We start from the raw sequence: 57,671 nt of genomic DNA, 5'->3' as shown, positions 1-57,671 counted from the left end.
CATCGCCCTGAACATAGACTCAATACGACCCGGAAACTGCTTATCCCACTGATTCAACATCTCTTTAATGGATGCACGCTGCAGATTCTCTTGCGAGCCACACAAGTTGCAAGGAATGATCGGGAAGCCCTTTATCTCAGCGTACTCGGCAATATCCTTTTCACGCGAGTAGCTCAGCGGGCGTATCACCATATTTTTTCCATCATCTGAGACCAGCTTGGGCGGCATCCCCTTCAGCTTACCGCCATGGAACATGTTTAAGAACAGCGTCTCAATAATGTCATCACGGTGATGTCCTAGCGCTATCTTGTTGGCACCGATCTCATCTGCAAAGCCATACAGCGTGCCGCGGCGCAGACGCGAGCAGAGACCACAGGTGGTCTTGCCCTCAGGAATAACCGACTTAACCACCGAGTAGGTATCTTTCTCGATGATGTGGTACTCAATATCTAAAGAGTCGAGGTAGGCTGGAAGAATGTGTTCAGGGTATCCCGGCTGTTTCTGATCCATGTTGACGGCAACCAGATCAAAGTGGATCGGCGCACTTTTCTGTAGGTTGATCAGAATATCGAGAAGCGTGTAGGAGTCTTTACCACCGGACAGACAGACCATCACCTTATCGCCCTGCTCGATCATGTTGAAGGCCTCTATCGCCTGTCCCATTTCACGTCTGAGTCGCTTATGCAGCTTATTGAAGCGAAGCTTCTGCTTGCGATTGAGCTCATCTTGCTGGGTGTCGTCTTTCATGGTCTATCCGATCTAAATAATGTTTTGCCTAGTTAAATGGCGGCGCAAGTATAACGAAAAGGCAACAAAGCGACAGCCCTTACTGATCGCCTAACGCATCGAGCCAACCTATTTCACTGGCAGTCGCGGGCCCTATGTGAGCAAAACTCAAATCGGAGGGTAATACAGCCACTCCGGGCACAAGCGGAATCCTACCCCCCATCACCTCAGCTCGAGATTGAGGATAGAGCGGCACTTGAACAGGGTCGGCAAATCCATCCGGCCAAACCGGCTCAGCGGTTTCGGGATCATAACGATCCAAAGCCCCCAAAGTATGCAGCGCCTCATGGACCGCTACAAAGTGATTCAAGCCCTGAAAACGATCTGACGCGAAACCATTTACCAGCCCGATCCTACCCTTTTGCAAACCCAAGGAGTGTTTCATGGTGCTATTAAGCGTTGGTGAATAGTAGTTCATGAAGACACGAATAGTATTGTCATCCGCATCAAACTGATCATTCCCAGCCACCCACAAGCGCATTCGCAAACCCCACCATAGAGAGTCCAAAATACTCGCAGATTCTGGCGCTTCAGGCGGAAGTGACGTGACCACAGGATAGAGCTCGACCGACAGAGGCTTTTCAAGGGGAAGACCGTAGCGCCTAGACTCATCAGAGAAGAACTGCTCGATGTCGTTAAAATCGTCATCAGATAGCGTTGCAAGGTACTCTGCTGTTGCGATCGTTTGATCCGCATTCACAGGATAGATTCGCAGTGAGACCGGCTCTTGCCAATCGGGCGTTATCGACTCACTCTGCAAGCGATTGAGCCACAACACGAGCGCCAGCAACATCAGCGCAATATAGGAGATTGTCCGCCAACTCCACATCAGACAGCGACCTCAAGCGCCAGCCATGCGATGACAAAGTAGCGTATCGACTTTCCGATCAGTATAAACAGAAAACTGCTTAGCGGATTTAGGCGCAACCAACCAGCCATTAGACAGAGCGGATCTCCCACTACAGGTAACCAAGCCAGCAGCAGTATCACAGCACCGTATTTCCCTATCCAGCGTTTCGCTCTTTGATGCTGTGGCTTGTCCAACAGTGTCAGAGGGTATTTCAGAGCGATTAACCACCCCATAAAGAAGGAGAGCATCGATCCGGCCAAATTACCGACAATCGCAGTCAAGAGAAGTGGGTAGAAGTTCGCAGGGTTTTCAGCAACGTACCATGCCAGCAATAGCTCGGAACCACCGGGCAAAAGCGTTGAAGAGATAAATGCAGCGAGCAGTAACTCCCAAGCCATTCAACCCTACTCCATTGCTGCCTGAACGCAGCGTAATACGCCCAAACTGTAGACGTTAGAGAAGTGCTCAAAAACGGGTTTGAGTGACGCGCCATGTATACTTGAGCTTTCCAAAATCTGCTGCTCAATTTGACTGATCTCTGATAGAGGCAGTTCAACCACGTCCGTTAACGCGAGATCACCCAAAGCGATCCAGTGCGCCAGAATATTGAACACCTGCTGTTCGGATAGATGAACCTGCCTAGCCACTTGATCGGTGGTCATGCCAGCACGATAGAGCTGTAGCACCTCCTCCTTCTGGTAATCCACCTCTTTCTCGCGTTCATTGGAGAGCGACTCGTTAATAACCTCTAGGAAGGCATCGCCGTAGAGTTCCAGTTTACGATCACCAATCCCAGATATACGACGCATCTGAATCAGCGAGGTTGGTTTGCGCTCCACCATCTCCATCAAGGTAGCATCATGGAAGATGACATAAGGTGGCACATTTTGTTCGTCAGAGAGCTGTTTACGACAGGCTCGGAGACCTTCCCAGAGTTTAAAGTCCTGATCATCCAGCTGCATCTCTGGTTTACGAGAGCGCCCACTGGCCATCGATGTGCGCAACTTGCGTTTATCTTTGCGTAACTGGATCTCCGTCTCGCCTTTCAGCAACGGACGGCATTTCTCAGCTAAGGAGAGCGAACCATGCTCTGCAGATACTTGTACCAACCCTTGAGCCACCAGCTGTCGAAACACTGATCGCCAGGTGTTTTTATCGATCTCTTTACCAATACCCCAAACCGAGAGCTTATCGAGACCGCGATCACGCGAACGATCCGAATGTTCCGCATGTAAAATTTCGATAATCGCATTAACGCCAAACTGCTGACCGGAACGATAAATAGCCGACAGCGCTTTCCGAGCCGCCTCTGTACCATCCCATACCTCGGGGGGTTCTAGGCAGTTGTCACAGTTACCACAGGGCTGGTGCTCTGTCTCACCAAAATAGGAGAGCAACACCTGACGTCGACAACTGGTGATCTCACACAGCCCCAACATCGCCTCAAGCTTTTGTCGCTCTATACGCTTCTGCTCATCAGGCGCCTGCCCTGATTCCAACATCTGCCTTTGAAAGATCACATCCTGAAGGCCATAAACCATCCAAGCGTTGGCCGGCTCACCGTCTCGACCGGCACGACCGGTCTCTTGATAGTAGGCCTCTACCGATTTCGGTAGATCCAGATGAGCCACGAAACGAACATTGGGCTTATCGATCCCCATACCAAAAGCGATCGTCGCGACCATAATCACCCCCTCCTCCGTCAGGAATCGGTGCTGATGATGCTCACGCAGTTGTGCATTCAATCCGGCATGGTAAGGCAGTGCATTAAAACCCTTTTCAGATAGCCAAGCGGCAGTATCTTCCACACGCTTGCGGGACATGCAGTAGACCACACCGGCATCCTGGGCATGCTCGGTGCGAATAAAGTTGAGAAGCTGCTCCCTTGCACGATCCTTCTGCATGATGCGATAGCGAATATTGGGACGATCGAACCCCTTAATAAAGACACGACCGGTCTGAAGTTGCAGTTTATCAATGATCTCCTGCTGAGTTCGAGCATCCGCCGTGGCGGTCAGCGCCACCCGAGGCACATTAGGGAAACGTTCCGCTAGAGAACCTAATTGAAGATACTCAGGTCTAAAGTCATGCCCCCATTGCGAGACACAGTGCGCTTCATCAATCGCAAACAGAGCAAGTTGTGATTGCTGCAACAGTGACAGGGTTCTTGGTTGAAGAAGGCGCTCGGGTGCGACATAAAGCAGATCCAGCTCACCATTTAACAGCGCCTGCTCTGTGGCCTGTAACTGGTTAAAATCGATGGCCGAATTGAGACAACCTGCGCGTATACCTAACTGTGACAGCGCACTGACTTGATCTTGCATCAAAGCGATCAGCGGCGACACCACCACCCCAACACCCGATCTGACAAGAGCGGGTAGCTGATAACAGAGGGATTTACCTCCGCCAGTCGGCATAATCACGAGTGCATCCTGCCCCTCTAACAGGGTCTCTACGACGGACTGCTGCGGATCACGAAACTCATTAAAACCGAAGGTGTGTAACAGTTGATGGCGGGCTTGTTCAATCATGCGCTCATTATCGGATATGCCGTGGATTAAGTCACTCAAACATAGGCACTTAATCGAGATCGGGGTACAATTAAAAGATTCAATCTATGGAAAACAGTAATGAATCAAAGTGTAGCTCTAATTAGCGAAGACGAACTGGATCAACTAGAGAACTTTTTAGACTCTGAAGCGGTGGCAGAGACCGCTCTTGATCTAGTCGGTGCACACGGGCTTTTATGCGCTCTTAATATCGCACCTGAAAAAGTCGACGAGTCGACGTGGATGACGCTTATCTTCGACGAGAAGCCTAACTGGAGTAGCGCAGAGCAACAGGCAGAAATAGAGAACCTGTTGAGAAAATTGAACTCTACCATCGCCAACGATCTCTACAGCGATCAGGAAATCTACCTGCCTTGTGATCTCAGCCTTGAAACTGACGAAGAGGATGAGATTCCTGAGATCACACTCTGGGCTGAAGCCTTTATGGAAGGCGTTTTCAGCAATGAAGAGGCCTGGTTCAGTGATGACGAAGAGTCGGTGGCCGGCCTTCTACTACCGATTATGGTCGCATCCGATCTATTCGATGAAGGTGAAGTAAAAGATATTCGTAAAGATCGCGCGTTAAGCGAAGAGATGTGTGAACAGATCCCAGAAATCCTGATCGATCTCTACCTACAGTTTAACGCACCAGAGAAGTAGACCTCTCTTCAAAGGATTCAGTTAGGCCTGCTCGTACAACTCTAACGGCAGGTCATCCGGATCAGCAAAAAAGAGAAAACGCTTGCCGGTATAAGGGTCAACCCTTACCGGCTCATGCCCTACCCCATTGTCAGCCAACCATTCGACCCACACCTCAATATCGCTTACGGCGAAGGCCAAATGGCGCAACCCCTGAGCTTCAGGGTAACTCAAACGTTGCGGAGCTCCGGGCATTGAGAAGAGTTCAACCTGGCCACCATCCGGTAGCGCTAGATCAAGCTTGTAAGAGTCACGCTCAGCTCGATAATTCTCATCCAATACCGTCAATCCAAGAAGTTCTGTGTAGAACTGCTTGGATCGTTGGTAGTCACTGCAGATAATCGCCGCGTGATGAATCGAGTTGAGCTTAGGCTGCTTCATTAATAGCTGACACGAACGGTATTGCCAGAGCGCAACACACGAACCTTATCGCCCGGTCTGAAGAAGAGATTGTTCTGCACACCCTGGACGATGGAGATGCGACCACCCTTATCCATTAACAACTGAATCTCTTGCCCTTGAGTTTGTGAGCTGTTCTCTTGGATTTTAGAACCAGCAATACCGCCGGCTACTGCACCCAAGACCGTCGCAATAGATGATCCTTTACCGCCACCAATGGTTGAGCCTGCAATACCACCGACAATAGCACCAGCACCCACACCAACAGGATTGTTAGGATCACCATTAATGATCACCGGTGTCACCTGCTCGACAGTCGCGTACTCAACCGTCTGAACCTGGCGTGCATCGGCAGCGGTGTAGGCTGTTCCTTGCAGGTTCTGCTGCATACAACCAGTTAATGCAACTGCGGCCACTGCACCAATCAACACTCTATTCATTCGCATAACAGACTCCCAATCGTTATTGATAGATTAAGCTTAGACAGAAAGCACGAATTCTGCATTAAAAAATGGCGAGTCGATCAACAAACCAGATCATTCCCATGATACCGATCACCAGTGAAGCCGGAACCACAACAATACGGTGGTAGAGTTTCTCTGAGCTAAACCAGTAAGCGACACCAAAATAGGCAATCAACACCACGGCGAGCTGGCCCAACTCAACGCCAACATTAAAGGCTAATAACGCAGCTACAAAATCATCCGTCGGCATCCCAAACTCCGACAGCATGGTGGCAAAGCCGAGACCATGAAGCAGACCGAAACCGAACACGACGGGAAGACGGAAACGATTAATTTTGGATGAGAAGAGATTCTCTATAGCAACGTAGGCGATCGATAACGCAACCAGAGGCTCTACGATACGAGGCGAGATCGAAATAATCTCCAAAGTACCCATTGCCAAGGTAATCGAGTGGGCAATGGTAAACATCGTAATCTGTAGGGCAATCGGCTTTAAACGACGACTCAGTAGGAAGATACCCAGCACGAACAGGATGTGATCCAACCCTTTGGGAAGAATGTGCTGAAAACCACCTAGGGTGTAAGTTTTCACCACCTGCGCAAAACTCGGTTTGGCAAACACCTCATTCAGCATGAACGGTTCAGTTGGCTTATCCTCTTTTACCCACTGGTGTGACGACCAGTGCCACTCGTTATTGGCCTCATCTACCTGTCTGACTCGAGTCGCATGATCGCCAAACGCCATGGGGTAGTACCAGGTTAGACTTTGAGTCTCCCGGGGGATTCGCCCTTTCAAGATAATCACACTATTGCGAGGCACCTTGGTATAGCCTGGGGGTGGCACGACTAGCTCTTTTAGCTGCAACTCAGCGGGCGTTCCATCAAGCTTCAACTCAACACCCTCTAGGAGCGTCGGCATGAACTTTTTAAACTCCGCCTCAAGCTCTGCCGACTCCATTGCACGGTAATGGTCGTATTGATCTGAGTTAGGCGCCTCTTGAGTGTTTCGATACTGTCCATTGATACCGGTCAGAAGTGCTTCGAGGCTGGCACGGATCTCAATCTCTACCACTTCAGTCGTATTTGCAGAGATCTCTATCAATGCAGGCTTCACAACATCAGCCCTAACTGGGTAGAATAAGGATGTAACTAATGTGCATATAACGAAAATGCCTGGAATTAGTCTCACTGGTATGTCTCTAGTAATAAGCATGCGTGCTTTTGGTGGATTTCAGCCTGTGGGCCCTTTAAGAAGAGTGGGAAACTAAGATAACTATGAATCGTCGTCAACTATTGAAGGCTATGGCCGCCGCTGCTGCAGCAGGAAGCCTACCAGCAATTTACACTTCTCGCGCGCTAGCAAGCAACACTGCTCCAAGCGGATTTTATGATGTTCCAATGGAAGGTGATGTTCGTATCCTTCACATTACAGACGTTCACGGCCAGCTAAAGCCTGTCTACTTCCGTGAGCCAAACGTCAACCTTGGTGTCGGTGATGCATTTGGTCGTCCACCACACGTTGTCGGCAAAAATTTCCTTAAGGAGATGGGTCTTTCAGAGAACTCTCCTGAAGCTTACGCATACACCTACCTTAACTTCCTAGAAGAAGCTAAGAAGTACGGTCGTACGGGCGGTTTCGCACACGTTAAAACACTTCTAGATCGTCTACGCGATCAAGCGGGCGGACGCCAAAACACACTAACCCTTGATGGTGGTGACCTATGGCAGGGATCGGGTACTTCACTGTGGACACGTGGTGTCGACATGGTTGAGGCATCTAACATTCTTGGCATCGACGTTATGGTTGGTCACTGGGAGTTCACCTACCGTGAAGAGGAAGTTCTTTCGAACGTTGCTCTGTTCAAAGGTGACTTCATCGGTCAGAACGTTAAAGTACTAGAAGACTCACTGTTTGGTGATGAGTACTACGAAATGGTTGAGCGTTTCGATGGCCGTGGTCTGTACGACGAAGATACGGGTCATGCGTTCCAGCCATACGTGATTAAAGAGATCAACGGCAAGCGTATCGCTGTAGTAGGCCAAGCCTTCCCACGTACCTCAAACGCCAACCCTAAAGAGTTCTTCCCAGACTGGTCTTTCGGTCTTCGTGAACCAGAGATGATCGAGCTTGTTCAGCAGATCCGTGAAGAGGAGCAGCCAGACGCGGTTGTTCTTGTATCGCACAACGGTATGGACGTCGACATCAAGATGGCTGAACGTGTTCCTGGCCTGAATGCTGTATTCGGCGGTCACACTCACGATGGTGTTCCACAACCGATCAAAGTTAAGAACGTTGACGGTGGCGAATGTTGGGTAACCAACGCAGGTTCAAACGGTAAGTTTGTCGGCTGTATGGACTTCTCGATCGAAGATGGCCAGATCACCAACATGACTTACAAACAGCTACCTGTTATCTCTGATTGGCTTGAAGCTGACGGTGAGATGGAAGCGTACATCAACCAGATGCGCCAAGGTCGTTACGATGAGAACATCATCGAAGCGCGTAACAAGAAGTGGCAGAACAACCCAATCCGTGTCGGCAAAACCTTCGAAGAGATTCTTCAAGAGAAACTGGCTAAAGCGGATCGTACTCTTTACCGTCGCGGTAACTTCATGGGCACTTGGGACCAAGTTATCTGTAACGCACTTCGTTGGGAGTACAAGGCAGACATCGCACTATCAGCCGGCGTTCGTTGGGGTACCACTACTCTAGAGGGTGAGTGGATCACAATGGAAGATGTCATGAGCCAGTGTGCAACAACCTACTCTGAAACTTACGTTCAAGAGATGACTGGTAAAGCGATCAAAGAGATGCTTGAAGGCGTTGCCGACAACCTATTCGATCCAGATCCATACCTACAATCAGGTGGCGACATGGTTCGCGTGGGTGGTCTTGACTACACCATCGATCCAACCAAACCACTTGGCCAGCGTATCTCTGAAGTACGCTTAGACAACGGTGAAGTGATTGCTGATGACAAGAACTACAGCGTCTCTGGTTGGGCAACTGTTAACCGCACACCAGAGGGTCGACTACTCTGGGATATCATTGCTGACTACCTAAAAGCAGAACGCGATGAGAACATGGTGATCAAACTACCTAAGGTGAACAACCCTAAAGTGGTGGGTGTCTCTGACAACCCAGGTTTCGCTGACTACCCAGGTGATTGGGCATAACAGCCTACCCCATTAAAAAACCCGCCTAGTGCGGGTTTTTTATTGCTATGAGAAACCTGGACAAATAGCAGTTCAGAATATCGCGACCTTTTTAAGATCGCTCCAACAAAAAATTGAAGCAAAAAAAACCCGCCTAAAAAGACGGGTAACGTTCAAGCAACGAAAGGACAATGAAAAGGGTTAACCCTGAAGCATTTTGAAAAGCTCATCTTTCAGTTCAAGACGACGCTTTTTAAGTTCCTCTTCACGACTGGTCGTGGTCGGTTCAACTTCAGCTGCAGCAAGCTCAGCCTGCTTAGTAATTTCGTGGTACTCATCAAACAGACGAGAGAAGTGGTTGTTTGATGTTTTAAGCTCATGAATACGTTCGCGGTACTCTGGAAGTTCATGAACTAGATCGTGGTGTTCTCCGATCATTTTTTACTCCTAATTCCATACAGTGTTGATGGTTCTAATATGCCCTACTCTTCTCCATCGTCCATTGATTGAAATCAATTAAAACGAATCTCTCTGAACAATGGACTTAACAGACGTTTACCTGTACCTTTTTCGATCCTTTTTTGGCGATCAACTACACTTTTAAGATTATGGAAACTCTTTCACTCCAACCTCGCGATTTTGCAAACGGTGACGTTCAACTGCCAGGCTCAAAAAGCCTATCAAACCGAATTCTTCTTCTAGCTGCACTGGCGGAAGGTGAAACCAAGGTAACCAACCTGCTAGACAGCGCAGACGTTACCCACATGCTGAATGCACTAAAAACGTTGGGTGTCTCTTATGAGCTAGCTGATGATCGTCGCTCGTGCGTTGTCACCGGTGTGGCAGGTCCTTTCAAGCAGCAAAGTGCTGAGATGTTCCTGGGCAACGCCGGTACTGCAATGCGCCCACTAACCGCCGCACTGTGCCTTGGTTTAGGTGAGTTCACACTGACCGGTGAACCTCGCATGTACGAGCGTCCTATCGAGGACTTGGTTGATGCTCTGCGTCAAATTGGCGCTGATATTGAGTACCTAAAAGATGAAGGCTACCCGCCACTAAAGATTAACGCTCAACAGCTAAAAGGCGGACGAGTATCGATTCGAGGCAACATCTCGAGCCAATTCTTGACTGCGCTACTGATGGCCGCTCCAATGGCACAGCAGGATCTAGAGATCGTTGTCGATGGCGAGCTGGTCTCTAAGCCTTACATCGATATCACCCTGCACTCGATGAAGCTGTTTGGTGTTGAGGTCGAGAACAACAACTACCAGAGCTTTGTCGTTAGAGCCGGACAGACTTACCAGTCGCCCGGTGAAGTGATGGTTGAAGGTGATGCCTCATCAGCCTCCTACTTCCTAGCTGCAGCGGCTATTGCTGGCGGAACGATTCGCGTCTACGGCGTCGGTTCTGAATCGGTACAAGGCGACAAAGCCTTCGCTGAAGTGCTCGGTAAGATGGGTGCTAAGGTCACTTATGGCCCAACTTGGGTAGAGGTCTCTAAAGGCGAACTGAACGGTGTAGACCTGGATCTGAACGCCATTCCCGATGCTGCAATGACGATTGCCACAACCGCCCTGTTCGCAAAAGGCCCTACAGCCATTCGTAATGTCTACAACTGGCGCGTCAAAGAGACCGATCGCCTAGCCGCAATGGCAACCGAACTGCGTAAAGTGGGTGCGGAAGTGGTGGAAGGCGAAGATTTCATCGAGATTACACCACCAGCCGAAATCCAGAGCGCCGCGATCGATACCTACGACGACCACCGCATGGCCATGTGCTTCTCACTCGCCTCGTTCGGCAACAGCGAGATCATCATCAATGACCCGGGCTGTACCAGCAAAACCTTCCCAGAGTATTTTGATCTGTTTGCTGAGGTTACGAAGTAACCTGCCCTTTAGGTGGTGACTGGCTTTCAGCCTGTCACCTCTACTTTAAAACATTCTACTCGCCTAAAGGCGGCCAGCCTTACTTTTTGGTCAGCAAAAAGTAAGCAAAAACTGACCACGCTCACTCGGCCTGCGGCACGCTCCGTTCAATGATTTTTCACTGAAGTTCAATAGGACACTGCAAACCGTTAATTGCTCCTGCATTAACGGAATACATGCCTTCCATGGCAATAAGTCGGCTCCTGCCTCCGTTGCAGACTTCGGCCATCCGGGCCTCAGCCCATTGAACTCTTAACCGTGAAAAACCATCGTACTCACTCTCGATCGGACGTGGACGACTGGCACGGGATTTGAGTCAGGCACATTGTTGGAGCGGTCTAGAAAAGGCCGCGATAGGTCTTAATGTGAATTTAGCTATTAGCACCGGTGTCTGGCTTTAGCCTGACATCCACTTTCCCAGCGATTTCCAGAAAGGTAGTAAAGCTAACCTGCGGATGACAGGCTGAAGGCCTGTCACCGAAACACTACTTATCGTGCATTGAACCACCCATACACTTGGGGCTGTCTGGAACTAAACCAGACTTTTCGGCCCACTCTGCTTGGGTGTATAGATGCATTGAGAGTGCATGAATGGGGTTTTGCATAAGGTCTGACAGCAGACCAAAAATGGTTTGATGGCGCTGAATTAGGCGCTTACCTTCAAAATCATCGCTAACGGCGACGAGCTTGAAGTGAGTATCCAAACGGTTACCACCGTGCATGTGGCTTTCGTTCTCTAACTCCATGTGAACTAGATTAAGGCCTTCATTGAGAAGGGTTTGGATCTGATCTTCTACTGACACCTTACTGATCCCCTTTCGCTGTTGATTCGGTTTTCACTTCAGCGAGTTTCTTAAATCGGTTTTGAATTTTACGAGTAATGAACCATACCGCACCAATCACCAGTGGGACAGAGACACCAGTTGCAAGACTCTTATCGAAATCGACACCGGCACCATGCACCGCATCAATGAGGTACTTGACTAGGCCAACTGCGTAGTAGCTGATCGCAGCAACCGACAGACCCTCTACCGTATGCTGCATCATTAGCTGTATCTTGGATCGACGATCCATGGAGCTCAGTAGCTCTTGGTTCTGGTTCTCAATCGCCATCTCAACTCGGGTACGCATCATATCGGCTGCGCGGTTTACACGACGCGATAGGTCGTCGAGTCGATTGTGCATGGTCTCACAGCCACGCACAGCAGGCGTCAATCTACGGATCAAAAACTCTTTCAAGGTCAGGTGACCAGAGACCTCATCCTCACGCAATTCATCCAATCGTGCCGCCATAACATCATGGTATGAGCGGCTAGCATTGAAACGGAAGGTGGTTCTCGCACGTTCAGCTTCAATATCGGCCGATAGGTTGATGAGCTCTGTCAAAAGCTGACTGTCATCTGAGTTATCACCCGTTGACAGGCGACGCGTCAGATCGGCCATTCGATTATCCATATCAGCAACAACCGGTGACAGCTTACGCGCTTCGCGAAGACCGAGCAGCGCTAACAAACGGTAGGTCTCAACTTCAATTACACGCTGCACCATTCGGCCCATCTGCCCTTTCGACATGCTGTTATTGAAGATTAGGAAACGGCCAAAGTTGTCGCTGTGCGTTCTAAATGTCGTCCAGATTTGTGCTGCACCATTCTGTGGCAGACTGCCGATCATCTGCATATCATCGAGCTGAGAGCGAACATCTTTGGGCTCTGGTAGTTCATCACCCTGAATGTTCTGAATGCGCATATGAAAAGCTGCTACCGCTTTACCTGGGTAGTTACTTAACCAGCCGTCTGGCAGTCGATCCAACGCCGTTGTGAAAAAGGGTTGTGTCGACGCTACCCCTTCACGTGAATCGGTGATGGTCAGTGACGTAAACTCGAGATGCTGCTCCCAACGGATGCGCAGATCGCCCGCTGTGTAGATATTACACGCCTGATCCACTCCGTCGTGTTCGATGTTGAGGGTATCTAGCAAGCGCTGGATGTGCTGACTCTGAATGGCACGCTCCTGTTGGTTTGCCAGCACCGCAATGTGGGTAATACTGGCATCCCCTGAAATGCGCTGGAACGGGCGCGAGTGCAGCTCGTCATAGAGCCAATCACGGTCTTCATGCCATTCCAATCCGTGTTGCTGCTGTGCGACAACCATCAGAGACTCCTTACTCTATATCCAGATTAGCCCGCATCAGGGGCTGATCGCTCAAATCAAAACTCATCAGTTGTAAATCGATGTCAAACCAACTCTTAAAGAGATCAAGCGAGAGCGGTTTGGGCCAAAAATCCTGAAACTCATCCCAGGCAGAGAGTTCGTTCTCAAAGATCGTCAACCAGTGCTGTTCAATCTCTGAGGTGAAATCCTCATCAGAATCGACCTCATCAAAGAGGTAGAGGTTGGCTTCACTGCGCAGCTCCTCTAGTGAAGGAACCGGCTCTTCTGAGCCCGCCAAAAGCCACTCATGAAAAGGAGCCTTGGGTTTAATGCTAATACCCGAGCGGTTGATCAAACGCATAGACTCTCCAATACATAGATTTACTTATAACCATATAACCTGACTATACCGCAGTTGCACAAAGGGAGCACTAGTAGATTTCGCTGAGTGGAAAAGGAACAAAAAAAAGGGGTCTGACCTGGGCCAGTCCCCTTTTCGGGCAATCGATCGCCTCATCTTCGATAAGGTTCCGACACTTAAGTTGTTGGAGCGATCTTAAGAGGCCTCGATTAATACCTGTTGGAGCGGTCTCATTGAGGCCGCGACGCTATTTGTTAAAGCTCCGCCGCTTCCTCTTCTGCCATTACCTTGTAAGGGTGATCAGACGCCAATAGCGCTTTACCAAGATCCGTTGGGAACTCGACATCAATGTCGACCACACGACCGTCACGACAGACGTTAATGATAGTATCCATGCAAGTACTGAGCAGAGAGTACTTCTCATCCGGCGCAGCAATAATGGTTTGGAGACCCAAATCACTCATGAAGCCAAGCGAGGTAACGGTGTTCTCTGAATCCAGCTTGTTGAACGCCTCATCGAATACCGACAGGCTGAAGCCACCAACAGGCTTACCATCACTACCCTCTTTTAGGCGGTAGGTCGCACCCAAGGCGGCCGCCATCGCGACGTAGAACGGTACCTGGTGCTCACCACCGGAACCGGTCTTGATACGCTGCGACAGGGTTGTCTTACGATTGCCGTCAAGATCTTTAACCACCAACTCGAAGTTGTAGAAGTTACGGTAGTCCTGAAGCAGACTGCTCTCGCCTTCATCTTTAAGTACTTCGTGAATTCGTTCTAGAGCATCCTTGTGCTGCGCATTGTCATCAAACTTCATATCAAACAACGAGCCCACATTGGCAGAATCGAGCTGCGTATAGGCCTCAACCAACTCAAGAATGTCTTTCAACTCAGGGTTAGGTGACATCTCAAAGCTGTACATCTCTTTATGGAAAGGACGGTTCTTCAAGTGCGAGTTTAGCTCACGGATCAGATCACGAATCTTATTGATCTGGTCATTCAGATGGGCCACGAAGTCAGAACGGAAAGCAGACTCAGCCTCTAGACGAGCTCGCTCGGCCTTCTCTGTGTACTCTGCCAATTCAGATTCACGGAGTGCCTCAACGGTCTCGTTAACGTAACCCTCGAGATCTTCATGACTGGAGTCTGGTCCAACCTTATCCAACTCATGGTGAGTCAAACCGCCACCGTGGTGACGCGCTTTATACTGTGCAACGGCATCACGGACACCGTTCTTTTTCTTCTCATGCAGAGCCAGTTCAGACTGAGCTTTCTTGGCCGCTTCGAAGATGATGCGTTCCAACTCACCATCACAGCTCTCATCGAGGTAGTCGCGTTTCTCCTGCGCAGACTGAGCGTCGAACTCATTCTTCGCTTCACAGGCTGCACGCGCTTCAGCATGCTCTGTTAGATCGGTCTCTAGCACCTCTAGCTGAGCAGTATCACGGATCAGGCCTGTACGGGCTTTTTGCAGTTTATCCATCAACGCAGCTTGAGTGGACTCGGTCTCTTTCTGCTTAGCCGCCAGATCGGCAATGCGCTGCTGAATACCGGTATCGTCATGGTTACGGAGATCGACAATAGTCTGCTGGTACCCTTCAATCTGATGCGTCAGTTTCTTACGCTGTTCTGTCAAATCAAACAGAGGCTCGTTCACTTGAGACAGACCGCCATCAAGGCTTATTAACGCATCACGTAGCTTCTCTAGAGATTCGTGCTGACGACCTAGCAGTGTGAACTCATTGACCAGCTGATCGACCTGCTTGCCCTGCAGTTCAAGTTGATCACCACGACGACGAATACCCATAATTGGTGTCAGTTCATTAATTGATGTGGTTGAACCTTCGGTCTGCAACATGCAGTCATAGGTCAACGCACGCTCCTGTTTCAAAAGCTCCGCTTCCGTCTCAACCGCCATGACACCGCCCAGTGCGCGATTCATAAATGCGCGGGCATCGTCAGAGTCAGACTCGATAAACTGAGCCAGAGAACCTGGCTTAGTGCGGTGTAACCAGTCACCCGATTTAGTGGTGTTGATGATACGACACCCTTTCAGGTGACGCCCTTTACGGCGGTAGAGTGTAATCGCCTCTTTGACACGATCAGGATCGACGACCAATGCTTCGCGGCGAGCACCTAAGAAGGACTCAATTGCAATGCGCCACTTGTCATCGGTAATATCAACCAACTCACAAATGGGTGTTGAGTCGATACCGTACTCACTCAACAGCTCCATCAATTCAGCCGTGTTACGACGAACGGGGGCGCGCCCCTGCTGAAGCTGTTCTACGGCACTCTTCTGGTTCTGTATCTGAGCGCGCAGTTCAGAAATACGGATAACTGACTCTTCATAACGACGCGACACTTTACGACGAACGTTCTCAATCGACTTACGCATTGCGTTTAGCGTGTTATCGACGCTGACAGGATCTGAAGGCCAAGCGTCTGCCATTAGGTTTTCACCCGAGCGCCAGATCTCTGATGCTTGATCCACCAGTGCTGCAAACTCTTCAGGCAAGAACTCACGATTCTGATTAAAGCTCACCGCTGTGCGCATCAGCGAGTAGGCCTTCTGAATGCGCTCTTCGATGACATTGAGTTCGTGTTGACCAACGCGTATAGAAGATTCCATCGCGTTAATCTGATGCGCAGCATCGGTGTTGTTTAGCGCTGCACGTGCGTTGGCAAGATCCTGCATAACCTGATTGAGATCAGCACCAATATTGGTTAGCTCTCGCTCAACTTCCGCCTCTTGCTCTTGCCACTTCTCTAGACGCTCTTCAGCCTCCTCTTTACGAAGGTCGGCACTTTCAAAACGTGACTCGTGAACAACCCACTCGTACTCGACGGCGTTTTTGATGTTACGACTGATACCCTGGCAGAGCTCTTGTACTTTAACCAGTTCATCAATACGGTTAGCCACATCACGCGTCTTCTCCTCCATCGCTCGATACTCATCCAGCGATTTACGGAAGGCTCCGACATGCACTACGTTCTCATCCAAGACAAACTCGCGAACGAATCGAGTCGGACTATCAATGGGTACAAATTTAAGAGCGTTTTTGAAGTTCTTGATGAATTTGTCATCGTCATTCGGCATCGCTGGATCGTGACTCAAGTGGGTCACAACCTCACGAATGTAGCGGCTTGCACGCTTCTCTAGCGTCATATCCGGACACTGTTTAAGCAGGCTTTCACGAACTTCATTCCAAGGACGCGGCATACGACCACCGCCCTCTTTTCGACTAAAGTCATCCAGCGAAACAGAGAAGTTAGGCAGAATAAAGCGACCCAAAACCTCTTCATCTGGGCTGGCGGTTGATGCACTGATCGCAACACCAATACAGCTCTCTTGTGCCGTCTCAGTATCAAAGAAGCTCATCGCCAGATAGCTGATAGAATCTTCACGGGCACTGTTGCTTTTACCACCATCATCCATAAAACCGAGACAGTAGGTGCGCAGTGAACGCTCAGACTTTTCACCCGCCGAGGCGTTAAAACTTAAGTGGCGCTTATGGCCACCCATCAAAATGGTCTGCATGGCGTCCAGTAGTGACGATTTACCTGAGCCGTTAGGACCTACAATCGCGACATTACCTTTGATCGGGATCTCTTGAGCACCCAATACATACCAGTTAACTAGAACGATGCGATTAAGCTGTTTCATCGTCAGACTCCTCTACTGCACCCTTCTCTTCTGACTCCACTGACTCATCAGCTGGCTCACTCACCTCTTCGATCGACTCCTCTGGAGTGTCAGCAATATCATCCATCAAGGCCGCATCAGCGCTTTCGATGTCACAGAGCGCCTCAAGCTGTCGGATGTAATCTTCGACCACCACTTGACGAATGGTGGGGTAGATGCCGATTGGAATGTTTTTAGGGTCGGTCTCATTCGCCTTGCCGCGTTCAATCAAACCGTGACGTGAGAAGAGCGACAGGATCTCTTTTAGACGCGTCTCATTAGGGATCTCTTTACCGGTTAAACTCTCGTAAGTGCTCAACAGATCATCAGACGTGGTGTACGCCTTACCGCTCTCTACTTCGAAATTTTCCAGTTTCTGTTCATACATTTGACGCATACAGAGCATCAACAGAGACTCATCGAGCTTCAATCGCATGACTCGCTCTTCACCCTGGGGTAGCACACCCAAATAGGCTTCATCAGGTTGATAGACCAGAGACCAACCCAGTGCCGCGAACAGGTTACGGAAGTACTCCATATTCTGCGAAATAAGGAAATAAGTATCACGCTGTGCAGGGCGATCCGCATAGAGGAACTGGTTTGTCAGTAGTGAGTTTGCAGCGCGAACGAAATCGGCTTCTGTACTCTTTTCATTGCGCGTCAGCGCTTTTTGTAAATCACCAAGCATCAGGCGTTGTTCCTGTGTATTTTGAAACCACGGCACTCCACCATATCGGCAACGCGCACGTACTCTTCATCAAATTCTATTTGGTAGCGTTCAGCTGTCTTACGCGCTTTCTTACCTAACGAATTTAGGTGTCGCACATAGCTGAAGCAGATGTAATCTTCGATTGAATCAATGGTAAATTCAGACGCCGAGACCAGGGTTTCACCATTTAAAAAGTGACGATCTAGGTAGGCCTCAATTCGATCCACTTTCACCTCACGGCGTGCCTTCCACTCTTTGAAGAGCTGACGCATGTAAAGAACCTTAGGATCGATCTGCTGTTGGGTAATGACTCTAGGCGCTGTCTCAACACGTCGACGCACTGGCGAGCGAATGGACGAAGGCGAGATAAAGCCATACTGATCAAGCGACTGAACCGGTGGTATCTCCCGACCATCTTTCTCCGCCAATTTGGCAATGACACGCGACAGTCGAGCCGCCATACCCGGCGTTGTCTTGTCCATGTAACGAACTGTGTCGGCTACCCGTTTCTCTAGCTGGTAACGGAAATCATCAATGATCGCCAGACGCTGGTCGACCGACTCGAAGATCCGGATGATGCGATTGATGTGCTGGTGCACCATCGCTTCCGCAGTTTCAGATTCGATTTCATACTGCATCTGATAGTGCTCAGTCAGCATCTCTACCTTCAGCGTATCGAACTGAAGATCACGCAATAAAGAGAGAATTTGACGTCTAAAACGGAAGGGGTTGTTCTTTGTTTTCAACGTCTTATAGTCAGAAACAAGAATGTGCTCAACGAAACGATCAAAGAAGCCACGGACAATCTCTTGCGGGTTATGCGACTCAGCCAATGATATTTTAAGTTCGCGCAGACCCAACATCATATCGGTCAGGTGTGCACTGAACTCGGCTGCTGTGTCTGCCGCTTCCGATAGGGTAATACCACGACCCACCGGATCATTGATGGCCGACTCCAGAGACGACAGCACGTTAAGAACGGTGCCACCGTAACTGCGTTTTTCCAAACGCGCGATCGAAACCAGGTTACGCAACAGGTAACTGACCGAAGGAGAGAGCAACACATAGGTGCGATAGATCTTCTGCTCTTCCTCTAACCAGCCCGTTTGCACTAGGCGTCGGTAGATACGGTTTGTGTAATCTGCGCTAGAGGTAGGCAGCTCCGCCTCCTCTTCAGACTCAGCCACCCAGCGACGAACACCAAGCTTAACAACGGCATTTTCGATGGTTGAACGGACTAAATCTTTGGCAATAAAGGGGTCTATAAGATCTTCATCAAAGAAGAGATCGGCCAATTCAAGAAGAACAGACTGGTAAACCTGTCTATTCTGCCCAGAGAGCGGCGCAAATATATCGTCTGGTAGCTTATTGAAAAGCACTAAAAATCCACCATTTGAGGGCTGCCCATTCAATAGGCAGCAAATCGAATAACCATCGATTCTAACAAAAAAAGGAGTGCTGTATAGGCCTCTTAGATGAGACTTTGGCGTAAAAGAAAAATCTTTAACCCTTGAGTCAAAAAACAGCCCTCAACCACCCTGCCACAAGAACTGTTTTACCTAACATGAAAGCTTGTTATTATCTGCTTTAAAGCGGGCCAACATGGCCCATCAGTACCGCAGAGTGACCTATCTCACCGAAGCGGATTCGTTTCACCACCTTAAAGGCGTTGTGGATGAAATTTCGTTTCCCTGTCGTCATCATTGACGAAGATTTCCGTTCTGAAAACATCTCTGGCTCAGGCATTCGTGACCTTGCAGCCGCTATTGAAAAAGAGGGTATGGAGGTTGTCGGCTTAACCAGCTACGGCGATCTTACAGCATTTGCTCAACAGGCGAGCCGCGCCAGCTGCTTCATCATCTCTGTCGATGATGAGGAGTTTGATTCGGGTGAAACGGATGATCTGTCCGACGAAGTACTGAATAACATCCGCGACTTTATTAGCGAAGTTCGCAAGCGTAATAACGAGATCCCAATCTTCTTGTACGGTGAAACTCGTACCTCTCGTCATGTGACGAATGATATTTTGCGTGAGCTTCACGGCTTCATCCATATGTTCGAAGACACTGCCGAGTTCGTTGCACGCCACATTATTCGTGAAGCGAAAAAGTACCTCGAATCACTAGCACCGCCGTTCTTCAATGCGTTGATGAACTACGCAAGCGACTCTTCATACTCTTGGCACTGCCCAGGACACTCGGGCGGTGTTGCCTTCTTGAAAAGTCCGGTTGGGCAGATGTTCCACCAGTTCTTCGGGGAGAACATGCTGCGTGCCGATGTCTGTAATGCGGTTGAGGAGCTTGGACAGCTTCTGGACCACACAGGCCCTGTTTCAGATTCAGAGCAGAGTGCTGCACGCATATTTGGCGCTGATCATCTCTTCTTTGTCACTAACGGCACCTCGACGTCGAACAAAGTGGTCTGGCATTCAACCGTTGCCCCTGGCGATATTGTGGTAGTGGATCGTAACTGTCATAAATCGATTCTGCATTCGATCATCATGTGTGGTGCGATCCCTGTCTTCCTAATGCCAACTCGTAACCACTACGGCATTATCGGACCGATTCCAAAGAGTGAGTTTGATCCCGAGACGATTCGTCGCAAGATCGAAGAGAACCCTTTTGCTCGTGAAGCACTGAACAAAAAACCTCGTGTACTGACACTGACGCAATCGACCTACGATGGCATTCTCTACAACGTAGAGACGATTAAATCGATGCTGGGCGACACCATTGATACGCTGCACTTTGACGAGGCCTGGCTGCCTCACGCAGCATTCCACAAGTTCTACAACCACATGCACGCGATTGGCGGCACAGAGAGCCGTGAACGCTCTGACGACACCCTGGTGTTTGCAACACAGTCAACGCACAAGCTGTTGGCAGGTCTGTCACAGGCCTCTCAGATCCTAGTGCAGGACGCTAAGAACCGTAAGCTGGATACCTTCCGATTCAACGAGTCCTACCTGATGCACTCATCGACCAGCCCTCAGTATGCGATCATCGCCTCTTGTGATGTTGCCGCTGCAATGATGGAGCCTCCCGGTGGTACAGCACTGGTCGAGGAGTCCCTGTACGAGGCGATCGACTTCCGTCGTGCCATGGTTAAGGTCGAAAAAGAGTTTGGTGAGAACGACTGGTGGTTCAAAGTTTGGGGACCTCAGAAGTGGGATGATGAAGGTCTTGGCGATCGTGATGCTTGGGTCATCCATGAAGATGACACTTGGCACGGTTTTGGCAAGATCGAGTCTGGCTTTAACATGCTCGACCCCATTAAGGCGACCATTATCACACCTGGATTGAATATCCATGGTGAGTTTGATGAGCACGGCATTCCGGCGGCGATTGTCAGTAAATACCTTGCTGAGCACGGTATTATCATTGAAAAAACGGGACTCTATTCGTTCTTCATCATGTTCACCATCGGCATCACTAAGGGCCGCTGGAACTCCATGGTGACTGAACTTCAGCAGTTCAAAGATGACTTTGATAACAACCTACCCATGTGGCGGGTTATGCCTGAATTTGTCGCACAGCACCCTGAATATCAGCGCATTGGTCTGCGTGATCTTTGTCACTCACTGCACGACATCTACCGCAAGTACAATGTCGCAAAAATCACGACAGAGATGTACCTCTCTAAGATTGAGCCTGCTATGACACCGGCAGATGCTTGGTCGAAGATGGCGCACCGTGAAGTTGAACGTGTCTCAATCGATGAACTAGAGGGTCGAACCACCGCCATGCTCGTGACACCTTACCCACCGGGCATACCACTGCTTATACCGGGTGAGCGCTTTAACTCAACCATCGTTGACTACTTGAAGTTTGTTCGCGAATTTAACGCCCAGTTCCCTGGCTTCGAAACAGACTGTCACGGACTAGTGCGAGAGAACATAAACGGCGTCGATCACTACTACATCGATGTCGTAAAAGACTGATTCAACAAGACGAGATAACGGCACCTTCGGGTGCCGAATTTTTATGAAAATAGAGTTCGAAAAATCCATCACCACTGAACAAGCCGGCAGCAATGTCACCGACTTTCTGGCGCAAGAGACCGCAATCTCCAAACAGAAAATTAAGGACGCACTGAGTAAAGGTGCCTGCTGGCTGAAGCGTGGCCAAAAAGGTCGTAAGCGCCTGCGTAAGGCCAAGGAGATTCTGCAAAAAAACGATCGGATCTCTCTCTTTTACGATTCTGAACTCTTAGGCCGTAAACCAGAAGGCGCGCAATGTTTGGTGGATGCTCAAGGTTACTCTGTCTGGTTCAAACCAGCCGGTATGGTTGCACAGGGAAATGACTGGTGTGATCACCTTGCCATTACTCGTTTAGCCGAGCAAACACTTGAACCGAAACGCGCTTCGTTTTTAATACACCGTTTGGATCGTGAAACGGCAGGTCTGATCGTGATCGCTCATAAACAGGGTGTTGCAGGCGCCATCTCGCGCGAATTCCAAAACCGTAAGGTTGAAAAATTTTACCGCTGTCTTGTCTCAGGCCAGGCACCCGAGTCCGGTGAAATCATCAATAAACTGGATGGTAAACCGGCCCATACCAAATTCACCCGACTGCACTACAACTCCGATCGTGACTATTCGGATCTCTATGTAGAGATACTGACCGGGCGAACACACCAGATCCGACGTCATCTCAATCAGATCGACCACCCTGTTATGGGTGATCCACGCTACGGAAGTGACAACAAAAACCTAGCAGGCATGCAGTTATTTGCTGTCAAATTGGCATTCAACTGCCCTATTCAACGCCGCAAAGTCACGTTTGAACTCTCCAACGAGTTTTTGAAACAGCACAGCAACTCGGAGTTGTCTGACGCAACGCCTTAACAAAATTGCCAAGACAGTTGGGTGTAGCATCAAGGGCAGATGACAGGCTAAAGCCAGTCACTGGTTTAGCGACTTGGCTTCGGAGCTGCGGTGACTGGCTTTCAGCCTGTCATCCGCCAGACCAGCCACTCAATAGATATCGCCAACCACTGCGCAAAGCCTTACAATACTCGGCTGACCTATTTGGATGGAATCATGTTCGACAAAAAGACCAAAGCCCAGATCCGCGCCGAGCTTGAACAGCAAGTTCAGGATTTTCTGCGCTCTGGTGGCGAGGTTAAAGAGATTCCTCAGGGTCAGAGTGGAGTTCCGCACGGAGGACTGATACGCCCCGTCTTTAATGACGGCAAACCGCGCGAGTCGAGAACCCCCTGCGAGGGTGTGTTGCAGACCATCGATGCAAGACGCCTAATCAAAGAGCGCCCTAAATTAGCTAGAAAACTGAGTAAACCTAAACGCAAAGTCATTTACGACGATTTCGGAGAGCCTATCCGAGAAGTTTGGGAGTAAGAAACCTGCGAACAAGTCCCGCAGAGAAGATGCGAAACTTATTCGCAGATTCCCTAGGTCAGCGATTCATTAAATCCAGTGTGAATCTGAGTCGCTCCACCGCACTCTCCATCTCCAGTGCTTGCTGCAAATAGTGAGCATCAAATCGAATTAATCCAAACAGCTCAAAACTGAACGCTTGTGGCGATTTTGTTAACCACTCCTCTTGATTGAGAATGTCTCTCAATTTATTGGCCGCTCGGCTATCACCTTGCACCATTGCCAGTACACGATGGCGCACCTTATCAACCAGCTCAATCGCTTCTGATAACTCATCTTCAGTCATCTCACGATCAGCCATTGGTTGACACTCATACACCGAGTAGGGAATCTGCTGCAGTGATTGACCCAAACGGTATCGCTGATCGATATGGACATCCACCACTAGACGCCCATCATCTAACTGCTTAATCAGCTCGCACTGACCAGCACTAAACACTGTGTAGGGTCGATAGGTTGCTTGGTTTGTCTGCAACGCCTCTTTCAGAGGCAATCCCGATTTGGCAGGACTGATCTCTTTTTGTGTGTGACAAATCGCTACCGGCATACCTGTCTCCAAACAGTGATTGATCATCTGTCGGTAACGAGGTTCAAATACATGCAACGGAAACACTGTGCCAGGAAAGGTGACACAGTCGGGAATGGGAAAAATGGCGATTTGAGTCACGCAGCCTCCTTAAAGTAGTTAAAGAGATTACGCAACTCAATTAGGGTCGGACTACTTAAACTCGGTGACTGGCTTTCAGCCTGTCTTCCGCTCTACAAAATAGTGCCAAATGATAGTGCAGATGACAGACTAAAGTCAGTCACTGGACCTGGATTGGCGTCGCGGCCTTTTTAAGACCGCTCCAACTATCCCCTACTTACTTCGCCAGACCGACTTTAAGGGCCAGCTCTGCAGTACGATTCGCGTAGCCCCACTCATTGTCATACCAGAGGTAGAGTTTCACCTGAGTGTCGTTAACCACCATGGTCGAGAGCGCATCGACGACACTTGAACGAGGATCCGTCTTGTAATCGATCGAAACCAGTGGACGCTCTTCATAGCCCAAAATGCCTGCTAAATAGCTCTCTGATGCGGATTTAAGCAAATGATTAACCTCTTCAACACTGGTCGCTCTGTTGACCTCAAAGACACAGTCTGTAATCGATGCATTGGTTAGAGGTACACGTATCGCGTGGCCGTTCAACTTACCTTTTAGGTCTGGGAATATATGCGTAATTGCCGTCGCCGAACCGGTTGTGGTGGGAATCAAACTGGTACCACAAGAGCGAGCACGACGCAGATCTTTGTGCGGAGCATCAATAATAGTCTGGGTATTGGTAATATCATGAATGGTCGTCATAGAACCGTGTTTAATACCTAAATTCTCATGAATTACCTTCACCGCAGGTGCTAGACAGTTGGTAGTACAAGAGGCGGCTGTCACAATTCGATGCTGCTCAGGGTCAAATAGGTCATCATTCACCCCCATGACACAGTCCAGCACACCCTCTTGCTTGACCGGCGCAGTGACGACGACACGCTTAACCCCTTGATCAAGGTAGGGCTGGAGTGCCTCTTTTGATTTGAACTTCCCTGACGCCTCTATGACCAGGTCACAGCCACTCCAGTTGGTCTCATCAATGGTCTTGTGCGAGCTAACGGCAATGAACTGATCTGCCACCTGCATGCCACCATCAACGGGAAGTGCCTCTCTGCTCCAACGTCCATGAACGGAATCGAAATTCATAAGGTGAGCCAAGGTTGCCGCATCCCCAGCGGGATCATTGATCTGAACAATCTCCACATCCGCACTATCAAACAGTACACGAGCTGTCAGACGGCCCATTCGACCAAACCCATTGATACCAACGCGCATAAAATACTCCTTCATAAGATGACAGAATTATTTCAGCGTTTTGTTACAAATTGAAGACAAATGAATCTTTTGACACATATCAATGCGGCTATATTAGAAAGGCGTAATCTACAGTTAACCAAACAAACAGAAGGAGCAAGCAAATGGCTGCTATTTCAAAAGATCACACACCGGCAACTGTATGGGCACTGGATCTAGTCTTTCTACTGATCGCGATTTCACCCGCCCTAATTTTTGTAGGCTCACTGATCGCAGGTTAATGGTCGATAAGGGTTAACTGCCCATAGGATAAAAGGTCAGCGGATGCTGGCCTTTTTTGTGGAAAAAAAAAGCACCCACTGCGGGTGCTGAATTGTGCTGCTAATAATAGGAATCGAACTAGACAGCCAAGGGACAATCACAAATTAAAACTAGCATCTAAATAGAGCCTCTGCGACCGCAACTGTGCTGACTGTCCCTATTGTCTTAATACCGTTTTTCATAAGAACCTGACTTCACATCATGCAAACGCTTATAGACTGTTAGCAGAGAGTGATGAGTGTTTAGGTTAGAGAGTGTCTCATCAAGCCCGGACAGAGCATCGAACAGCTTCTCTCCAGCAATATTAGCCAGAGCTTCTTGGTATAGCGCTTCACCATAGAGCGCAACCAATGGGCGTTCATACTGTTCTCGTTCACGATTGGAATCTATCTCTAATCGTATCAATTCAGAAAGACAGCGGTGCAATTTAATCTCATCGTCTGTTAGGTGACCAAAGTTTAACATCCAGTCAACTTGCTCTAGGGCTAACTCTAACTCGCCAGACTTAAGCGCGAGCTTGAACTTAATATCCCCAATGCGAACACGATCCCAGGGCGAATCAGAGTCCGTTGCGACCCCTAACAGCTTAGCAAGACGCTGTTGATCATCAAATCCACCCTGCTCTAACTCTTCCAACAGATCCAACGCCATCTCCTGATCAAGTTGAGCGGGCGATAACAGTCGTGATCGCAGAGGCGCAGCTAGATTGTTGTTTCGCCAAATTAACTCATCAACAGGATAGATCTCTGACATCCCTGGGACCAAAATCCTGCAACAATCGAGCCCAAGGTGTTGATAGTCAGCAATATAGATCTGTAAATCTACGCCATGAATGATTCGACAGAGCTCGTCAAACTCATCCTCAGAACTTCCCTCTATATTCCACTCGGTAAAGGGGTAATCAGGCTCATCGGCGAACATATCCCATGCGACAACCCCACTGGAGTCGATAAAGTGCGTCTCCAAGTTTTGAGGCTCTGCCGCCTCATCAATATCAAAGGTTGGGTGCGGGAAATCGTTCAGAGAGTCCAAAGCCCTACCCTGCAACAACTCAGTGACGGTTCGCTCCAGTGCCACTTCAAACTTAGGGTGAGCACCAAATGAAGCGAAACAGCCACCATCATTGCGATTAAAGAGCGTGACATTTACCAGAGGGTATTTTCCCCCTAGAGAGGCGTCACGCACATCAACCAAAAATCCTTGAACACGCAGTGCTTTGATGGATGCTTCGATGCGAGGATATTGTGCAATCACCTTAGCCGGAATGCGCGGCAGTGTAATACCACTGGAGATAATGGTGTTTTTTATATGACGCTCAAAAATCTCTGACAGCGCTTGAACGCGCGCTTCAAAGAGATTATTGCCGGCAGCCATACCGTTGGAGACATAGAGATTTCCTAATACATTGACTGGAAACCAGACTGTCTGTTTATCCGACTGACGAACAAATGGCAAAGCGCACACACCTCTATCAGCTCGACCCGAGTTTAGGTCGACCAACATATCGGCACTGAGCTCCTCATCGGGGTCGTAGTGATTTCGGCTGTTTTGATCCAGCAGGCCTTCTGGCCATTGACCTGCAGAGGCTGGGAACCAGCGTTCATTGGGATAGTGTACAAACTCACGATCGGAAATGTCTTGACCGAAAAAGTAATCGGCAAAAAAGTAATTAGTACTCAATCGTTCATAGAACTCGCCCAGCGCACTGGCAAGACAGGCTTCCGGAGTAGACCCTTTACCGTTGGTAAATAGCAGTGGGCAGTGACGATCTCGAATGTGCAGTGACCAGACGTGAGGCACAGGATTGAGCCAACTCACCTCCTCTATGTCAAAACCAAGCTCCTTCAGCCCCTGACTCATGCGCTCGATCGACTCTTCAAGCGGGGCATCTTTTCCTGGAATTCTGGTCATTTTTTGTACTCTTTGTGGGCTAACAGAGGTGTCAGCTAACTTATTATTTATTCGAAAGATTATACCTGAAGAAATAGTAGGAAAAAGTTCAAATGAGCGCTTGACGAAGGTCCGCCCCGTAATTAGTATATGCGCCCTCAGTTGAGCAAACAGTTCCTCGATAGCTCAGTTGGTAGAGCAGTAGACTGTTAATCTATTGGTCGCTGGTTCGAGTCCAGCTCGAGGAGCCAACTTTACTCAACAAGAGAAAAAGTCGGAGTATAGCGCAGCCTGGTAGCGCATCTGCTTTGGGAGCAGAGGGTCGTAGGTTCGAATCCTACTACTCCGACCACTTTTTCTCACTCCTTGTCGGAGTATAGCGCAGCCTGGTAGCGCATCTGCTTTGGGAGCAGAGGGTCGTAGGTTCGAATCCTACTACTCCGACCATCTCTTTGTGCCGGTATAGCTCAGTTGGTAGAGCAACTGACTTGTAATCAGTAGGTCCCGAGTTCGACTCTTGGTGCCGGCACCATTTACTACCTCTTATCTCCGTTCATTTTTTCTTTAAGCACTCTGAGAATATAGCCACTTTTATAAACATTTTTAAGGTATAGTGCTCGCATGAATATTAAGCTCATTACCTTATTCCTTGCAGCCCTGACTCTTCAAGGCTGTGTACTTACTAAAGTCGTGACGGTGCCTATGCGCGTTGGTGGGGCAATCATCTCTGTCGTACCCGTGGTCGGTGACCCAATTGACGAGTCAATCGACACCGTGGCGGATGGAATTGACAAAATCCCGATCTAAAATTGCTCTAAATCAGACAAAGATGTTCTTTTTCTGACACCCTGCCAAACACTCTCTAAAGTACAGGCATAAGACCCAATCTGGAGAGTGTTATGCTACCTGCCGTAAACAATATTCTTTACGCATCAGACATTAATGATGGCTCACGCCCTGCGTTTCGACACGCTGTTAAACTCGCCGAGCTGTACGATGCCAAACTCACCTACTTGCACGCCGTAGAGAAGATCAGTGACGGCGCAGCTGCTGTTCTACAAAATGTCATCGATCGTGATGAGCTTAATGAGTTAGAGAGAAGTGGCTCTGCCCGTTTGATGGAAAAAGTGGAACAACGCATCAAAGCGTTTTGCGAGGACGAGGTTCCAGAAGGGTCCATTAATCCGAGCGACATTGCCACTTGCGTCGATCAAGGCACCCCTTGGCAAGTCATCATCGATACAGCTGACAAGATCAATGCGGATATGATTGTCATGGGTGTTCGGACCCATGCGACCCTTCAGCACATGTTACTGGGCTCAACGTCACGCAAAGTCATGAGCCACAGTGTAATACCCGTGTTGATCGTCCCTTTAAGCTGATAGTTAGCGATTAAACAGACGCTGTTCAAACTGATGATTGAGTTGAGCGTCTGTCTCTTTGAGATCGGTTACAACACTGAATCGAGTCACCTCACCATGGGTGAACGGAAAGTTAGCGGTGTACATGATGCGCATTCCTTCATAAAACTCACGCATCTCTAATACCACGTCTCCTGTTGATCCTGACACTCTTACCTTTGGATCCTCAAATTGATAAGAACCGAAAGTCACAGGATCAACGCAAGTGATCGTCAAGTAGCCCAATGAGGGCTTACGTTCGAATCCATATAGATCTGCTACATGTTCGGAAAGCTCTTCACTCGCTGAAACATAGGTTTTAACCTTACAATCTTCTGCCCATACTCCGCTTGAAACTAGGGTTAAAGAGCCAACAAATAGTGAAGCAATTACCTGTTTTTTCATAACAATCCTTACTAGCGACCTAAACTGTAAAATTCATCATTAGGGCGCAAACTCATGACATTGGCCATGCGATTAGAGAAGCCAAACAACCCTGTGATTGACGTGATATCCCAAATATCATCATCACTGAACCCCTGAGCATGCAGCCTATCAAAGTCTGCCTCACCGACCTCATTAGCTGATTGAGCGACCTTCATGGCAAAGTCCAACATGGCGCGCTGGCGGCCAGTAATATCTGCTTTACGGTAGTTGGCAACTATCTGATCGGCAATCAATGGATTTTTCGCACGTATTCTCAAAATTGCGCCGTGCGCAACGACACAATATTGGCATTGGTTCAGGCTGCTAGTGGCCACCACAATCATCTCACGTTCAGCCTTTGTCAGCCCTGATTCCCGCTCCATAAGCGCATCATGATAAGCAATGAACGCACGAAACTCGTCTGGCCTCCTAGCCAATGCCAGAAAAACATTAGGAACGAAACCGGACTTTTCCTGAACCGTTAAAATAAGATCACGGATATCTTCAGGTAGATCACTTATATCCGGGGTACTAAAAACACTAATCTGATTACTCATTAGAAGAGACTCTTATTCTAAATTTTTCCTATTTATACCAGAAACATGATCTGTGCAGTATTGAACTGATTCAATCAGTGCTAGGATGAATTCATAGCATAAAGTAGATAAAAAAATGACAGACAACACCCGGAAGCCAAGAGTACTAATTGTTGATGACGATGAGTTTTCTCAAGATTTCATCAGTGGAGCTCTAGATACATTAGCAGATGTAAATGTCGCAAAAAGTGGCGAACAGGCGCTTCATAAATTGAGTGACACCTGTCAACTGCCAGATCTAGTGGTTGTCGACATTGTCATGTATTCAATGAACGGTATCGAGATTACCCGTTATATCCGCCATGATTTGAGCGAACATAAAATACCTGTCTTTGTTCTGTCATCACACGCTGATCCAGAAATGGAGCGAATTGCCTACAGTGCTGGTGCTACCGTGGTGTGTAAAAAAGGTCTATCAGCACAAGCTTTGTCACAGCGCATTCGCGGGCTTCTGGATATTTCATTTAATCCCCACTCTTAAGAAACATTGCGTACACAGGTATATTGGACCGTCAATAACTACTAAAAATCTTATTCCAACCGCACTACTCATTGCACTATGGGTGGTTCGTTAACGGATTAGGATTGGCGTTTCTGCATCGCCATAAAGTGCTCTATCCCTTTGATTTGATCTTCAGCGTGGTGGTTTACATACAAGACGGTCGTCTCGTTACCCTCACAGATCTTCTCAATCAGAGCCAATACCAACTGTCGGTTCATATCATCTAGCCCTAGACAGGGCTCATCCAGAATTAATAGCGGTGGATGTTTTACCATGGCGCGCGCAATCAACAAGAGTCGCTGATCACCGTAAGAGAGCTTGTTGAACGGCACATCGGCGCGATCCTGCATACCCAGCAGTGCAAGCCACTGATCGGCAATCATCTTCTGATTATCGGTTGATTTGGTGTACATACCAATGCTGTCAAAGAAGCCCGAGATAATGACATTTTTACAACTGATGCTGACACGATACTCCCATTGCAGTGCGGTCGACACATAACCAATAAACTGCTTAATCTGCCAGATACTCTCGCCGTTACCGCGCTGAAAACCGAACACAAAGATGTCGTTGACGTAACACTGCGGGTGATCGCCAGTAATCAATGAGAGCACACCTGTTTTACCACTGCCGTTTGGACCGCTCAGTTGCCAATGTTGGCCAGGATTTATCGTCCAGTTGAAGCCCTCAACAATTACTGCATCACTGTATTTGATCGAGATATCGGTCAGTTTGACCAGTGGATCATTCGGATTCAGTTCTGGAAGCGGGTTAGCAGGATCCGCCGGTGGAACCTCTAGATCTGTCGTTTTCAAGTGAAGCAGTTGGTATAGCTCTGCATAAGCCGATTCATCGCTGCGATCGACCTGAAATGCTAGACGTCCCGCATCGTTACCCACCTTCTCCATGTAGGCAACATGAGTAATAAAATCAGGCATTTCGTCGAAGCGGTTTAACACCAGTATCATCGGCGTGGTATCAATGATGCTGGCTAAATGCTGCTGCAGCATCGCAAGCGTATCAGCATCTAACCCATCAAATGGCTCATCTAAAATAAGAAGCTCTGGGTTATTGGCCAACGCACGGACCAACATCATCTTGCGGCTCTCACCGGTCGAAAGCTTGCGGAATGCTCTATCCAACAGCGGCGACAAACCGAACTGCTCGACTAATTCAGCCGCTAACAGTTGATCTTCACAATGCTCAAAGATCATTTCCCGAACGGGGGTTCCTTCTGAGATGACATCTAAAATATCGGCGTCATCCTTTTTAAGCTCCTGTTTGATCAACTCTGCCTGAGCTTCGAATGAAACGAGTCCAACTCTATTTGGGACTCCCTCTATGGATCCATTCAATGCATCACCAAACCCTGCTAACACCGCTGCAAGCGCCGACTTACCAGAACCATTGGTACCGGTGATGACCCAATGCTGATTGGGCTCAATGGTCCAATCGACCCCTTTAAGGTCAAAGCGTTCATCAAAGTTTACGTCAAGGTTTTCAATGTGAATGGATGTCGACATGGGGATTCCTAATCAACAAATAGAGTTTATAAAAAGCATAAAGCCGAGTACTCCTTGCGAGGCACTCGGCTTTGAGTCGTTTAAATTTTATCTAAAATTAAACGATCTTCTTCATGTCAGCCATGTGGCCACGAAGAACTGTACCGATCGCTTCAACTGGGTGAGCGCGTAGTGCAGCGTTAACTTCGATTAGACGAGCGTTATCTACGCCGTTGTCGTCAAGATCTAGGCCTTTACCGATAACGTCAGACTTGATGCCCTTCATGAAGTCAGCTAGTAGCGGAACACACGCGTGGTTGTATAGGTAACAGCCGTACTCTGCAGTATCAGAGATTGTTGCGTTCATTTCGTAAAGCTTCTTACGAGCGATAGTGTTTGCGATTAGTGGAGTCTCGTGAAGTGACTCGTAGTACGCAGACTCAGCGATGATACCAGCAGCCGTCATTGTTTCGAATGCAAGCTCAACACCTGCTTTGACCATAGCAACCATAAGGATGCCTTTGTCGAAGTACTCTTGCTCAGAGATCTCTACGTCGCCTGCTGGAGTCTTCTCGAAGTTAGTCTCTGCAGTCTCTGCACGCCATTTAAGAAGATTAGCGTCATCGTTCGCCCAATCCTCCATCATGACACGTGAGAAAGTGCCGTCGATGATGTCATCCTGGTGCTTGTTGTAAAGCGGACGCATGATCACTTTTAGCTCTTCAGCAAGGTCGAAACACTTGATCTTAGCTGGGTTAGATAGACGGTCTAGCATGTTGGTAACGCCGCCGTACTTAAGTGCTTCAGTGATGGTTTCCCAACCGTACTGAATCAACTTAGATGCGTAACCAGCGTCGATACCCTCTTCAACCATCTTGTCGAAACATAGGATCGAACCAGTCTGCAACATACCACAAAGGATAGTCTGTTCACCCATAAGGTCAGACTTAACTTCTGCGATGAACGATGACATTAGAACGCCCGCTTTGTGACCGCCAGTACCTACAGCGTAAGCTTTAGCCAGTGCTAGACCTTCACCCTTAGGATCGTTATCTTCGTGAACCGCGATCAGTGTAGGTACACCGAAGCCACGCACGTACTCAGCACGTACTTCTGAACCAGGACACTTAGGTGCAACCATGATAACGGTTAGGTCGTCACGGATCTGCATACCCTCTTCAACGATGTTGAAACCGTGTGAGTAAGATAGGCAAGCGCCCTCTTTCATCAGAGGCATCACCGCGTTAACAACGGCTGTGTGCTGCTTATCTGGAGTTAGGTTAAGTACGACGTCTGCAGTAGGAATAAGCTCTTCGTAAGTACCAACAGTGAAACCGTTGTCCGTTGCGTTTTTCCATGACTGACGCTTTTCAGCAATCGCTTCAGGACGCAGAGCGTAAGAGACATCTAGGCCTGAGTCGCGTAGGTTAAGACCCTGGTTAAGGCCTTGCGCACCACAACCTATTACAACCATTTTTTTGCCTTTAAGCGCTTCAACGCCATCAGCAAATTCAGACATATCCATGAAACGGCACTTTGCCAGTTCCGCTAGCTGCTCACGTAGTGGCAGTGTATTGAAGTAGTTAGCCATGCTAAACAGATCCTAATTTAATTGGGAGGTGCGTCGTTGAACGACACGGACAACTGACTAGAGTTCTAATCAAAGTGGGCAGATTATAAGCAAAACCAATAGTTTCTTAAATTGATATATTTGCAACACAACATCCCGATTTGCGCAACAATAGACAATTTAGATAGACTAACCCCATGAATTTAAAGAATCTGAAACAGTTTTTAGCATTGGCCGACACTCTGCACTTTGGACGGGCCAGTGAAGAGTGCCATGTCAGTCTATCAGCCCTCTCTCGAAACATTCGCCAACTCGAAGAGGAGCTGGGCGTAGAACTGTTCAAACGTGATAATCGGACTGTAGTTCTTACCCAAGAGGGGCAACGCTTTCTACAGTACGCCCGCGAAACTTACAGTCAGTGGAATATTATTCGCAGCGAATTGACGGACAAAACAGGACAGCTCAGCGGTGAGATCAGTATCTACTGCTCGGTAACAGCTAGTTACAGCTTCCTGTACGAATTGTTAAACCGCTTTCGCCAAGTACATCCGCATATCGAAATTAAGCTTCATACAGGGGACCCTGATCGCGCCATTGCACGTATCCAAGAGGGTATAGAGGAGATCACCATTGCCGCTCAACCCGACAACCTGAGCAAAAGCCTCTCATTTAAACCGATTACCCAATCTCCCTTAGTATTTATTGCACCGGCAGAGGCACAACCCAACTTACCCAACAGCTCACCACAAAATGTTGAGGATTGGCAGAGCACCCCTATGATTCTCTCTGAAGCGGGTGTTGCTCGAAGTCGGGTCGACGACTGGTTAAACGAGCAAGGCATCACACCCAATATCTATGCTCAGGTTGCAGGTAACGAGGCGATCGTCAGCATGGTGAGCTTGGGGTTCGGCATTGGTGTCGTGCCCAAAATTGTTTTGGATAACAGTCCACTGGTCGAGCGAATCAGAATACTGGATGTACAACCCGCTCTAAAACCCTATGAGATCGGACTATTTACACTAACACGTAGCTTAAAAAACCCATTGATTGAAGCGTTCTGGGAGCTAAGCTAATGATGAAACTGATCGCTGTTGCATTTCTGCTTCTCACCACTCCTCTTCAAGCCGCCAGTTTCAGGGAGACCTGGCAAGCACTGTTCAGTGAACAGTATTCAGAAGCTATCGCCGGTGCTCGTGATATTCAGCTCAATGAAGACCCCAGAGGCAATTTTCTGTTTGGTTATATGTATCTGTTTGGTAAAGGGCTGGAACAAGATCCTGTTAAGGCTGAATCCTATTTCAAACGCGCCTCGGAGGCCGGCTTTAATGGTGCAACCTTTCGATTGGGAAAGATGTACCGGGAGGGACACCCTGGCGTACCGAAACAGACAGCACTGGCCTATCAGCTCATTTCACAAGCCGCTGAAAAAGGCGGACCCAACGCACAGTTCAACTTAGCGCAGATGGTCGAAAACGGGGAAGGTACCGAGATCGATTGGGAGAGAGCGTTTAAGCTATACCAAGGCGCAGCTTCCAAAAAACACGCCTTCGCGCACTGGAATCTAGGCTACTACTACCTCACTGGAAGAGTCGTTGCTAAAGACGTCAACAAAGCGTCTGAACACTTTGAGATCGCCTTCAAGGAGGGATCTTCCAAATGGCTAGCAATTGAGATTAATAGGCGCTTGATTGAAGATATAGCCCCTGAGATTAGAGGGATACTAGAAGAACAACTCATCACCCTGTCTCGCAGCCCCCGTGACTGACTTCAGTCTGTCATCGGCTCTATGAGCGTTTTCCAGACAACCCAATTAACCGGACAGCGGATGACAGGCTAAAGCCAGTCACCGGAAAACACAAAGGGCCACCCTAACGGGTGACTTTATTCCTGTTGGAGCGATTTTGAGCACAGCGAAAAGTCGCGAATTTGAGATGAGAGGATTACGAAATACACCCCTGTATTTCGCCCCTTCGGGGCCGCGCTTTGATCGCCTGCGACGTGACTGACTTCAGTCTGTCATCGGCTTTATGAGCGTTTTCCAGAGGGTCCATTTAAGCCAACAGCGGATGACAGGCTAAAGCCAGTCACCAGAAACACAAAGGGCCACCCTAACGGGTGGCCCTTTGTGTTTGTATGGTCGGAATGAGAGGATTCGAACCTCCGACCCCCTGCACCCCATGCAGGTGCGCTACCAGGCTGCGCTACATTCCGGAAACTTGGCGCGCATGTTACAGGATGCGCTTTCGGGTTTAAAGCCTAGTTGGCGTTAATTCTCATCGATTTAAGAATATCTTCCAGCTCGGTAATCGATTGGCGAATCAACTGCTTATACCGCCCTTGATCATCGTGTGTATTACCTGCTGTCAGATACTGTTTTGCTCCAGCAATAGTAAGGCCTTGTTCGTAGAGAAGGCCCTTGATTTCACGAATCAGAAGAATGTCTTGGTGCTGATAGTAGCGGCGATTACTGCGTTTAACCGGCTCAATTTGTTCGAACTCTTGCTCCCAGTAGCGAAGCACATGAGGCTTTAGATCACACAACTTGCTGACTTCACCAATCGTAAAGTAACGCTTGGTTGGGATGGTAGGAAGATCGCTCGACATTATTGTTGCTTAGCTGAATGCAGCTCTACTCGCTCTTTAAGCTTTTGCCCCGGACGGAAGGTTACCACTCGACGGGCAGAGATAGGCACCTCTTCACCCGTCTTAGGGTTACGTCCAGGACGCTGTCGCTTATCGCGTAGATCAAAATTACCAAAACCCGAGAGTTTGACATGCTCGTTATGCGAAAGACTCTCTTTGATCTCATCGAACATCGATTCAACCATCTCTTTCGCTTCGCGTTTGTTTAGACCGAGTTCTTCAAAAAGACGCTCTGCCATATCCGCTTTTGTTAACGCACTCATACCAAACCCCTTTATTAGGTTTAATCTCGCAATACTGCACCTAGATCAGAGGTCAGTTTTTCAACGACCGCTTGCACTGATGCATTGATCTCTTCTTCGTTAAGAGTGCGCGATGGGTGCTGCCAGGTCAAGCCAAGAGCAAGACTTTTTTGTCCATCATCAATACCTTGGCCGGTATATACGTCAAATAGGATGACCTCTTTTAGGAACTCACCGCCCTCTGACTGCGCAATAGAACGAACCGAGTCAAAGCTCACCTCTGCACCGATCACCATCGCTAAATCACGACGTGACTCTGGGAATTTAGAGAGGGATGCAAAACGAGGTAGACGCCCTTCCAACAGAGATGATAGCTTCATCTCGAATAGATAGACTGGACCTGCAAGATCTAAGCTCTTCTGTAAGCTTGGGTGCATCGCACCAACCCAACCCACTGTCACGCCCGCCTTCTCAATGCGAGCTGACTGACCTGGGTGAAGGGCATGGTGAGTATCGGCAACCAGCTTAAACTGGCTCGCATCGCCACCCAAAGAAAACAAGGATTCCAGATCACCTTTGATATCAAAGAAATCGACCTTGTCGCTCTTACCCATCCACGATTCTGGTGAACGGTTACCCGAAATAATACCCGCTAGGCTGTTCTCTTGTTCAAGCTCATCACCATTGGCAATAAAACACTGACCAATCTCGAACAGACGCACTCGACTCTGTTGACGCGCTTGGTTATAAGCAACTGCTTTAGAGAGACCTGGCCAGATAGTGGTACGCATAACCGCCATTTCAGCAGAGATAGGGTTAGCAAGCGCTACCGCTTCATTCTGATCGTCAAACTGTTTTGCTAGACCCGCTTCGATGAAGCTGTAGGTAATCGCCTCTTGGTATCCACGAGAGACCAAATGACGACGCAGGGTGCTTGCCGTTAGTTTCGACTCTTTGATTGAGGGCAGAGGAAGCTCGGCACGGGGTGTGTTAGACGGCAGATTGTTGTAGCCGTAAACGCGTGCAATCTCTTCAATCAGATCAACTTCGATGCTGATATCAAAACGGTAGCTAGGAACCGCAACCATCCATGAGCCATCGCCATTAGCACGCAACTGAAGACCTAGACGCGTTAGGATCTCTTCGATCTCTGCCGCTGGAATTTCAAGTGCCAACATATCAGTGACACGCTGGTGACGCAGTTCAAGTGCGACCGGCTTCGGCAAGTTCGTTTCAGATACAGCCTGGATAACCGGACCAACCTCACCACCGACAATATCAATCAGCAAGGCTGTCGCACGCTCAATAGCACGCGCCTGTAACTGCCAATCAACACCACGTTCGTAACGGTGGGATGCATCCGTATGCAGACCATAGTTTCGTGCGCGACCTGCAATCGCGATAGGGTCAAAGTAGGCACACTCAAGCAGAATATCTTTACTCTCTTCAGAGACTTCAGAGTTACCGCCCCCCATGATGCCCGCCATCGCAATTGCTTTATTGTGATCGGCAATCACTAGCGTATCAGCGTTCAGCTTAATCTCACTGCCATCAAGCAGTGTTAGCGCTTCGCCCTGCTCGGCCATGCGAACACGAATACCACCTTCAATCTTATTCAGATCAAAAGCGTGCATTGGCTGCCCTAACTCAAGCAACACATAGTTGGTAACATCGACAACAGGATCGATAGAGCGAACGCCAGAACGCTCTAAACGCTCAACCATCCAACGTGGCGTCTGTGCATTGATATCGATGCCACGAATGACACGACCCAAGTAGCGAGGGCAAGCTGAAGCGGCTTCTAACTCGATCGAAACGGTATCACCAATGGTTGCTGCAACAGCAGAGCAATCGATCTCAGCCACAGCGGCTTTATTCAATACACCCACTTCACGAGCCATACCGACCATACCTAGGCAGTCACCACGGTTAGGCGTCAAATCGACATCGATAATCATATCTTCAAGATTAAGGTAGTCACGGACACTCTGACCGACTGGAGCATCGGCTGGAAGCTCCATGATGCCGCCATGATCATCCGATAGGCCTAGCTCATCTTCAGCACAGAGCATACCCATGGATTCAACACCACGTAGCTTGGCTTTCTTAATCTTAAAGTTACCCGGTAGAACGGCACCGACCGTTGCAAAAGCGGTCTTGATTCCAGCACGGGCGTTGGGGGCACCACACACCACTTGGAAGGTCTCACTACCGTCGCTTACCTGACATACGCGCAGTTTATCGGCATCTGGGTGCTGCTCGGCACTCAGAACTTCACCCACAACCACACCGGAAAACTCTTTGGCAACCGACTCAATCTCATCAACTTCTAAACCTGCTAGGCTGAGTTGATCCGCTAAACCCTGCGTATCGATGGCAGGCTGAACCAGTTCACGTAACCACTGTTCACTGAATTTCATAGTTAAATACTCTCGTCTGCTATCGGCTGAATTAGTTGAACTGGCTTAGGAAGCGCAGATCGTTTTCAAAGAATAGTCGTAGATCGTCAACGCCATAACGCAGCATTGCGAAACGCTCTACCCCCATACCAAAGGCAAATCCGGTGTACTCTTCAGAGTCGATACCCGACATCTCAAGTACTTTTGGATGAACCATGCCACAGCCTAGTACTTCTAGCCATTTACCATCACCGCGATCGATATCGACTTCAATAGAAGGCTCAGTAAATGGGAAGTAGGAAGGACGGAAACGCACACGCACATCCTCTTCAAAGAATTCACGTAAGAACTGTTCAAGCGTACCTTTAAGATCTGCAAAGCTGATGTTCTTATCGATGATCAAACCTTCAACCTGATGGAACATTGGTGAGTGGGTCTGGTCATAGTCACAACGGTAGACACGACCTGGACAGATAATACGAATAGGCGGCTTCTGCGCCTCCATCGTACGAACCTGTACTGGAGAAGTGTGGGTTCTTAACAGACGGTGAGCGTCAAAATAGAAGGTATCGTGCATCGCACGCGCTGGGTGGTGCGATGGAATGTTGAGCGCTTCGAAGTTGTGGTAATCATCTTCGATCTCAGGCCCCTCTTCTACCGAGTAACCGATGCGACTGAAGAAAGCTTCAATACGATCCATCGTTTTTGTCACTGGGTGCAGGCCACCCAACTCTGGCTGACGACCAGGAAGCGTGACATCCACCTTCTCTGCAGCCAACTTCGCTTCAAGTGCAGCATTTTCGAGTAGGCTCTTACGCGCATTCAGCACATCGGACAGCGCCTCTTTGGCCACGTTGATGCGTGCACCTGCAGCAGGACGCTCTTCGTTAGATAGTTTACCAAGCCCTTTCAATAGCTGGGTAAGGTGCCCCTTCTTACCTAGGTACTGAACACGAACTTCGTCTAAAGTTTTTACATCGCTCGCTGCTTCAGCAGCGGCTTTTCCTTCCGCCAACAGGGCGTCAAGATTTTCCATTTACGGCTCCACTCTCTGGGTCCAAATACAAAAATAGGGGAAGAGCGAGCACCCTTCCCCTATCTGAGTCGATCAATTCATCACCCTAGGGTGACGATTGTCTTAGGCTAGTGCTGCTTTTGCTTTTTCAACAACAGCGGTAAACGCTGTTTGCTGATGCACTGCCAGATCAGCCAGTACCTTACGGTCGATCTCAACGTTAGCCTTTTTAAGGCCAGCGATCAGACGGCTGTACGACAAACCATTGATGCGAGCTGCTGCGTTAATACGAGCAATCCACAGAGCACGGAACTGACGTTTGCGCTGACGGCGGTCACGGTAAGCGTACTGACCCGCTTTGATGACAGCTTGTTTGGCTACGCGGAATACACGACTACGAGCGCCGTAGTAACCTTTAGCCTGTTTCAATACTTTTTTATGACGTGCACGAGCTTGTACACCACGTTTTACGCGAGGCATGGTAACTCCTTCTTAATCCTATTCGTAACCAATTAAATGTATGGAAGCATGCGCTTAACCAGAGCCTGGTCAGCTGCATGTACCTGAAGCATTGGGCGTAGCTGACGCTTACGCTTAGTAGTCTTCTTGGTCAGAATGTGACTTTTGAAGGCTTGCTTGTGCTTGAAGCCATTAGCAGTCTTCTTGAAACGCTTTGCCGCACCGCGGACAGATTTAATCTTTGGCATTTACTTTCTCCACGCATTCGTTAGTTATCTGTTGGAACGAACAAAACCTGCAACACCATACTGGATGGCACGGCAGGTCTTAGTTTGGAACCAACTACTTTTTCTTAGGAGCTATGACCATGACCATCTGACGACCTTCAAGTTTAGGACGAGCTTCAACAGTACCGTAGTCTGCCAAATCCGTTTCAACTCGATTAAGAAGCTCCATTCCGAGCTCCTGGTGCGCCATCTCACGACCGCGGAAGCGAATCGTAATCTTGGTCTTATCTCCACCTTCTAGGAAACGTATCAGGTTGCGTAGTTTTACCTGATAATCCCCCACATCAGTCCCTGGACGGAACTTAATCTCTTTAACCTGCATCTGAGTCTGTTTCTTCTTAGCCTCATTTGCACGTTTTTTCTGGTCGTAAAGGTGTTTACCGTAGTCCATCACCTTACAGACGATTGGGTCGGAATCGGAGATCTGTACTAGATCCAATCCTGCCTCTTCAGCCGCACGAAGCGCTTCATTAAGGCTTACAACACCAACCTGCTCTCCGTCAGCGCCGATTAAACGACACTCACGAGCTCGAATATTTTCATTAATTGGCGGCAAATTCTTTTGACCGCGCTTGTTATCACGCTTGATAGCTAGTTTCTCCTAAAGCGTTTTTATTCGCTGCGACCTTTGCGATTATTCTCTTGAATCAACAAGTTAGCAAAGTCTTCAACACTAAATACACCCATATCTTCACCTGTGCGTGTGCGTACAGCAACGCTGCCAGATTCAACTTCTTTATCGCCGATTACTAGAAGATAAGGGATTTTCTGTAGAGTGCGCTCGCGGATTTTAAAGCCGATCTTCTCATTTCTCAAGTCCGAAATTGCTCTAATGCCGCTATTTTGCAGCTTAGACACCACTTCATTGACAAAATCTGACTGTTTATCGGTGATATTCATGACGGCAACCTGCACTGGAGACAACCAAGTCGGCAGCGCCCCCGCGTAGTGCTCAATCAAAATACCGATAAATCGCTCAAACGAACCTAGAATCGCACGGTGCAACATAACCGGTGTTTCACGATCGCCCTTCTCGTTAACAAACTGAGCATCGAGTCGACCCGGCATCGAGAAGTCGACCTGAATCGTTCCACACTGCCAAACACGACCCAGACAGTCACGTAGTGAGAATTCAATCTTAGGACCGTAGAAGGCACCTTCACCAGGAAGCTCTTCCCAATCCAGACCCGCTGCATCCAATGCGTCAGCCAACGCCTTTTCGGCTTTATCCCATACTTCATCAGAACCTACGCGCTGCTCAGGGCGAGTAGAGAGCTTGTAGATAATGTCGCTGAATCCAAAATCAGTGTAGACCTCATGAAGGAAGTCGATGAATTCAGCCACCTCAGATTGAATAGAGTCCTCAGCACAGAAAGTGTGACCATCATCTTGAACGAAGCCACGAACACGCATGATACCGTGCAGTGCACCAGATGGCTCATTGCGGTGACACGAGCCAAATTCAGCCATACGCAAAGGTAGGTCACGGTATGAACGCAATCCCTGGTTGAATACTTGAATGTGACATGGGCAGTTCATCGGCTTAACGGCAAAGTCACGGCTCTCAGAGTGGGTCGTGAACATCTGCTCTTGGAACTTATCCCAGTGACCTGATTTTTCCCACAGAGTACGTTCAACCACCTGCGGTGTCTTGATCTCTTGGTAGCCACGTTTGCGCTGCTGTTCACGCATGTACTGTTCCACTGCCTGCCAAAGAGTCCAGCCATTCGGATGCCAAAACACCATACCTGGTGCTTCTTCCTGAAGATGGAACAGATTCAACTGCTTACCGAGTTTACGGTGGTCACGCTTCTCTGCCTCTTCAAGGCGGTGCAAGTAGGCTTTAAGGTCTTTCTTGTCACCCCAAGCTGTGCCGTAGATACGAGTTAGCTGCTCGTTTTTAACGTCACCGCGCCAGTAAGCGCCAGCCACTTTCATCAGTTTGAAAACTTTTAGGTGGCCCGTATTAGGCACGTGTGGGCCACGACATAGATCGATGAAATCACCCTGCTTGTAGAACGAGAGATCCTCTTCACCAGGAATCGATTCAATGATCTCAACCTTGTACTTCTCGCCCATCGCTTCAAACATTTTCACTGCGTCAGGACGGCTCATAACTGAGCGCTCAACAGGAAGATTCGACTTAGCCAGTTCCGCCATGCGCTTTTCGATCTTCTCTAGATCTTCTGGCGTAAATGGACGCTCATAAGCAAAATCGTAGTAGAAACCGTCATCGATCGTTGGACCAATCGTCACTTGAGCACCAGGAAAAAGATCTTGAACGGCCATCGCCATCAAGTGCGCAGTTGAGTGACGAATGATATCGACACCCTCTTCATCGCGCGCCGTGATAAGAGAGACGTCTGCATCCGCCTCGATGACAAAAGAGGTATCAACCAATTCACCATTCACTCGACCAGCAAGGGTAGCTTTCGCTAGACCTGGGCCGATATCAGACGCCAGATCAAAGACAGACAGTGGCTGATCGAATTCACGTTTACTTGAATCAGGAAGAGTAATAACAGGCATTTATAGATCCTAGTGCTCAGTGGTGACCCATACGACAGGCCACGTAAGTTATGTGCGAACGACTCAGTCGAAGCGCGTTTCAATTGAAGGGCAGTATTATACAGATCTAACCAACCAGTCTCCACCCTGATCCGGCTTAAAACCCAATGGTTAGCCACGAAGTGACTGATTTTTATCAAGCATCGTGGCATCATTGCGACAACAAAAATGATAAGAGCACAGGGATGAAAGCACCTCGCCTTAAAATCAGCACCCGCTTAACACTACTGGTCAGTCTATTGATCCTGACGCAGGCGATTGTGTTGGGAATTTTCACCCTAAGATATCTAGCGGATTCACTCGAAGATCAGATCGGTCAACGCGCCCTGCAGCTCTCGTCAATGATCTCTCAAACCCCCTCTATTCGCGACGCTGTCAGTCGAAGTGATAGTGACGCTGTCCAAGCCATTGTAGCGGACCTCAGATTAGCAACCGACGCCAGTTTCATCTCTATTGGCGACATTGACGGCATACGTCTCGTTCACCCAAAACCAGAACGCATCGGCAAACCGATGGTGGGTGGTGATAACTATCGCGCACTGGAACTCGGTGAGAGCTACATCTCTAAAGCCGTTGGCAGCCTTGGGGAGTCAATCCGAGGCAAGACACCGGTGCTGGATGATCAGGGTAAGATCGTCGGCGTGGTTTCGGTCGGTTATTTAACCAAAACCATCGACCAGACCATCTTTAACTATCAAGGCACCGTCATCGTAGGCACCTTTGCCCTACTCTTGGTATCGATTATGTTGGCCATGTGGATTGCACGCCGTTTTAGGTCTGCCATTTTTGACCTTGAACCTCACGAGATCGCTGCCCTATTCCTAGAGCGAAACGCCACGCTAGAGTCGGTTCGAGAAGGGATCATCTCCATTAACTCAAAAGGTGAAATCACCACCTTTAACCGAGCAGCCTTGAGAACACTGGGGATTGATGATCAAGATGTTTCAGGACGCCCACTCAGTGAGGTGCTTCCCGATTCAAGAATGCCCATGCTGCTTGAGACCGGTGAAGCCGAGTACGACCGAGAGACTCTCGTCAACGGCCGACAGCTGATCATTAACCGATTACCCATCGTTAAAGAGGACCAGGTGGTGGGTGTGGTTGCCAGCTTCCGCCCGAAAGATGAGTTGACGGAGGTGAGCCGAAAGCTAACCCGCATTCGCCAGTATGCTGAAGCACTTCGTTCACAAGCACATGAATACGCCAATAAACTGCACACCATTGCAGGTCTTATCAGCTTAGATGCCAAGCAGGAAGCGCTCGATCTTATTGGGCAGGAGACTAAGGAGCACCAGGAGCTATTAACCTGGCTAAAAGAGTCGGTGGCAGATCCGGTCGTAGCAGGCTGTATACTCGGAAAATTCAATCGCGCGAATGAACTAGGGCTGACACTTGAGATTGATGAGGGTTCACAGCTTCACCAACTTCCGTCTCATATTGAATCACAGCAGATGGTGACGTTAATCGGCAACCTCATTGATAACGCTTTTGATGCCTCACTTTCGGCCCACTCCGAAGAGGTACGTCTATCAATGACCGATATGGGCTCGGATATCATTATTGAGGTCGAAGATGACGGTGAGGGTATTGATCCCAACAAGATCAACAACCTATTTACCTCAGGCGTCAGCAGCAAAGGCGAAGGTCGCGGCATAGGACTATTTTTAGTGCAAGAGACCATAGAGGCCCTAGGTGGCCACATTACTGTTGAGGCCTCACACTCAGGCGGAAGCCGTTTTACCCTCTATCTACCAAGGAGTGGCAAGGATGTCTGATACATTGAAAATACTGATCGCTGAAGATGATCCACAGATTGCTGAAATTCAACGACGTTTTGTGGAGCGCATCGATGGCTTTGACGTCATAGGCATTAGCCACTCAACCCGAGACGCACAAGATATGCTCGACGTTTTCCAGCCGGATCTTGTGCTGTTAGACATCCACTTCCCTGACGGAAGCGGTTTAGATCTTCTTAAAACCCTGCGTTCAGGGGACTCACAAACCGACGTCATCATGATTACAGCCGCTAAAGAGGTCGATAGCCTATCCGAGGCTCTGCGCCTGGGTGTGTTTGACTATGTTCTGAAACCCTTAGTTTTTGATCGACTCTCTGGCGCCTTAAACCAGTACAGATCACATAAAACCACCCTTACCAATCAAGCTAACGAGCTGTCTCAGCAAGATGTTGATCAACTGCTCTCGCGTCACAGAGAGAGCAAAAACAGCAGCCTTAAACTTGAAGCTCTACCCAAGGGGATCGACCAGATTACACTGGATAAAATCGTTGCGGTGTTCAGGGAGAGTCATGACTCTTTAAGTGCAGAACAGGTAGGCGAGCGCATTGGCTCTAGCCGCACCACCGCGAGACGCTATTTGGAATATCTAGTGGGACAAGAGCGACTCAATGCCGATATTAACTATGGCACGGTCGGCCGACCTGAACGGCGCTACAAAGGGCTATAAACAAAAAAACGCTGAGTCTTATCAGCGTTTTTTATTAGAGCATCTACCAACCTGTCGTGGTTAGCTACTCTGCGTAGGTGGTTTCAATTTGCCACGGAAGATGAACGGCGCTAGGAAGCCAAGAACAGCAGCAATCCATAGACCGACTGAGATGTTACTGCTGAACAGATAGGTCCAGTCACCATCAGAAAGCACCATCGCACGGCGCAGGTTCACTTCCATGTGACCACCCAACAGGATACCCAGAATCACCGGTACTGAAGGAATGTCCATCTTGCGAAGCAGGTAACCCAGCACACCAAAGCCAATCATCAATAGTAGATCGAAGTAGCTACCGGTCAGTGAGTAGATACCGACAAAGGCAACCAGGGTCACACCTGGCAGCAGAATCGCAGGGGATACCTGTAGCACTCGGCTGAACATCTTCACCATTGGGACGTTAAGCACCAACAGTACAACGTTGGCAATCAGTAGTGAGGCGATCAAACCCCAAACCACCTCAGGTCGATCGTTAAACAACGTGGGACCTGGGGTGATATTCAACGTCATCAACAGTGCTAGCAGAACGGCTGTTGTACCTGAACCCGGAACACCTAGCGTCAACATAGGTACTAACGCACCCCCTGCCGCCGCATTGTTACCGGCCTCTGGTGCAGCGATACCACGTGGATCACCTTTACCGAACTGCGAGTTGTCACGTACCGATGACTTCTCTTGCATATACGCCAAGAAACTACCCAAGGAAGCACCTGCACCCGGCAATAGACCTGCAATAAAGCCGATCACTGTTGCCTTTAGCATGGTCCATTTAGTGCGAGCAATGTCAGCCCAAGGAATACGTACTTTCTCTAGTTTCACGCCTATGGCAGAGTCTTTACCGTGTGACTCAATAAACACCAGTACTTCAGAGACCGCAAAAAGACCAACGATGGCTACCAAGAAGTCGATACCATCAAACAGGTGCATGTTATCGCCGGTAAAGCGAGTCATACCCGTTGAAGCATCCACACCAATAGTCGCGATTCCCAGACCGATACAGACGGCTAATGCTGCCTTAGCCTGGTTGTTAGAACCGATACCACCTAAGGTGGCAAAGGCCAGCATGTAGAGCGCAAAGTACTCGGCCGGGCCGAACTGGTAAGCCACACGAGCCAACAACGGCGCAAGCAGCATTAAACCAATGGTCGCCAACAGTGCACCGACAAACGAAGCGACACCTGAGAGTACCAACGCATCTCCGGCGCGACCTGCTTTGGCCATTGGATACCCATCAAGACAGGTCATCATAGCCGGCTCATCACCCGGGATATTCAGAAGAATCGAAGAGATACGACCGCCGTACATGGCGCCGTAGTAAACACTCGTCATTAACACCAGTGCCTGAGTTGCATCTAGACCAAATGAGAATGTTAAAGGAATTAGTATCGCAACACCGTTCGATGGACCTAGACCCGGCAGAGAGCCGATCATCGTTCCAAGGATACAGCCTGCTATAGCAAGGGCCAGGGTAAATGGCGAGAGCGCCACATCAAAACCAATGGCCAAATTTGCAAAGATATCCATACCCTACCCCATCAACCAGCGCGGTAGCGCGAAAAGACTTAAACCGAAGATGAACTTAAAGATCAGGAACAGCGCTCCTGAGAAAAGCACTCCAGTCACCACAGCATTTTTTGCTCTAGCTTCAATCAGATAGGATACAGCGGTACCGGCTATCGCGGTTGAAACTAAGAAACCCAGCGGTTTAAGTGTGTAGGCATAGAAAACCAGCGCTACAACTGCAAAGCCAATGTGCATAAAGGTTGTTAAACCTGGCCACTCTGGCTCTTGATCCGGTTTCATGATCATCACAAGACCACAGATTACCGCTACCGACGCAATCATCATCGGGAAGGCTTTTGGGCCGAGAGGATCAGAGAAAAAAGGCTCTTGCAGTTGAGTGGCGCCCGCGAAATACGCGAGCGCCAGCACAACGACGATCAACCCCGTTATGCGATCTGTCATTACTTGATTACACCAAGCTCTTTAGACATATCTTGTACTTCCTGCATCACACCGTTTAGGTAGTTCTGGAAGTCTGGGCCCACTTTCGTGAACTTAACAAGACCGTTTGCTTCCATAGCGTCCGCCCACTCTTTAGAGGCTGCAACCTGAGCTAGCGCATCAGACCACTGCTTGTAAGAAGCTTCAGACGCACCTTTTGGAGTGTACAGACCACGCCAGTTAACCGCGACAACATCGATACCCTGCTCTTTAGCCGTTGGAATCACAGCTTCTAGACCTGGAATTTCGATACGCTCGTCAGTGAATGAAGCCAGTACGCGAACGTCGCCGTTTTTGATGAAGCTTACAACACCTGAGATGTCACCTGTCATTGCTGACGTAAAGCCACCAACTGTCTGAGTGATCGCATCAGCGTCACCATCAACAGCAATGTACTTAACCTTACGGATATCCGTGAAGCCTTTACGTTTCAATGCCATTAGGACTTTAAGGTGATCGTAACCGCCTGCAGCTGATCCACCGGCAAATGCGTGCTTACCTGGGTTCGCAATAACATCATCAAGAAGCTCATTCAGAGTCTGGTATGGCGAGTCTTTAGCAACCACGATAACGCCAGGGTCAGCACCGATAGCACCTAGGAAACGAACCTGATCAGACGTCATACCTGAGTAAGCGTTTTGAGCTAGACGCGTTGCAGTAGCTGTTGAAGCAGCAACAATAAGATCACCGTCGTCGTTACGCTCGTTAACCACGTGCGCGTACGCTAGACCACCGCCTGCACCGGCCATGTTAGTGACTTGAACGGGATCTTTAACGGCACCGATGTCATGCATGATTTTGCCGATTTGACGACAAGTGAAGTCCCAACCACCGCCTGGGTTAGCAGGTGCAATACACTCAGCCGCCATTGCAGAAGAGGCAACGCTCATTGCAACGCCTGCTGCTAGAAATTTAATTTTTGCTAGTTTCATTTTCTTCTCCTTGTTATGAACACTGACATCGCAGTTTGATGAACAGTTAACGGGAATTTAAAAAAATCCACTCTTAAGAAAAAGCTTGTGGCGATAAGGATTATTAATTCTATAAACAGCATTTTGTTCATAAAGTTCACAAGAAAGCTTAACAGTATGGAATAAAAGAATTGTCTATTGACGGGCGAACGCTAACAAAGAGCGTGTGTAAAGCACATGCTCTCTTGCCGCCTCCTGCGCGGCTAACCGATCCCCTTGTTCAAGAGCCGAGAATATCTGCTGATGCTGTGGATTAATCCTCTCAGGATATCGCCCATATCGTTTAAGTGTTAGATCTAAGGCCTTGTAAATAGAAGAAAAATAACGGTTGTAGAAGAGCTCGCTTAAACTAGCGACTACTAAGTTGTGGCTGTATTTAGCGATCAGCATATGAAACTGAAGATCCGCTTTTGCCCGAATCAATGTCGTGTTCTTTTGACTCCGCAGCTGCATCTTCTCGAACTCAGATCGAATGATTGCAATCTGCTTTTTCGAAGCGTTTTCAGCACAACATCCAGCGGCCACAGATTCAATAAAAGCTCTTAACTCAAGCACATCCCAAACGTCATTCAATGTCGGCTCCGCTTTCACCGGTAAATTAAGAACCACACTCTCTAAGGGGTTAACCAGACGAGTAAGACGTCCCTGCTGTTTAATGAGCAGACCGGCGGCAAGCAACTCTGACATAGCCTCCCTAATCGCACTTCGCGATACTGAAAAGTGAGCGGCCAACCTCGACTCAGACGGAAGGGTTTCACCTGCTCGAGTGGTATCCATCAATAGCGATAACAGAGAAGAAGTGATCGACATAACTGGTCTGACAAGTGGTGTTTATTTTCTGCAAGAGTACTCTGCAACAGGATAGAGTGCAAAAAAAGTTAAGGAGCCCTTCAATGAGTATCATTTGCGAACTATCTGATCTACGTCGTCTCTACCACAAACGTGTCCCTAAAATGTTCCAAGGCTACTGTGAGTCTGGATCATGGACGCAACAGACGTTGGCAATGAACGACTCTGACTTTAACAAAATTCTGTTCCGTCAACGGGTGGCGCGAGATCTTGCACCCCGCACTCTAGCGACTCAGATGGTAGGACAAGATGTCTCCATGCCGGTTGCGATGGCTCCGGTTGGACTTCTGGGTATGCAGCACGCTGATGGTGAGATCAAAGCGGCACAAGCTGCCGAGGCATTTGGTGTCCCTTTTACTCTGTCTACCATGAGCATCTGTTCTATTGAAAAGGTCGCTGAAGCAACCACCAAGCCTTTCTGGTTCCAGCTCTATGTTCAGAAAGATCGTGAATTCACTAAGAAGTTGATCGAACGCGCTAAAGCGGCAGGCTGTTCCGCTCTGGTCGTTACACTGGATCTGCAGATGATTGGTAAGCGCCACGCAGATCACCGCAACGGTATGACCGCACCACCCCGCCTGACTATCCCCAATATTTTAGATATTTCACGTCGTCCACGCTGGGCATTCGGCATGTTGGGGACTAAAAATCGTGAGTTTGGCAACATTCAAGGCTGTGCGACCGGCGTTGATGACATGAACGATCTTATGAAATGGACCGCTGGATCCTTTGATCCCAACCTAGATTGGGACGACTTGAAGTTCTTCCGTGAACTTTGGGATGGCCCTTTGATCATCAAAGGCATTCTAGAAGCTGAGGATGCGAAGAAATGTATCGAGCTAGGTGCCGACGCCATTGTCGTCTCAAACCACGGTGGCCGTCAGTTAGATGGTGCTCGCTCATCGATCAGTGTTCTCCCAGAGATTGTTGATGCTGTTGGTGATCAGATCGAGGTCTGGATGGATGGTGGCATCCGCTCTGGCCAAGATGTGATTCGTGCTCGCGCACTGGGTGCTAAAGGCGTGTTGGTCGGCCGTCCTATGGTCTATGGCCTAGGCGCTATGGGTAAAGCGGGTGTGACAAGAATGTTAGAGATTTTCCATGAGGAGGCTGAATTGACTATGGCCTTTATGGGACATCGTGACATTGCTTCTGTGTCTAAAGATGACATTGTCATCAAAGGCGAACTCTAAAAAGAGCGATCAATTGGTAAACCTAAAGAGTTAATCGATTGATCAATGTTCGTTTTATCTCTTCAAGAGGCGCTTGATCGCTTTTAGAAAAAGCCAATTGGTTAATGCTGTGAGCTAGCCAAGTCGCCTCTTGATCACCTTGCGCATCGGCCCAGTGTTGAAGGGTTTTATAACGCTCGCTACGCTCTGCCCCAGCACAACCACAGGCTAACACGAGTGATCTAAGCTGATCAGCCGTCGTTGCTGAGTAGATCGCACGTTTAAACGCCTGCACTCTTTCTCTTCTTTGCCTAAATGCTCCCGCTAAAAGAGTCACTTTAATGAGGATAGCGACAGCGACTAACGATAAGAGCACAATGGCGGTCATTGGTAATTTCCAGGGCGCTTTAAGCAGCAGATCAACTGTGTCTAATCGCCCCGTTAGTGTATTAAAAAAAGGGAGTTTTACTGTGACAATCTGGCCAAACGACCAGCGCTTATAGGGGACAAAAAATTCACCCTCAGAATCTATGATTTGATCTGTAGAAATAGCCATCGCTCTGGCTAGCGCACTTCTTACACCCCATAAGGTTTGCGCCGAAGACCCTGCAACCACCTGGACACTGATTCGCCAACCAAGCTCACCCTGCTGTACCTCAATATTCGGCTTGCCGATACTGATGCTGTTTGGCAGATAGCTTGGCAGAGGTAAGACTTCAATAACCTGAGCTGGTAGATAGAAAGTCCACCGGCCACGCCCTCGTTGGATAATGGGTGGTAACTCAATGAGGTAATTTCCAGACTGTTGGGCAGAGAAGCGCCAACACCGTTTTGCGATGAGCTGCTCCTCAAATAAACCTGTTCTGGATAGTGTCTGCACTGTAGAGATTCCCGGAATTTCCAGCGACTCAATCTTAATACGGTTGCGTTGCTCAGATAACGGCATACTCACACAACTCTCAATGGATTCGCCTTGCCAGATCTGTTCCGGCAGTGTGTCCCAGATAGGTGTAATGTCTACATTATTAACCACCGCAGGTGTCACCATCAGATTAAAACGCTGCGATTTAGCCCCACCCAATGCTAGGGGGCCCAAGGTTAGCAGACCTGATTGTCTTGGAAAGAGTGTAAGGCGCTGCTTTACTTCTACCTGCCCATCGGGCAATTCTCTCTCTTTACGATAACCTTTTTCTGTAAACACCTGAGTTTGCCAACGCTTAACATTCAACTCATCTGGCGAGGTGGGGCCAACATAGAGGATATTGACTATCACAGAGCGGCCCTGCTCGATCTGAGCTTTTTCAGGCAGGATAGACAAGTTGGCAGCATGAAGCTGCCCGATGCTGAAGACGAGCATCAATAACAGTTTTACCACGGCCGTTCCCCCTCCACTTTGATAGGAGTTGGATCGATGCTATTAGGTAAATCTAACTCAAGGCGCATCACACGACTCAATAACTCTGCAGTCGTTCCGGAGTCGGTCGATTCAGTTCTGATCCAGCGTGGCTGGTACTCCAGCTCGCTCTGCCTGCCTAAATGCTGATCGATGGAGGCCATTAACAGGGGTTTGACCTGATCGGCCGATAGGTTAAGTATATTTTCCGGAAGCTCCTGACTGACACCAAGGTAGACACCTTCGGCCACCTGATCCAAAAGGTCGATCGGTAGGTTACCTGAAGCGTTATGCCAATCGGCTTTATCGGCACTCTTTTGAATATCCAATAACAGCTGCTTCATTGATGCTTCGAGTGAACGCGCAAAGGCTAGGTTCACCGCTATTTTTTTCGCATCCACCCCAAACTCTTCTGCCTCTTGGTAGAGCAACTTAGCTTGTGTGTATTCGCCTCGGTAGAAGTGAGTATTCGCCAGGTTAAACAGTGCAATCCCACGATCAATATTCGATTCAGAGGACCAGACAGCCGACGCAAAATTGAGCTGCGCGCACTCCCAATCTTGCTGACGATAGCAGGCTTCTGCTTGCTGAAACTGTGATTCATATTTCGAAGGTTCAATAAACTGCGGAACCACCCAATAGGTCAGCATCACTAACAGCAAAAGTAAGCCATAACCGAATAGCGCAGCTCGTTTTAGACTAACCATTCGACCACCTCGTTGGTGAACGATGAATGAGAACGACTATGAGCAGAAGTGCTATCAATAGCGGTATCGAAAACCACTCAGACCAGACAACTCGGGCGTAGCTCTCTGGAGTGATACGCCTAGACTCAATATTGAGCCACTTTAGCAAGGGCTGCCCTAACAAGGATTCCGGTGTCCTGTAGCTAAAATCAGGATGCAGTGACGCCAGCGATTTAAGAAAGGTGATGTTCATTTGAGTGTTTGCCGAAGGGTGACCGGGTACTTGAGTAGGCTCTCCACCGCCCAACCCGATTAGATTCAGTGTCATCGGCATAGAGGCATGCAGGGATACTAGAGCGGACTCTATGCTCTCGCTGTTTTCCAGAGCCACATCTCCATCCGTTAAAAGCACTATATGGCTTTTTGTATCAGGCCCCCTTGGCAGAGACCGAATGGCCGACAATGCCTCAACTAGGTTACTCCCAAGAGTGGGCAGATAAAACTCATCACCTTGAGCTAGAAAATGTTGGATTAGATGACTGTCCATGGTCGGTTTTAATAGCCAGTGTGCACTGCCAGAAAAAGCTAATAGACCTGTCTCAACGATCTGTACATCAGGGTCCAGCCAAGAGTTTGCCAGCTCGGTGGCTGCAGTTATGCGAGGCACCACACCCTGAAGACCTCGCGCATCTATCGCTCGCATGGAGTCTGAATAATCCAACAGGATAATGACTCGATCCTGCGCTGATGTAAGATCATTTGGTATGAATTGGGGGGTTCTAGGTCCCGCTAATGAGAGGATCAAAAGCGCCCAAACCGATGACAATAAGAGCGGCTTTAACCCCTCCTGTCCAGAGCGACTGGGTGGCTGAACCCAAGGGAGCAGCTCATCATCGACCAGCTGTGTCAGTCTCCTTTTTTCTCTAACAGTAGAGATAACGAGAATCGCCAATGGCAATAGCATTAGCCATAGCAGAAGAGGTTCGCGCCAATAAACCATCAGACGCTCCTCCTAACAAAGATCAGTATCAGCAGCGTGAGTCCAGACAGAATAAACCAGGGGTAGAGCGGCTCCACCAAGGGCAATGTATTAATCGATCGATTCTGAGTCGTCTGCTCACGTGAAATGGTTTGCAGAGCCTCTTCAAAAGCATCGATGTTCAGAGCGTGAAACATCTTGCCGGCGCCCGCTTTAGCCACTTCATCCAACAGAGCGAGGTCCACGGGATCATAGACAAATCCGGCACGCGCTTTCTGTTCCTGAGAGAGCTCAGTCGAGCCTATCGCAATGACATAGAGAGTATAGCCGGCATCAGCTAGGGCTTTCGCAGCAGCTTGTGGAGAGGTTTCACCCAACTGCATACCGCTGTCGGTCACCATCACAACGACAGGATTAAGATCCGTTGGATAGTTGTCACTGACCAGCTTGAGTGAAGCCGACATGTCGCTTAAACGCCCGCCGAGTGTCACCCTAATACGAGCAATGGCTTGTGTCACGGCGTCTCGATCATCGGTAAACGGCAACCAATGATAGGGAGGGTTACCCATAATACTTAGGCCAATACGATTACCCTGAAAGCCATTAACGAACTCTGATAAGAGCTCTTTGGTAAGGCTCATTCTTTCAATCGACTGTTGACCGTCAAAATAGTCTTTCAGCACCATCGTGATGTTAGTATCCACCAATAGCACTAGGTCTACAGGATCTTTCTGATCTGGTAGCTCAATGGTGTCACGGTAGACAACGGGTTGCGCCAAAGCCAATACGAATAATGTCATCGACATCAACAATAGCCGTTCACGACGAGGCTGGTATTGCGATGCTTCCGGCTGTTCATTAGTCAGTTCGCCATAAAGAGGGTAACGAACTCTCTCTCTTTGCAGTAGGTCTGGCCAAGGCGCATCAGAGTCTCTTCGACGCCAAAAGAGAATCAAAATCAGAGGCGTTAGTAACAACCAAAGAGGTTGTAACATTCCCCAATCAGAGAACATGTCGCGCCCTCTTGATCAATGTTTGAACTTCATCAAGTGTCGGTTCAACAGGTTGAAACCGCAACCTGTTCAGTTCCTGTAGTAAGGCAGTGTCAATGACCATGATTCCCGCTAATTGATGACAGCCCTGACGCGGCGTCATTGACTGATTTGATAGTGCGCGCTGCAACTTTGCCAGCGGTGTAAAAAAGCGGTACCAAATTGCAATAAATAGGGTAAATAGTACTGTCAGAGAGAGTATAGCCGTCAGTGCCAGATTGGATGAGTGGTCAACCATTGGCAAAATATCGAACAGCCTTAACGGTGCTTCATTCATGATACTCACCACCTAACAGGCTCAGGGTAAACTGATCGAGCGAACTACAGACCTCAATCAGTGGGATGCCTGATTGTGACATTAGATCCTGAATCTCTAACAACCGATTCAAGTAGGCTTGATGAATACGAGCGATGGACTCTTGGTCATCGACACAGAACCTCTTAGGACCCCAGATCAAATCACGACCTAACAGCGCCTTTGGATCTCTCTCCATGGGGTCTGAAATGAGGAACGCGCTCAATGATCTCTTTTCTGATAGTTCAGTTAAAAGCGCTCGGTGATCTGAGTTCAACGATCTAAAATCTGAAATCAAAATGACTTTAGCACCGGTGGGTGTATCAGAAACAAGTTGCGTTAAAACAGCATCCCAGTTGATCGCTGAATTCTGCGAAGGCGGTGCAGGCGAGACCAAAGCCTCACAGAGAAGGTTGAGCCAGTCATCCCCCACCCTAGAGTCAAACACAGTGGCATTCTGCTCTAATAAAAACGCACCCAGTGCATAATCTTGCTGATGGTAAATACCTGCTAACCAGAGTGACAATCTAGCCGCTTGAGTGACTTTCAGACGCTTCTTTGTGCCAAACCGCATGGTTGAGTTGCGATCAACGACCAACTGAAGAGGTTGCTGAAATTCACTGCGGTAGGATCTAACTAACCACTCTTGAGATCGAGCAGAGGCGCGCCAATCGATCTTTCGAGGGTCATCCCCAAACTGAAACACCCTTAGGTCATCAAATTCCGTACCACTGCCTAATAATGCTGCTTTATTAGCACCACTGTTTAGACGTTGATTAATCTGACCTACTACCTGTGAAGCCAAGGCAGCGCCAGAGGCAATCAGTTGTGCTATCTCATCAGGAGTCAGCAGTGGTTGGTCAACTAAGCTGTTCACAACAGACCTGTTAAACCGCGGGGAGCGTCTCTAAAAGACGATGAATCACTGCCTCTTCAGTTACCCCGTCGGCCTTAGCCGAGAAGCTGAGTACCAAGCGATGACGAAGTACATCAACGGCAAGCGCATGAATATCCTCAGGTAACACAAAATCACGCTGATTCAGTAGTGCTCTTGCGGTCGCCGCCTGAAGCAGAGCAATCGACGCGCGGGGCGACGCACCCGCTTTCACATAACCACACCACTCTGGGATGTATTGATTTAATCGACGAGTGGCAGAGACCAACTCTATCGCAAACCGCTCTACCCTTTCTTCAATAAAGACACTGTTTAACGTCTCTCTTAAGGCAAGAAGTTCACTGGGTGTCAGTAGGGCCTGCATGTCGGCCTCGACATGCCCCTCCTGGGCGGCACGAGCTCGACGAGTGATCTCGATCTCTTCATCGATGCTAGGGTAGTCCAATACGATCTTGAATAGGAAACGATCCAGTTGAGCTTCAGGCAGAGGGTAGGTACCCGATTGTTCTAGGGGGTTTTGAGTTGCCAACACCATAAAGACAGGAGGCAGAGGATAGGTTTTACCGGCCACCGTGATTTGATGCTCGGCCATGGCTTCCAACAGTGCAGATTGCACCTTAGGTGGCGCACGGTTGATCTCATCAGCCAGTAACACCTCATAAAACAGTGGTCCTTCGATAAAACGGAAGCTGCCACTATTGGCATCGAACACTTCACTGCCAGTCAAATCGGCTGGCATAAGATCCGGTGTAAATTGAACACGCTGAAAACGGGCATTCATTCCCGCGGCGAGAGAATGAACCAGAGTTGTCTTAGCTAGACCCGGTGGGCCTTCAAGGAGCACGTGCCCGCCACTGAGTAACGCAATAAGAAGACGATCGATCACAGACTCTTGGCCGACGATGATCTCTTCGATTTTAGACCTTAACTCATGCAGTGGTGTCAGCTCGCTCACGGTTCAAACCCCTTCGGTGAAGTAATGAACCATTGTAGCTAATTTAGTTATACCGTTATAGATCTTTGGCTTAAACAAAAAGAGCGCCATAAGGCGCTCTTAACAACCATAGAATAGTTTATTTACTCTCTAATCGGTTTAGGCCCGCAAGAGCAGCAACACGGTAGGCTTCAGCCATGGTTGGGTAGTTGAAGGTGGTGTTTACAAAGTACTTCACAGTATTCGCTTCACCCTCTTGTGCCATGATCGCTTGGCCGATGTGGATGATCTCGGATGCTTGGTCACCAAAGCAGTGGATACCCAGAATTTCCAGAGATTCACGGTGGAACAAGATTTTCAGCATACCAACGGGTTCACCGGAAATCTGAGCACGCGCAGTATCTTTAAAGAAGGCTTGACCCACTTCGTAGGGTACCGCTGCCGAGGTAAGCTCCTCTTCGGTTTTACCGATCGAGCTGATCTCTGGAATGGTATAGATACCTGAAGGCACTTCACTGACAAAACGGAAATCATCGGCATCCAACATATCTTCTGAAGCGGCACGCCCTTGATCAAGCGCTGCTGATGCCAGGCCAGGCCAGCCGATCACATCACCTACAGCGTAGATACCATCGACTTCCGTACGGTAGTGATCATCAACATCCAACTGTCCGCGACCGTTGGCTTTCAAACCGACCTTATCAAGATCAAGTTGTGCGGTATTGCCGGTACGACCGTTACACCATAGGAAGGCATCCGTACGAAGGACCTTACCAGACTTCATGGTGATTACGACACCGTTCTCTGTCCCTTCAATCTTGTCATACTCTTCGTTGTGACGAATCATGACGCCGTTGTTGCGTAGGTGGTAACTCAACGCATCAGAGATCTCGCCATCTAGAAAAGATAGAAGACGATCACGATTGTCGATCAAATCCACTTTCACCCCTAACCCACTGAAGATAGAGGCGTATTCACAACCGATAACACCGGCACCGTAGATCACCATATTGCGTGGTGTATGGCAGAGTTTAAGCACAGTGTCTGAGTTGTAGATACGTGGGTGGTTAAAATCAACATCCGGTGGACAGTATGGGCTGGAGCCCGTTGCGATGATGATGTTTTTCGCTTTGAGCGTATCAGCACT

55 protein-coding genes and 5 tRNA genes (2 of these 60 only partly in view) are annotated in these 57,671 nt (G+C 48.8%); 18 read left to right on the top strand and 42 right to left on the bottom strand.

Going from position 1 to position 57,671, the window contains the following annotated elements; genetic code table 11:
* From ttcA to recQ, 4 genes are all read right to left on the bottom strand, one after another.
* Positions 1–747, bottom strand: partial view of a tRNA 2-thiocytidine(32) synthetase TtcA gene (gene ttcA / locus XMA127_RS06505; RefSeq protein ID WP_173481092.1) — the 5' portion only. 186 nt of this gene lie to the left of the window's left edge; only the first 747 of its 933 coding nucleotides appear in the window; its start codon is at positions 745–747; the stop codon falls past the left edge of the window.
* A gap of 79 nt (positions 748–826) precedes the next feature.
* The gene (locus tag XMA127_RS06500; protein WP_173481093.1) at positions 827–1,615 is read right to left on the bottom strand and encodes a hypothetical protein; all 789 of its coding nucleotides are present in this window, start codon (positions 1,613–1,615) and stop codon (positions 827–829) included.
* A complete protein-coding gene (locus tag XMA127_RS06495; RefSeq protein ID WP_173481094.1) occupies positions 1,615–2,034 on the bottom strand; it encodes a YqaA family protein in 420 nt (139 codons plus the stop codon). Before XMA127_RS06495 ends, XMA127_RS06500 begins: the two co-directional genes overlap by 1 nt.
* A gap of 6 nt (positions 2,035–2,040) precedes the next feature.
* Positions 2,041–4,167 carry a DNA helicase RecQ gene (gene recQ, locus XMA127_RS06490; RefSeq protein WP_173483518.1) on the bottom strand — a complete coding sequence of 709 codons (2,127 nt, stop codon included), beginning with the start codon at positions 4,165–4,167 and terminating at the stop codon, positions 2,041–2,043.
* A 99-nt stretch (positions 4,168–4,266) separates the two neighbouring features.
* Here recQ and XMA127_RS06485 point away from each other — a divergent pair, with 99 nt between their 5' ends.
* A complete protein-coding gene (locus XMA127_RS06485; RefSeq protein ID WP_173481095.1) occupies positions 4,267–4,845 on the top strand; it encodes a YecA family protein in 579 nt (192 codons plus the stop codon).
* 21 nt (positions 4,846–4,866) lie between these two features.
* On the opposite strand, the gene XMA127_RS06480 is transcribed toward XMA127_RS06485, so the two are convergent.
* From XMA127_RS06480 to XMA127_RS12060, 3 genes are read right to left on the bottom strand one after another with little or no spacing between them, the layout of a single operon-like run.
* The gene (locus tag XMA127_RS06480) at positions 4,867–5,265 is read right to left on the bottom strand and encodes a VOC family protein (RefSeq protein WP_173481096.1); all 399 of its coding nucleotides are present in this window, start codon (positions 5,263–5,265) and stop codon (positions 4,867–4,869) included.
* A complete protein-coding gene (locus XMA127_RS06475; RefSeq protein WP_173483512.1) occupies positions 5,265–5,729 on the bottom strand; it encodes a glycine zipper 2TM domain-containing protein in 465 nt (154 codons plus the stop codon). The genes XMA127_RS06480 and XMA127_RS06475 overlap by 1 nt, the downstream gene beginning before the upstream one ends.
* A 58-nt stretch (positions 5,730–5,787) precedes the next feature.
* Complete coding sequence (locus XMA127_RS12060; RefSeq protein WP_173481098.1) at positions 5,788–6,861, bottom strand: HupE/UreJ family protein; 1,074 nt, start codon at positions 6,859–6,861, stop codon at positions 5,788–5,790.
* A 161-nt stretch (positions 6,862–7,022) separates the two neighbouring features.
* Here XMA127_RS12060 and XMA127_RS06465 point away from each other — a divergent pair, with 161 nt between their 5' ends.
* Positions 7,023–8,924 carry a 5'-nucleotidase C-terminal domain-containing protein gene (locus XMA127_RS06465; protein ID WP_217362054.1) on the top strand — a complete coding sequence of 634 codons (1,902 nt, stop codon included), beginning with the start codon at positions 7,023–7,025 and terminating at the stop codon, positions 8,922–8,924.
* A 180-nt stretch (positions 8,925–9,104) separates the two neighbouring features.
* Here the strand turns inward: XMA127_RS06465 and XMA127_RS06460 are convergent, their stop codons facing one another.
* Positions 9,105–9,341: a YdcH family protein gene (locus XMA127_RS06460; RefSeq protein ID WP_173481099.1), complete on the bottom strand. Its 237-nt coding sequence runs from the start codon at positions 9,339–9,341 to the stop codon at positions 9,105–9,107.
* Between the two features lie 170 nt (positions 9,342–9,511).
* On the opposite strand from XMA127_RS06460, the gene aroA reads away from it, so the two are divergent.
* Positions 9,512–10,789: a 3-phosphoshikimate 1-carboxyvinyltransferase gene (gene aroA, locus XMA127_RS06455; RefSeq protein ID WP_173481100.1), complete on the top strand. Its 1,278-nt coding sequence runs from the start codon at positions 9,512–9,514 to the stop codon at positions 10,787–10,789.
* Positions 10,790–11,313: 524 nt separating this feature from the next.
* On the opposite strand, the gene XMA127_RS06450 is transcribed toward aroA, so the two are convergent.
* From XMA127_RS06450 to XMA127_RS06425, 6 genes are all read right to left on the bottom strand, one after another.
* Positions 11,314–11,631, bottom strand: a complete 318-nt coding sequence (locus XMA127_RS06450; RefSeq protein ID WP_173484052.1) for a BolA family protein — start codon at positions 11,629–11,631, stop codon at positions 11,314–11,316.
* Between the two features lies 1 nt (position 11,632).
* Positions 11,633–12,979 (bottom strand): DUF3422 family protein, encoded by a 1,347-nt coding sequence (locus XMA127_RS06445; RefSeq protein WP_173484053.1) that lies wholly within the window; start codon positions 12,977–12,979, stop codon positions 11,633–11,635.
* 10 nt (positions 12,980–12,989) lie between these two features.
* Positions 12,990–13,340 carry a hypothetical protein gene (locus tag XMA127_RS06440; RefSeq protein WP_173481103.1) on the bottom strand — a complete coding sequence of 117 codons (351 nt, stop codon included), beginning with the start codon at positions 13,338–13,340 and terminating at the stop codon, positions 12,990–12,992.
* Between the two features lie 254 nt (positions 13,341–13,594).
* Positions 13,595–17,008 carry an SbcC/MukB-like Walker B domain-containing protein gene (locus tag XMA127_RS06435; RefSeq protein ID WP_173481104.1) on the bottom strand — a complete coding sequence of 1,138 codons (3,414 nt, stop codon included), beginning with the start codon at positions 17,006–17,008 and terminating at the stop codon, positions 13,595–13,597.
* Entirely contained in the window at positions 16,995–17,714 is a 720-nt protein-coding gene (locus XMA127_RS06430) for a DUF4194 domain-containing protein (protein WP_173481105.1), read from the bottom strand. The genes XMA127_RS06435 and XMA127_RS06430 overlap by 14 nt, the downstream gene beginning before the upstream one ends.
* Entirely contained in the window at positions 17,714–19,114 is a 1,401-nt protein-coding gene (locus XMA127_RS06425) for a Wadjet anti-phage system protein JetA family protein (protein WP_173483510.1), read from the bottom strand. Before XMA127_RS06425 ends, XMA127_RS06430 begins: the two co-directional genes overlap by 1 nt.
* Before the next feature lie 296 nt (positions 19,115–19,410).
* Here XMA127_RS06425 and XMA127_RS06420 point away from each other — a divergent pair, with 296 nt between their 5' ends.
* From XMA127_RS06420 to XMA127_RS06410, 3 genes are all read left to right on the top strand, one after another.
* A complete protein-coding gene (locus XMA127_RS06420; RefSeq protein ID WP_173484054.1) occupies positions 19,411–21,675 on the top strand; it encodes an Orn/Lys/Arg decarboxylase N-terminal domain-containing protein in 2,265 nt (754 codons plus the stop codon).
* A gap of 43 nt (positions 21,676–21,718) precedes the next feature.
* On the top strand, positions 21,719–22,582 hold the full coding sequence (locus XMA127_RS06415) for an RluA family pseudouridine synthase (protein WP_173481108.1): 864 nt from the start codon (positions 21,719–21,721) through the stop codon (positions 22,580–22,582).
* A 90-nt stretch (positions 22,583–22,672) separates the two neighbouring features.
* The gene (locus tag XMA127_RS06410) at positions 22,673–23,092 is read left to right on the top strand and encodes a hypothetical protein (protein WP_173481109.1); all 420 of its coding nucleotides are present in this window, start codon (positions 22,673–22,675) and stop codon (positions 23,090–23,092) included.
* Positions 23,093–23,150: 58 nt separating this feature from the next.
* Here XMA127_RS06410 and XMA127_RS06405 read toward each other — a convergent pair whose 3' ends face one another.
* The 3 genes from XMA127_RS06405 to ycaO all read right to left on the bottom strand — a co-directional run bounded on the left by XMA127_RS06405 (position 23,151) and on the right by ycaO (position 27,204).
* Complete coding sequence (locus XMA127_RS06405) at positions 23,151–23,798, bottom strand: LON peptidase substrate-binding domain-containing protein (RefSeq protein ID WP_173481110.1); 648 nt, start codon at positions 23,796–23,798, stop codon at positions 23,151–23,153.
* Between the two features lie 196 nt (positions 23,799–23,994).
* Positions 23,995–24,993, bottom strand: coding sequence for an ArsJ-associated glyceraldehyde-3-phosphate dehydrogenase (locus XMA127_RS06400; protein WP_173484055.1), 999 nt, complete (start codon positions 24,991–24,993; stop codon positions 23,995–23,997).
* 465 nt (positions 24,994–25,458) lie between these two features.
* Positions 25,459–27,204, bottom strand: a complete 1,746-nt coding sequence (gene ycaO / locus XMA127_RS06395; protein WP_173484056.1) for a 30S ribosomal protein S12 methylthiotransferase accessory factor YcaO — start codon at positions 27,202–27,204, stop codon at positions 25,459–25,461.
* A gap of 154 nt (positions 27,205–27,358) precedes the next feature.
* On the opposite strand from ycaO, the gene XMA127_RS06390 reads away from it, so the two are divergent.
* From XMA127_RS06390 to XMA127_RS06365, 6 genes are all read left to right on the top strand, one after another.
* A tRNA-Asn gene (locus tag XMA127_RS06390) sits at positions 27,359–27,434 on the top strand.
* A 24-nt stretch (positions 27,435–27,458) separates the two neighbouring features.
* Positions 27,459–27,535, top strand: a tRNA-Pro gene (locus tag XMA127_RS06385).
* A gap of 18 nt (positions 27,536–27,553) precedes the next feature.
* Positions 27,554–27,630: transfer RNA gene (locus XMA127_RS06380), tRNA-Pro, on the top strand.
* Between the two features lie 9 nt (positions 27,631–27,639).
* Positions 27,640–27,715, top strand: a tRNA-Thr gene (locus tag XMA127_RS06375).
* 89 nt (positions 27,716–27,804) lie between these two features.
* Positions 27,805–27,990, top strand: coding sequence for a DUF6726 family protein (locus XMA127_RS06370; protein ID WP_173484057.1), 186 nt, complete (start codon positions 27,805–27,807; stop codon positions 27,988–27,990).
* A gap of 92 nt (positions 27,991–28,082) precedes the next feature.
* Entirely contained in the window at positions 28,083–28,565 is a 483-nt protein-coding gene (locus tag XMA127_RS06365; protein WP_173481114.1) for a universal stress protein, read from the top strand.
* A 3-nt stretch (positions 28,566–28,568) separates the two neighbouring features.
* On the opposite strand, the gene XMA127_RS06360 is transcribed toward XMA127_RS06365, so the two are convergent.
* Both XMA127_RS06360 and XMA127_RS06355 read right to left on the bottom strand, forming a co-directional pair.
* Entirely contained in the window at positions 28,569–28,988 is a 420-nt protein-coding gene (locus tag XMA127_RS06360) for a DUF4426 domain-containing protein (RefSeq protein ID WP_173484058.1), read from the bottom strand.
* Between the two features lie 11 nt (positions 28,989–28,999).
* Positions 29,000–29,566 carry a peroxidase-related enzyme gene (locus XMA127_RS06355; RefSeq protein ID WP_173484059.1) on the bottom strand — a complete coding sequence of 189 codons (567 nt, stop codon included), beginning with the start codon at positions 29,564–29,566 and terminating at the stop codon, positions 29,000–29,002.
* A gap of 115 nt (positions 29,567–29,681) precedes the next feature.
* Here XMA127_RS06355 and XMA127_RS06350 point away from each other — a divergent pair, with 115 nt between their 5' ends.
* Complete coding sequence (locus tag XMA127_RS06350) at positions 29,682–30,086, top strand: response regulator (RefSeq protein WP_173481117.1); 405 nt, start codon at positions 29,682–29,684, stop codon at positions 30,084–30,086.
* 98 nt (positions 30,087–30,184) lie between these two features.
* On the opposite strand, the gene modF is transcribed toward XMA127_RS06350, so the two are convergent.
* Positions 30,185–31,630, bottom strand: coding sequence for a molybdate ABC transporter ATP-binding protein ModF (gene modF / locus XMA127_RS06345; protein WP_173481118.1), 1,446 nt, complete (start codon positions 31,628–31,630; stop codon positions 30,185–30,187).
* Positions 31,631–31,727: 97 nt separating this feature from the next.
* Positions 31,728–33,200 carry a ketol-acid reductoisomerase gene (gene ilvC, locus XMA127_RS06340; RefSeq protein ID WP_173483503.1) on the bottom strand — a complete coding sequence of 491 codons (1,473 nt, stop codon included), beginning with the start codon at positions 33,198–33,200 and terminating at the stop codon, positions 31,728–31,730.
* Between the two features lie 176 nt (positions 33,201–33,376).
* On the opposite strand from ilvC, the gene ilvY reads away from it, so the two are divergent.
* Together ilvY and XMA127_RS06330 are read left to right on the top strand one after the other, a co-directional pair.
* On the top strand, positions 33,377–34,252 hold the full coding sequence (gene ilvY, locus XMA127_RS06335) for an HTH-type transcriptional activator IlvY (protein WP_173484060.1): 876 nt from the start codon (positions 33,377–33,379) through the stop codon (positions 34,250–34,252).
* A complete protein-coding gene (locus XMA127_RS06330) occupies positions 34,252–34,944 on the top strand; it encodes a tetratricopeptide repeat protein (protein WP_173484061.1) in 693 nt (230 codons plus the stop codon). The genes ilvY and XMA127_RS06330 overlap by 1 nt, the downstream gene beginning before the upstream one ends.
* Positions 34,945–35,313: 369 nt before the next feature.
* Here the strand turns inward: XMA127_RS06330 and XMA127_RS06325 are convergent.
* The 9 genes from XMA127_RS06325 to thrS all read right to left on the bottom strand — a co-directional run bounded on the left by XMA127_RS06325 (position 35,314) and on the right by thrS (position 42,753).
* Positions 35,314–35,390 (bottom strand) — tRNA-Pro (locus XMA127_RS06325).
* 45 nt (positions 35,391–35,435) lie between these two features.
* The gene (locus tag XMA127_RS06320) at positions 35,436–35,783 is read right to left on the bottom strand and encodes a MerR family transcriptional regulator (RefSeq protein WP_173482050.1); all 348 of its coding nucleotides are present in this window, start codon (positions 35,781–35,783) and stop codon (positions 35,436–35,438) included.
* Complete coding sequence (gene ihfA / locus XMA127_RS06315; protein ID WP_173482051.1) at positions 35,783–36,085, bottom strand: integration host factor subunit alpha; 303 nt, start codon at positions 36,083–36,085, stop codon at positions 35,783–35,785. Before ihfA ends, XMA127_RS06320 begins: the two co-directional genes overlap by 1 nt.
* A gap of 20 nt (positions 36,086–36,105) precedes the next feature.
* On the bottom strand, positions 36,106–38,484 hold the full coding sequence (pheT, locus tag XMA127_RS06310; RefSeq protein ID WP_173494497.1) for a phenylalanine--tRNA ligase subunit beta: 2,379 nt from the start codon (positions 38,482–38,484) through the stop codon (positions 36,106–36,108).
* 31 nt (positions 38,485–38,515) lie between these two features.
* Positions 38,516–39,499 carry a phenylalanine--tRNA ligase subunit alpha gene (pheS, locus tag XMA127_RS06305; protein ID WP_173483500.1) on the bottom strand — a complete coding sequence of 328 codons (984 nt, stop codon included), beginning with the start codon at positions 39,497–39,499 and terminating at the stop codon, positions 38,516–38,518.
* Positions 39,500–39,601: 102 nt separating this feature from the next.
* Complete coding sequence (rplT, locus tag XMA127_RS06300; RefSeq protein ID WP_173482054.1) at positions 39,602–39,958, bottom strand: 50S ribosomal protein L20; 357 nt, start codon at positions 39,956–39,958, stop codon at positions 39,602–39,604.
* Positions 39,959–39,990: 32 nt separating this feature from the next.
* Positions 39,991–40,185 carry a 50S ribosomal protein L35 gene (gene rpmI / locus XMA127_RS06295; RefSeq protein WP_173482055.1) on the bottom strand — a complete coding sequence of 65 codons (195 nt, stop codon included), beginning with the start codon at positions 40,183–40,185 and terminating at the stop codon, positions 39,991–39,993.
* Positions 40,186–40,279: 94 nt separating this feature from the next.
* Entirely contained in the window at positions 40,280–40,780 is a 501-nt protein-coding gene (infC, locus tag XMA127_RS06290; RefSeq protein WP_173482056.1) for a translation initiation factor IF-3, read from the bottom strand.
* Between the two features lie 56 nt (positions 40,781–40,836).
* On the bottom strand, positions 40,837–42,753 hold the full coding sequence (gene thrS, locus XMA127_RS06285) for a threonine--tRNA ligase (protein WP_173483499.1): 1,917 nt from the start codon (positions 42,751–42,753) through the stop codon (positions 40,837–40,839).
* Between the two features lie 224 nt (positions 42,754–42,977).
* Between thrS and XMA127_RS06280 the strand changes: the two genes are divergently transcribed.
* Positions 42,978–44,567, top strand: a complete 1,590-nt coding sequence (locus XMA127_RS06280) for a sensor histidine kinase (RefSeq protein ID WP_173483498.1) — start codon at positions 42,978–42,980, stop codon at positions 44,565–44,567.
* Positions 44,560–45,255 carry a response regulator gene (locus tag XMA127_RS06275; protein ID WP_173482059.1) on the top strand — a complete coding sequence of 232 codons (696 nt, stop codon included), beginning with the start codon at positions 44,560–44,562 and terminating at the stop codon, positions 45,253–45,255. The genes XMA127_RS06280 and XMA127_RS06275 overlap by 8 nt, the downstream gene beginning before the upstream one ends.
* Before the next feature lie 60 nt (positions 45,256–45,315).
* On the opposite strand, the gene XMA127_RS06270 is transcribed toward XMA127_RS06275, so the two are convergent.
* The 4 genes from XMA127_RS06270 to XMA127_RS06255 all read right to left on the bottom strand — a co-directional run bounded on the left by XMA127_RS06270 (position 45,316) and on the right by XMA127_RS06255 (position 49,079).
* Positions 45,316–46,818 carry a tripartite tricarboxylate transporter permease gene (locus XMA127_RS06270; RefSeq protein ID WP_173482060.1) on the bottom strand — a complete coding sequence of 501 codons (1,503 nt, stop codon included), beginning with the start codon at positions 46,816–46,818 and terminating at the stop codon, positions 45,316–45,318.
* A gap of 3 nt (positions 46,819–46,821) precedes the next feature.
* Complete coding sequence (locus tag XMA127_RS06265) at positions 46,822–47,259, bottom strand: tripartite tricarboxylate transporter TctB family protein (protein ID WP_173482061.1); 438 nt, start codon at positions 47,257–47,259, stop codon at positions 46,822–46,824.
* The gene (locus tag XMA127_RS06260) at positions 47,259–48,230 is read right to left on the bottom strand and encodes a tripartite tricarboxylate transporter substrate binding protein (protein ID WP_217362052.1); all 972 of its coding nucleotides are present in this window, start codon (positions 48,228–48,230) and stop codon (positions 47,259–47,261) included. The genes XMA127_RS06265 and XMA127_RS06260 overlap by 1 nt, the downstream gene beginning before the upstream one ends.
* A 174-nt stretch (positions 48,231–48,404) precedes the next feature.
* On the bottom strand, positions 48,405–49,079 hold the full coding sequence (locus XMA127_RS06255) for a FadR/GntR family transcriptional regulator (protein ID WP_173495474.1): 675 nt from the start codon (positions 49,077–49,079) through the stop codon (positions 48,405–48,407).
* Positions 49,080–49,162: 83 nt separating this feature from the next.
* On the opposite strand from XMA127_RS06255, the gene XMA127_RS06250 reads away from it, so the two are divergent.
* On the top strand, positions 49,163–50,311 hold the full coding sequence (locus XMA127_RS06250) for an alpha-hydroxy acid oxidase (RefSeq protein WP_173495475.1): 1,149 nt from the start codon (positions 49,163–49,165) through the stop codon (positions 50,309–50,311).
* A 22-nt stretch (positions 50,312–50,333) separates the two neighbouring features.
* Here the strand turns inward: XMA127_RS06250 and XMA127_RS06245 are convergent, their stop codons facing one another.
* From XMA127_RS06245 to sthA, 8 genes are all read right to left on the bottom strand, one after another.
* Complete coding sequence (locus XMA127_RS06245) at positions 50,334–51,665, bottom strand: hypothetical protein (protein ID WP_173499066.1); 1,332 nt, start codon at positions 51,663–51,665, stop codon at positions 50,334–50,336.
* Entirely contained in the window at positions 51,659–52,390 is a 732-nt protein-coding gene (locus XMA127_RS06240; protein ID WP_173482065.1) for a hypothetical protein, read from the bottom strand. Before XMA127_RS06240 ends, XMA127_RS06245 begins: the two co-directional genes overlap by 7 nt.
* Positions 52,383–53,369 (bottom strand): VWA domain-containing protein, encoded by a 987-nt coding sequence (locus tag XMA127_RS06235; protein ID WP_173499065.1) that lies wholly within the window; start codon positions 53,367–53,369, stop codon positions 52,383–52,385. The genes XMA127_RS06240 and XMA127_RS06235 overlap by 8 nt, the downstream gene beginning before the upstream one ends.
* Positions 53,369–54,343 (bottom strand): VWA domain-containing protein, encoded by a 975-nt coding sequence (locus tag XMA127_RS06230; RefSeq protein WP_173494504.1) that lies wholly within the window; start codon positions 54,341–54,343, stop codon positions 53,369–53,371. Before XMA127_RS06230 ends, XMA127_RS06235 begins: the two co-directional genes overlap by 1 nt.
* Positions 54,344–54,350: 7 nt before the next feature.
* Positions 54,351–54,677, bottom strand: a complete 327-nt coding sequence (locus XMA127_RS06225) for a hypothetical protein (RefSeq protein ID WP_173483491.1) — start codon at positions 54,675–54,677, stop codon at positions 54,351–54,353.
* Positions 54,670–55,572, bottom strand: a complete 903-nt coding sequence (locus tag XMA127_RS06220) for a DUF58 domain-containing protein (RefSeq protein ID WP_173482069.1) — start codon at positions 55,570–55,572, stop codon at positions 54,670–54,672. Before XMA127_RS06220 ends, XMA127_RS06225 begins: the two co-directional genes overlap by 8 nt.
* Positions 55,573–55,582: 10 nt before the next feature.
* The gene (locus XMA127_RS06215) at positions 55,583–56,545 is read right to left on the bottom strand and encodes a MoxR family ATPase (RefSeq protein ID WP_173499064.1); all 963 of its coding nucleotides are present in this window, start codon (positions 56,543–56,545) and stop codon (positions 55,583–55,585) included.
* Positions 56,546–56,663: 118 nt separating this feature from the next.
* A protein-coding gene (gene sthA / locus XMA127_RS06210; protein ID WP_173482071.1) for a Si-specific NAD(P)(+) transhydrogenase crosses the window boundary here: on the bottom strand, positions 56,664–57,671 show its 3' portion. Its footprint extends 393 nt past the window's final position; the window shows 1,008 of its 1,401 coding nt (coding positions 394–1,401); its start codon lies beyond the right edge, outside the window; the stop codon is at positions 56,664–56,666.

The organism is Marinobacterium sp. xm-a-127 (genome assembly GCF_013283425.1).
Taxonomy (GTDB): domain Bacteria; phylum Pseudomonadota; class Gammaproteobacteria; order Pseudomonadales; family Balneatricaceae; genus Marinobacterium_E.
Note: the sequence above shows the minus strand (reverse complement) of the source record. Positions and strands in the feature narration are given on the sequence as shown.

Coding starts and splice junctions, on each gene's coding strand:
- XMA127_RS06500 (WP_173481093.1), bottom strand. CDS start 1,615: ATGTGGAGTTGGCGGACAATCTCCTATATTGCGCTGATGTTGCTGGCG.
- XMA127_RS06495 (WP_173481094.1), bottom strand. CDS start 2,034: ATGGCTTGGGAGTTACTGCTCGCTGCATTTATCTCTTCAACGCTTTTG.
- recQ (WP_173483518.1), bottom strand. CDS start 4,167: ATGATTGAACAAGCCCGCCATCAACTGTTACACACCTTCGGTTTTAAT.
- XMA127_RS06485 (WP_173481095.1), top strand. CDS start 4,267: ATGAATCAAAGTGTAGCTCTAATTAGCGAAGACGAACTGGATCAACTA.
- XMA127_RS06480 (WP_173481096.1), bottom strand. CDS start 5,265: ATGAAGCAGCCTAAGCTCAACTCGATTCATCACGCGGCGATTATCTGC.
- XMA127_RS06475 (WP_173483512.1), bottom strand. CDS start 5,729: ATGCGAATGAATAGAGTGTTGATTGGTGCAGTGGCCGCAGTTGCATTA.
- XMA127_RS06465 (WP_217362054.1), top strand. CDS start 7,023: ATGAATCGTCGTCAACTATTGAAGGCTATGGCCGCCGCTGCTGCAGCA.
- XMA127_RS06460 (WP_173481099.1), bottom strand. CDS start 9,341: ATGATCGGAGAACACCACGATCTAGTTCATGAACTTCCAGAGTACCGC.
- aroA (WP_173481100.1), top strand. CDS start 9,512: ATGGAAACTCTTTCACTCCAACCTCGCGATTTTGCAAACGGTGACGTT.
- XMA127_RS06445 (WP_173484053.1), bottom strand. CDS start 12,979: ATGGTTGTCGCACAGCAGCAACACGGATTGGAATGGCATGAAGACCGT.
- XMA127_RS06440 (WP_173481103.1), bottom strand. CDS start 13,340: ATGCGTTTGATCAACCGCTCGGGTATTAGCATTAAACCCAAGGCTCCT.
- XMA127_RS06435 (WP_173481104.1), bottom strand. CDS start 17,008: ATGAAACAGCTTAATCGCATCGTTCTAGTTAACTGGTATGTATTGGGT.
- XMA127_RS06430 (WP_173481105.1), bottom strand. CDS start 17,714: ATGCTTGGTGATTTACAAAAAGCGCTGACGCGCAATGAAAAGAGTACA.
- XMA127_RS06420 (WP_173484054.1), top strand. CDS start 19,411: ATGAAATTTCGTTTCCCTGTCGTCATCATTGACGAAGATTTCCGTTCT.
- XMA127_RS06415 (WP_173481108.1), top strand. CDS start 21,719: ATGAAAATAGAGTTCGAAAAATCCATCACCACTGAACAAGCCGGCAGC.
- XMA127_RS06400 (WP_173484055.1), bottom strand. CDS start 24,993: ATGCGCGTTGGTATCAATGGGTTTGGTCGAATGGGCCGTCTGACAGCT.
- ycaO (WP_173484056.1), bottom strand. CDS start 27,204: ATGACCAGAATTCCAGGAAAAGATGCCCCGCTTGAAGAGTCGATCGAG.
- XMA127_RS06370 (WP_173484057.1), top strand. CDS start 27,805: ATGAATATTAAGCTCATTACCTTATTCCTTGCAGCCCTGACTCTTCAA.
- XMA127_RS06365 (WP_173481114.1), top strand. CDS start 28,083: ATGCTACCTGCCGTAAACAATATTCTTTACGCATCAGACATTAATGAT.
- XMA127_RS06360 (WP_173484058.1), bottom strand. CDS start 28,988: ATGAAAAAACAGGTAATTGCTTCACTATTTGTTGGCTCTTTAACCCTA.
- XMA127_RS06355 (WP_173484059.1), bottom strand. CDS start 29,566: ATGAGTAATCAGATTAGTGTTTTTAGTACCCCGGATATAAGTGATCTA.
- XMA127_RS06350 (WP_173481117.1), top strand. CDS start 29,682: ATGACAGACAACACCCGGAAGCCAAGAGTACTAATTGTTGATGACGAT.
- modF (WP_173481118.1), bottom strand. CDS start 31,630: ATGTCGACATCCATTCACATTGAAAACCTTGACGTAAACTTTGATGAA.
- ilvC (WP_173483503.1), bottom strand. CDS start 33,200: ATGGCTAACTACTTCAATACACTGCCACTACGTGAGCAGCTAGCGGAA.
- ilvY (WP_173484060.1), top strand. CDS start 33,377: ATGAATTTAAAGAATCTGAAACAGTTTTTAGCATTGGCCGACACTCTG.
- XMA127_RS06330 (WP_173484061.1), top strand. CDS start 34,252: ATGATGAAACTGATCGCTGTTGCATTTCTGCTTCTCACCACTCCTCTT.
- XMA127_RS06320 (WP_173482050.1), bottom strand. CDS start 35,783: ATGTCGAGCGATCTTCCTACCATCCCAACCAAGCGTTACTTTACGATT.
- ihfA (WP_173482051.1), bottom strand. CDS start 36,085: ATGAGTGCGTTAACAAAAGCGGATATGGCAGAGCGTCTTTTTGAAGAA.
- pheT (WP_173494497.1), bottom strand. CDS start 38,484: ATGAAATTCAGTGAACAGTGGTTACGTGAACTGGTTCAGCCTGCCATC.
- pheS (WP_173483500.1), bottom strand. CDS start 39,499: ATGGAAAATCTTGACGCCCTGTTGGCGGAAGGAAAAGCCGCTGCTGAA.
- rplT (WP_173482054.1), bottom strand. CDS start 39,958: ATGCCTCGCGTAAAACGTGGTGTACAAGCTCGTGCACGTCATAAAAAA.
- rpmI (WP_173482055.1), bottom strand. CDS start 40,185: ATGCCAAAGATTAAATCTGTCCGCGGTGCGGCAAAGCGTTTCAAGAAG.
- thrS (WP_173483499.1), bottom strand. CDS start 42,753: ATGCCTGTTATTACTCTTCCTGATTCAAGTAAACGTGAATTCGATCAG.
- XMA127_RS06280 (WP_173483498.1), top strand. CDS start 42,978: ATGAAAGCACCTCGCCTTAAAATCAGCACCCGCTTAACACTACTGGTC.
- XMA127_RS06275 (WP_173482059.1), top strand. CDS start 44,560: ATGTCTGATACATTGAAAATACTGATCGCTGAAGATGATCCACAGATT.
- XMA127_RS06270 (WP_173482060.1), bottom strand. CDS start 46,818: ATGGATATCTTTGCAAATTTGGCCATTGGTTTTGATGTGGCGCTCTCG.
- XMA127_RS06265 (WP_173482061.1), bottom strand. CDS start 47,259: ATGACAGATCGCATAACGGGGTTGATCGTCGTTGTGCTGGCGCTCGCG.
- XMA127_RS06260 (WP_217362052.1), bottom strand. CDS start 48,230: ATGAAACTAGCAAAAATTAAATTTCTAGCAGCAGGCGTTGCAATGAGC.
- XMA127_RS06255 (WP_173495474.1), bottom strand. CDS start 49,079: ATGTCGATCACTTCTTCTCTGTTATCGCTATTGATGGATACCACTCGA.
- XMA127_RS06250 (WP_173495475.1), top strand. CDS start 49,163: ATGAGTATCATTTGCGAACTATCTGATCTACGTCGTCTCTACCACAAA.
- XMA127_RS06240 (WP_173482065.1), bottom strand. CDS start 52,390: ATGGTTAGTCTAAAACGAGCTGCGCTATTCGGTTATGGCTTACTTTTG.
- XMA127_RS06235 (WP_173499065.1), bottom strand. CDS start 53,369: ATGGTTTATTGGCGCGAACCTCTTCTGCTATGGCTAATGCTATTGCCA.
- XMA127_RS06230 (WP_173494504.1), bottom strand. CDS start 54,343: ATGTTACAACCTCTTTGGTTGTTACTAACGCCTCTGATTTTGATTCTC.
- XMA127_RS06225 (WP_173483491.1), bottom strand. CDS start 54,677: ATGAATGAAGCACCGTTAAGGCTGTTCGATATTTTGCCAATGGTTGAC.